The 55,971-nt window shown below is 71.3% G+C and carries 56 protein-coding genes and 2 pseudogenes (2 of these 58 only partly in view); 36 read left to right on the plus strand and 22 right to left on the minus strand.

Annotated elements, in window-relative coordinates:
* Window positions 1–1,057, plus strand: the 3' portion of a protein-coding gene (locus Vse01_RS01240; protein WP_093402278.1) for a fatty acid desaturase family protein. The gene continues 101 nt to the left of window position 1, outside the view; 1,057 of the gene's 1,158 nt are visible here — the last part of the coding sequence; its start codon lies beyond the left edge, outside the window; it ends in the stop codon at window positions 1,055–1,057.
* A gap of 136 nt (window positions 1,058–1,193) precedes the next feature.
* Here Vse01_RS01240 and Vse01_RS01245 read toward each other — a convergent pair whose 3' ends face one another.
* Window positions 1,194–1,370: a hypothetical protein gene (locus Vse01_RS01245; protein WP_170863328.1), complete on the minus strand. Its 177-nt coding sequence runs from the start codon at window positions 1,368–1,370 to the stop codon at window positions 1,194–1,196.
* A 102-nt stretch (window positions 1,371–1,472) separates the two neighbouring features.
* On the minus strand, window positions 1,473–2,192 hold the full coding sequence (locus Vse01_RS01250; protein ID WP_093402471.1) for a polyamine aminopropyltransferase: 720 nt from the start codon (window positions 2,190–2,192) through the stop codon (window positions 1,473–1,475).
* A 112-nt stretch (window positions 2,193–2,304) separates the two neighbouring features.
* On the opposite strand from Vse01_RS01250, the gene eccB reads away from it, so the two are divergent.
* Together eccB and Vse01_RS01260 are read left to right on the plus strand one after the other, a co-directional pair.
* The gene (gene eccB, locus Vse01_RS01255; RefSeq protein ID WP_093402280.1) at window positions 2,305–3,681 is read left to right on the plus strand and encodes a type VII secretion protein EccB; all 1,377 of its coding nucleotides are present in this window, start codon (window positions 2,305–2,307) and stop codon (window positions 3,679–3,681) included.
* A 120-nt stretch (window positions 3,682–3,801) separates the two neighbouring features.
* Window positions 3,802–4,377 (plus strand): dihydrofolate reductase family protein, encoded by a 576-nt coding sequence (locus Vse01_RS01260; RefSeq protein WP_093402281.1) that lies wholly within the window; start codon window positions 3,802–3,804, stop codon window positions 4,375–4,377.
* Between the two features lie 105 nt (window positions 4,378–4,482).
* Here Vse01_RS01260 and Vse01_RS01265 read toward each other — a convergent pair whose 3' ends face one another.
* The 3 genes from Vse01_RS01265 to Vse01_RS01275 are packed head-to-tail and all read right to left on the minus strand — an operon-like array spanning window position 4,483 to window position 6,219.
* Entirely contained in the window at window positions 4,483–4,770 is a 288-nt protein-coding gene (locus Vse01_RS01265; protein ID WP_232511086.1) for a P-loop nucleotide/nucleoside kinase family protein, read from the minus strand.
* A gap of 46 nt (window positions 4,771–4,816) precedes the next feature.
* The gene (locus tag Vse01_RS01270) at window positions 4,817–6,049 is read right to left on the minus strand and encodes an MFS transporter (protein WP_093402282.1); all 1,233 of its coding nucleotides are present in this window, start codon (window positions 6,047–6,049) and stop codon (window positions 4,817–4,819) included.
* Window positions 6,049–6,219: a hypothetical protein gene (locus tag Vse01_RS01275; protein ID WP_170863329.1), complete on the minus strand. Its 171-nt coding sequence runs from the start codon at window positions 6,217–6,219 to the stop codon at window positions 6,049–6,051. The genes Vse01_RS01270 and Vse01_RS01275 overlap by 1 nt, the downstream gene beginning before the upstream one ends.
* A 24-nt stretch (window positions 6,220–6,243) precedes the next feature.
* Here Vse01_RS01275 and Vse01_RS01280 point away from each other — a divergent pair, with 24 nt between their 5' ends.
* Entirely contained in the window at window positions 6,244–6,432 is a 189-nt protein-coding gene (locus Vse01_RS01280; protein ID WP_170863330.1) for a hypothetical protein, read from the plus strand.
* A 216-nt stretch (window positions 6,433–6,648) separates the two neighbouring features.
* Here Vse01_RS01280 and Vse01_RS01285 read toward each other — a convergent pair whose 3' ends face one another.
* The 3 genes from Vse01_RS01285 to Vse01_RS01295 form a co-directional block, all read right to left on the minus strand.
* Window positions 6,649–8,391: an ABC transporter ATP-binding protein gene (locus tag Vse01_RS01285; RefSeq protein WP_093402284.1), complete on the minus strand. Its 1,743-nt coding sequence runs from the start codon at window positions 8,389–8,391 to the stop codon at window positions 6,649–6,651.
* Window positions 8,388–10,136, minus strand: a complete 1,749-nt coding sequence (locus tag Vse01_RS01290; protein WP_093402285.1) for an ABC transporter ATP-binding protein — start codon at window positions 10,134–10,136, stop codon at window positions 8,388–8,390. The genes Vse01_RS01285 and Vse01_RS01290 overlap by 4 nt, the downstream gene beginning before the upstream one ends.
* Before the next feature lie 88 nt (window positions 10,137–10,224).
* Window positions 10,225–10,827, minus strand: coding sequence for a class I SAM-dependent methyltransferase (locus Vse01_RS01295; RefSeq protein WP_093402286.1), 603 nt, complete (start codon window positions 10,825–10,827; stop codon window positions 10,225–10,227).
* A gap of 103 nt (window positions 10,828–10,930) precedes the next feature.
* On the opposite strand from Vse01_RS01295, the gene Vse01_RS01300 reads away from it, so the two are divergent.
* The 8 genes from Vse01_RS01300 (at window position 10,931) to Vse01_RS01335 (ending at window position 18,711) form a co-directional block, all read left to right on the plus strand.
* Window positions 10,931–12,292: an MGH1-like glycoside hydrolase domain-containing protein gene (locus tag Vse01_RS01300; protein ID WP_373870609.1), complete on the plus strand. Its 1,362-nt coding sequence runs from the start codon at window positions 10,931–10,933 to the stop codon at window positions 12,290–12,292.
* 152 nt (window positions 12,293–12,444) lie between these two features.
* The gene (gene phoU, locus Vse01_RS01305; RefSeq protein ID WP_093402288.1) at window positions 12,445–13,089 is read left to right on the plus strand and encodes a phosphate signaling complex protein PhoU; all 645 of its coding nucleotides are present in this window, start codon (window positions 12,445–12,447) and stop codon (window positions 13,087–13,089) included.
* A gap of 214 nt (window positions 13,090–13,303) precedes the next feature.
* Window positions 13,304–14,380 carry a phosphate ABC transporter substrate-binding protein PstS gene (pstS, locus tag Vse01_RS01310; RefSeq protein ID WP_093402289.1) on the plus strand — a complete coding sequence of 359 codons (1,077 nt, stop codon included), beginning with the start codon at window positions 13,304–13,306 and terminating at the stop codon, window positions 14,378–14,380.
* Window positions 14,381–14,465: 85 nt separating this feature from the next.
* Window positions 14,466–15,458, plus strand: a complete 993-nt coding sequence (gene pstC, locus Vse01_RS01315; RefSeq protein WP_232511087.1) for a phosphate ABC transporter permease subunit PstC — start codon at window positions 14,466–14,468, stop codon at window positions 15,456–15,458.
* Window positions 15,455–16,369 (plus strand): phosphate ABC transporter permease PstA, encoded by a 915-nt coding sequence (gene pstA, locus Vse01_RS01320; protein ID WP_093402291.1) that lies wholly within the window; start codon window positions 15,455–15,457, stop codon window positions 16,367–16,369. The genes pstC and pstA overlap by 4 nt, the downstream gene beginning before the upstream one ends.
* A gap of 1 nt (window position 16,370) precedes the next feature.
* The gene (gene pstB / locus Vse01_RS01325; RefSeq protein ID WP_093402292.1) at window positions 16,371–17,234 is read left to right on the plus strand and encodes a phosphate ABC transporter ATP-binding protein PstB; all 864 of its coding nucleotides are present in this window, start codon (window positions 16,371–16,373) and stop codon (window positions 17,232–17,234) included.
* A gap of 179 nt (window positions 17,235–17,413) precedes the next feature.
* Window positions 17,414–18,163 carry a winged helix-turn-helix transcriptional regulator gene (locus Vse01_RS01330; protein WP_093402293.1) on the plus strand — a complete coding sequence of 250 codons (750 nt, stop codon included), beginning with the start codon at window positions 17,414–17,416 and terminating at the stop codon, window positions 18,161–18,163.
* A gap of 2 nt (window positions 18,164–18,165) precedes the next feature.
* Window positions 18,166–18,711 (plus strand): hypothetical protein, encoded by a 546-nt coding sequence (locus tag Vse01_RS01335; protein ID WP_093402294.1) that lies wholly within the window; start codon window positions 18,166–18,168, stop codon window positions 18,709–18,711.
* Window positions 18,712–18,729: 18 nt separating this feature from the next.
* On the opposite strand, the gene Vse01_RS01340 is transcribed toward Vse01_RS01335, so the two are convergent.
* Complete coding sequence (locus Vse01_RS01340; RefSeq protein ID WP_093402295.1) at window positions 18,730–19,188, minus strand: hypothetical protein; 459 nt, start codon at window positions 19,186–19,188, stop codon at window positions 18,730–18,732.
* A 380-nt stretch (window positions 19,189–19,568) separates the two neighbouring features.
* Between Vse01_RS01340 and Vse01_RS01345 the strand changes: the two genes are divergently transcribed.
* Window positions 19,569–19,925, plus strand: a complete 357-nt coding sequence (locus Vse01_RS01345) for a DUF2267 domain-containing protein (RefSeq protein ID WP_093402296.1) — start codon at window positions 19,569–19,571, stop codon at window positions 19,923–19,925.
* Between the two features lie 77 nt (window positions 19,926–20,002).
* Complete coding sequence (locus tag Vse01_RS01350; RefSeq protein ID WP_093402297.1) at window positions 20,003–20,485, plus strand: type II toxin-antitoxin system PemK/MazF family toxin; 483 nt, start codon at window positions 20,003–20,005, stop codon at window positions 20,483–20,485.
* An 80-nt stretch (window positions 20,486–20,565) separates the two neighbouring features.
* Here the strand turns inward: Vse01_RS01350 and Vse01_RS01355 are convergent, their stop codons facing one another.
* Window positions 20,566–21,216: a flavodoxin family protein gene (locus tag Vse01_RS01355; protein ID WP_093402298.1), complete on the minus strand. Its 651-nt coding sequence runs from the start codon at window positions 21,214–21,216 to the stop codon at window positions 20,566–20,568.
* A 90-nt stretch (window positions 21,217–21,306) separates the two neighbouring features.
* On the minus strand, window positions 21,307–21,954 hold the full coding sequence (locus Vse01_RS01360; RefSeq protein ID WP_093402472.1) for a GGDEF domain-containing protein: 648 nt from the start codon (window positions 21,952–21,954) through the stop codon (window positions 21,307–21,309).
* A 255-nt stretch (window positions 21,955–22,209) separates the two neighbouring features.
* Here Vse01_RS01360 and Vse01_RS01365 point away from each other — a divergent pair, with 255 nt between their 5' ends.
* From Vse01_RS01365 to Vse01_RS01385, 5 genes are all read left to right on the plus strand, one after another.
* On the plus strand, window positions 22,210–22,449 hold the full coding sequence (locus tag Vse01_RS01365; RefSeq protein WP_093402299.1) for a DUF397 domain-containing protein: 240 nt from the start codon (window positions 22,210–22,212) through the stop codon (window positions 22,447–22,449).
* A 138-nt stretch (window positions 22,450–22,587) separates the two neighbouring features.
* Window positions 22,588–23,469 (plus strand): Sco1979 family transcriptional regulator, encoded by an 882-nt coding sequence (locus Vse01_RS01370; protein WP_373870614.1) that lies wholly within the window; start codon window positions 22,588–22,590, stop codon window positions 23,467–23,469.
* Window positions 23,470–23,667: 198 nt separating this feature from the next.
* On the plus strand, window positions 23,668–24,723 hold the full coding sequence (locus Vse01_RS01375) for a LacI family DNA-binding transcriptional regulator (RefSeq protein ID WP_093402473.1): 1,056 nt from the start codon (window positions 23,668–23,670) through the stop codon (window positions 24,721–24,723).
* A gap of 2 nt (window positions 24,724–24,725) precedes the next feature.
* Window positions 24,726–24,932: a hypothetical protein gene (locus Vse01_RS01380; RefSeq protein WP_093402301.1), complete on the plus strand. Its 207-nt coding sequence runs from the start codon at window positions 24,726–24,728 to the stop codon at window positions 24,930–24,932.
* Window positions 24,933–24,992: 60 nt separating this feature from the next.
* Window positions 24,993–26,507, plus strand: coding sequence for a serine/threonine-protein kinase (locus Vse01_RS01385; protein ID WP_093402474.1), 1,515 nt, complete (start codon window positions 24,993–24,995; stop codon window positions 26,505–26,507).
* A 33-nt stretch (window positions 26,508–26,540) separates the two neighbouring features.
* Here Vse01_RS01385 and Vse01_RS01390 read toward each other — a convergent pair whose 3' ends face one another.
* Window positions 26,541–27,236, minus strand: coding sequence for a carbon-nitrogen hydrolase family protein (locus Vse01_RS01390; RefSeq protein ID WP_232511088.1), 696 nt, complete (start codon window positions 27,234–27,236; stop codon window positions 26,541–26,543).
* Between the two features lie 155 nt (window positions 27,237–27,391).
* Here Vse01_RS01390 and Vse01_RS01395 point away from each other — a divergent pair, with 155 nt between their 5' ends.
* Together Vse01_RS01395 and Vse01_RS01400 are read left to right on the plus strand one after the other, a co-directional pair.
* Complete coding sequence (locus Vse01_RS01395; RefSeq protein ID WP_093402476.1) at window positions 27,392–28,192, plus strand: DedA family protein; 801 nt, start codon at window positions 27,392–27,394, stop codon at window positions 28,190–28,192.
* Window positions 28,193–28,275: 83 nt separating this feature from the next.
* A complete protein-coding gene (locus tag Vse01_RS01400; protein WP_093402477.1) occupies window positions 28,276–28,698 on the plus strand; it encodes a protein-tyrosine phosphatase family protein in 423 nt (140 codons plus the stop codon).
* Window positions 28,699–28,823: 125 nt separating this feature from the next.
* Here the strand turns inward: Vse01_RS01400 and Vse01_RS01405 are convergent, their stop codons facing one another.
* Window positions 28,824–31,097 carry an ATP-binding cassette domain-containing protein gene (locus tag Vse01_RS01405; RefSeq protein ID WP_093402302.1) on the minus strand — a complete coding sequence of 758 codons (2,274 nt, stop codon included), beginning with the start codon at window positions 31,095–31,097 and terminating at the stop codon, window positions 28,824–28,826.
* Window positions 31,098–31,276: 179 nt separating this feature from the next.
* Between Vse01_RS01405 and Vse01_RS01410 the strand changes: the two genes are divergently transcribed.
* Window positions 31,277–31,999 (plus strand): MerR family DNA-binding transcriptional regulator, encoded by a 723-nt coding sequence (locus Vse01_RS01410; RefSeq protein ID WP_198413131.1) that lies wholly within the window; start codon window positions 31,277–31,279, stop codon window positions 31,997–31,999.
* Window positions 32,000–32,169: 170 nt separating this feature from the next.
* Here the strand turns inward: Vse01_RS01410 and Vse01_RS01415 are convergent, their stop codons facing one another.
* Window positions 32,170–33,015, minus strand: a complete 846-nt coding sequence (locus Vse01_RS01415) for a hypothetical protein (RefSeq protein ID WP_093402304.1) — start codon at window positions 33,013–33,015, stop codon at window positions 32,170–32,172.
* Window positions 33,016–33,325: 310 nt separating this feature from the next.
* Here Vse01_RS01415 and Vse01_RS01420 point away from each other — a divergent pair.
* The 12 genes and pseudogenes from Vse01_RS01420 to Vse01_RS01475 all read left to right on the plus strand — a co-directional run.
* A pseudogene (locus Vse01_RS01420) lies at window positions 33,326–34,624 on the plus strand (D-alanyl-D-alanine carboxypeptidase family protein); the annotation flags it as partial.
* 425 nt (window positions 34,625–35,049) lie between these two features.
* Window positions 35,050–36,288 (plus strand): D-alanyl-D-alanine carboxypeptidase family protein, encoded by a 1,239-nt coding sequence (locus tag Vse01_RS01425; protein ID WP_170863331.1) that lies wholly within the window; start codon window positions 35,050–35,052, stop codon window positions 36,286–36,288.
* A complete protein-coding gene (locus Vse01_RS01430; RefSeq protein ID WP_232511089.1) occupies window positions 36,272–37,171 on the plus strand; it encodes a M15 family metallopeptidase in 900 nt (299 codons plus the stop codon). The genes Vse01_RS01425 and Vse01_RS01430 overlap by 17 nt, the downstream gene beginning before the upstream one ends.
* A gap of 203 nt (window positions 37,172–37,374) precedes the next feature.
* Entirely contained in the window at window positions 37,375–38,406 is a 1,032-nt protein-coding gene (locus Vse01_RS01435) for an extracellular catalytic domain type 2 short-chain-length polyhydroxyalkanoate depolymerase (RefSeq protein ID WP_093402306.1), read from the plus strand.
* Between the two features lie 131 nt (window positions 38,407–38,537).
* Window positions 38,538–39,443, plus strand: coding sequence for an ion transporter (locus Vse01_RS01440; RefSeq protein WP_232511090.1), 906 nt, complete (start codon window positions 38,538–38,540; stop codon window positions 39,441–39,443).
* A 105-nt stretch (window positions 39,444–39,548) separates the two neighbouring features.
* Window positions 39,549–42,386, plus strand: coding sequence for a Na+/H+ antiporter subunit A (locus Vse01_RS01445; protein WP_093402307.1), 2,838 nt, complete (start codon window positions 39,549–39,551; stop codon window positions 42,384–42,386).
* On the plus strand, window positions 42,383–42,856 hold the full coding sequence (locus tag Vse01_RS01450; RefSeq protein WP_093402308.1) for a Na(+)/H(+) antiporter subunit C: 474 nt from the start codon (window positions 42,383–42,385) through the stop codon (window positions 42,854–42,856). Before Vse01_RS01445 ends, Vse01_RS01450 begins: the two co-directional genes overlap by 4 nt.
* Window positions 42,853–44,421: a Na+/H+ antiporter subunit D gene (locus Vse01_RS01455; RefSeq protein WP_093402309.1), complete on the plus strand. Its 1,569-nt coding sequence runs from the start codon at window positions 42,853–42,855 to the stop codon at window positions 44,419–44,421. Before Vse01_RS01450 ends, Vse01_RS01455 begins: the two co-directional genes overlap by 4 nt.
* The gene (locus tag Vse01_RS01460; RefSeq protein ID WP_232511091.1) at window positions 44,418–45,032 is read left to right on the plus strand and encodes a Na+/H+ antiporter subunit E; all 615 of its coding nucleotides are present in this window, start codon (window positions 44,418–44,420) and stop codon (window positions 45,030–45,032) included. The genes Vse01_RS01455 and Vse01_RS01460 overlap by 4 nt, the downstream gene beginning before the upstream one ends.
* Window positions 45,029–45,325, plus strand: coding sequence for an MrpF/PhaF family protein (locus Vse01_RS01465; protein ID WP_093402310.1), 297 nt, complete (start codon window positions 45,029–45,031; stop codon window positions 45,323–45,325). Before Vse01_RS01460 ends, Vse01_RS01465 begins: the two co-directional genes overlap by 4 nt.
* On the plus strand, window positions 45,322–45,699 hold the full coding sequence (gene mnhG / locus Vse01_RS01470) for a monovalent cation/H(+) antiporter subunit G (RefSeq protein ID WP_093402311.1): 378 nt from the start codon (window positions 45,322–45,324) through the stop codon (window positions 45,697–45,699). The genes Vse01_RS01465 and mnhG overlap by 4 nt, the downstream gene beginning before the upstream one ends.
* 449 nt (window positions 45,700–46,148) lie before the next feature.
* On the plus strand, window positions 46,149–47,348 hold the full coding sequence (locus Vse01_RS01475; protein ID WP_093402312.1) for an RtcB family protein: 1,200 nt from the start codon (window positions 46,149–46,151) through the stop codon (window positions 47,346–47,348).
* On the opposite strand, the gene Vse01_RS01480 is transcribed toward Vse01_RS01475, so the two are convergent.
* A complete protein-coding gene (locus Vse01_RS01480; protein ID WP_139233092.1) occupies window positions 47,320–48,357 on the minus strand; it encodes a hypothetical protein in 1,038 nt (345 codons plus the stop codon). The two genes, Vse01_RS01475 and Vse01_RS01480, sit on opposite strands and share 29 nt — an antisense overlap.
* Before the next feature lie 182 nt (window positions 48,358–48,539).
* Between Vse01_RS01480 and Vse01_RS01485 the strand changes: the two genes are divergently transcribed.
* A complete protein-coding gene (locus tag Vse01_RS01485; RefSeq protein WP_093402314.1) occupies window positions 48,540–49,742 on the plus strand; it encodes an MFS transporter in 1,203 nt (400 codons plus the stop codon).
* Between the two features lies 1 nt (window position 49,743).
* Here Vse01_RS01485 and Vse01_RS01490 read toward each other — a convergent pair.
* A pseudogene (locus Vse01_RS01490) lies at window positions 49,744–50,082 on the minus strand (esterase family protein); the annotation flags it as partial.
* Between the two features lie 64 nt (window positions 50,083–50,146).
* Window positions 50,147–50,746 (minus strand): TetR family transcriptional regulator, encoded by a 600-nt coding sequence (locus tag Vse01_RS01495; protein WP_093402315.1) that lies wholly within the window; start codon window positions 50,744–50,746, stop codon window positions 50,147–50,149.
* Window positions 50,747–50,825: 79 nt separating this feature from the next.
* Here Vse01_RS01495 and Vse01_RS01500 point away from each other — a divergent pair, with 79 nt between their 5' ends.
* Window positions 50,826–51,983, plus strand: coding sequence for an FAD-dependent oxidoreductase (locus Vse01_RS01500; protein WP_093402316.1), 1,158 nt, complete (start codon window positions 50,826–50,828; stop codon window positions 51,981–51,983).
* A 29-nt stretch (window positions 51,984–52,012) separates the two neighbouring features.
* Here Vse01_RS01500 and Vse01_RS01505 read toward each other — a convergent pair whose 3' ends face one another.
* The 5 genes from Vse01_RS01505 to Vse01_RS01525 all read right to left on the minus strand — a co-directional run.
* Window positions 52,013–52,729 carry an NPP1 family protein gene (locus tag Vse01_RS01505; protein ID WP_232511093.1) on the minus strand — a complete coding sequence of 239 codons (717 nt, stop codon included), beginning with the start codon at window positions 52,727–52,729 and terminating at the stop codon, window positions 52,013–52,015.
* A 229-nt stretch (window positions 52,730–52,958) separates the two neighbouring features.
* Complete coding sequence (locus Vse01_RS01510; protein WP_093402318.1) at window positions 52,959–53,615, minus strand: maleylpyruvate isomerase family mycothiol-dependent enzyme; 657 nt, start codon at window positions 53,613–53,615, stop codon at window positions 52,959–52,961.
* Window positions 53,616–53,814: 199 nt separating this feature from the next.
* Complete coding sequence (locus Vse01_RS01515) at window positions 53,815–54,441, minus strand: hypothetical protein (protein ID WP_232511094.1); 627 nt, start codon at window positions 54,439–54,441, stop codon at window positions 53,815–53,817.
* 78 nt (window positions 54,442–54,519) lie between these two features.
* Window positions 54,520–55,401: a Gmad2 immunoglobulin-like domain-containing protein gene (locus Vse01_RS01520; RefSeq protein ID WP_093402320.1), complete on the minus strand. Its 882-nt coding sequence runs from the start codon at window positions 55,399–55,401 to the stop codon at window positions 54,520–54,522.
* Window positions 55,398–55,971, minus strand: the 3' portion of a protein-coding gene (locus Vse01_RS01525; protein WP_093402321.1) for an ATP-binding protein. Its footprint extends 926 nt past the window's final position; only the last 574 of its 1,500 coding nucleotides appear in the window; the start codon falls outside the window, past its right edge — the gene reads right to left on this strand; the stop codon is at window positions 55,398–55,400. The genes Vse01_RS01520 and Vse01_RS01525 overlap by 4 nt, the downstream gene beginning before the upstream one ends.

A 55,971-nucleotide genomic window follows, 5' to 3' on the forward strand; every position in this document is an offset into this window, starting at 1 on the left:
GATCGCCTCCCGGGGCGAACGGGACGCCGCGTACATCCGCAAGGTCATTTCGACGCAGCGGAAGCTGGAGATCAGCAGCCGGGTGGTGCTGCTGTTCTCGCTGTTCCCGCCGGCCTGGATCGTCGGCACCGCCGGGCTGTCGGTGGCGAAGATCCTGGAGAACATGGAGATCGGGCACAACGTCCTGCACGGCCAGTGGGACTGGATGCGCGATCCGAAGATCCACTCGACCAGCTGGGAGTGGGACCACGTCGCTCCGGCCGACCAGTGGAAGCAGTCGCACAACGAGCTGCACCACAGGTACACGAACGTGGTCGGCAAGGACAACGACCTCGGCTACGGCATAATGCGGGTCGACGAGGACCAGCCCTGGCACCCGGCTCATCTCGGGCAGCCGCTCTACAACTTCCTCAACGCCTGCTTCTTCGAGTACGGCATCGCCGCGTACGACCTCGACCTGGGCAACAAGCTGAAGAACGGGGGCCACAAGGACCCCGAGTTCCGGCGCCGGGTCCGCGCGGTCGGCCGGAAGATCCGCCGCCAGTTCCTCAAGGACTACCTGCTGTTCCCGGTGCTGTCCGGCCCGTCGTTCCTGCACACCCTGGCCGCCAACTTCACCGCGAACCTGATTCGTAACCTCTGGAGCCACTCCGTGATCATGTGCGGGCACTTCCCGGAGGGGGTGGAGACCTTCGAGAAGACCTCGATCGAGGGCGAGACCCGGGGGGAGTGGTACGTGCGGCAGATGCTGGGCTCGGCCAACATCAGCGGCAGCCGGCTGATGCACATCATGACCGGCAACCTGTCGTTCCAGATCGAGCACCACCTCTTCCCCGACCTGCCGAGCAACCGCTACCAGGAGATCGCGCCGGAGGTGCGGGCGCTGTTCGACAGGTACGGGTTGAAGTACACCACCGGCTCGCTGCCCCGGCAGGTCTTCTCCGCGTGGAAGAAGGTCTTCCGGCTCGCCCTGCCGAACCGTCGCCAGCCGGCGGCCCCCGCCACCCCGCTCGACGGCTCCACCGACCACCCCACCCGGGAACTCGTCGCCGCCTGACCGCCGCGCCACGACTTCGTCCCGCCGCCACCGTTTCGGACAACTTCAGGGTTGTTGCTGCCTGGAGGCCCGCTGACCCAGCAACAACCCTGAAGTTGCCCACCAGGAGCGGTCCTGGAGGGTGGGGGAAGCGGGGTCAGCGGCGGTTGGGGTAGTTGTGGGCGGACTGGCGGCCCTTGACGAAGGCCAGCACGATCACCGCGGCGAGCGCGATGAGGCCGATGATGACCAGCCAGCGGACCGCTTCCAGAAGCAGCCCGAGCAGGACCAGCGCCCCGGCGACGACGCCGACCACCCAGAGCAGGGCACGCATCTCCACCTCCCAACCGGTTGCCCGGCCGGTCCGGGCGCGGTTGCCGGTCCGGCTACCCGTTTCCGCCCGCATCATGCCGTCTGTGCGGGTGGGCGACCCGGTTCAGTCGGGAAGTTTGCCCAGGTAGACGGTGTTGGCCGACGCGCCGCCGGTGAGCGGGTTGGCGAACCGCACCACGTGGCTGTGGTGGGTGGGAAACACGGCGGCCAGGTCGGCTTCGAAGTCCGGGTCCGGTGGATCGTCCGACCAGAGGGCGAACACCCCGCCCGGATGCAGCAGCCGCGCCAGGCGGCGCAACCCGTCGGGCCGGTAGAAGGCGGCGTGGCTCGGATGCAGCGGGTGCCGGGGGGAGTGGTCGACGTCCAGCAGCACCGCGTGGAAACGACGCCCGGCGTCGTCGGGGTCGAGACCGTCCGGGCCGGCCACCCGGGCGAAGAAGTCGGCCCGCACCAGCCGGGTACGCGGGTCCGTGGCCAGCCCGGCGGCGAACGGCAGCAGGTCGCGCCGGTGCCAGTCGATGACGTCCTCGATGGCCTCCACCACCAGCAGGGAGGCGACCCGGTCGTCCGCCAGCGCGGTGCGGGCGGTGTAGCCGAGGCCCAGCCCGCCGACGACGACGTCGAGGTGGTCACCGGCCAGCGACGCCAACCCCAACCGGGCCAACTCGATCTCGCCGGCGGTGAACAGGCTCGACATCAGGAACTCGTCGTCGAGCTTGACCTCGTACACATCCAGGTCGAGCCGGGGATCGCGACGCCGGCGCAGACTGATCTCGCCGATGGGTGTCGGTCGCCAGGCCAGTTCCTCGAAACGTGCGCTCACCGCCGGCATGCTACCGGCCGGTGAACTGCCACGAGCGGCGTGACGCTCGGTCCCCGGGACATCGACGCAGCGCATATCCTGTGCCCCGTTCGTCTCGCCGGAGGGGAAAGCGATGCCGTCGCGGCAGGATCAGCTGCACTCGTACCAGTTCACCGTCCAGCGGACGGTGGCCGCGCTGGTGACGCGGGAGACCGACCCGGCGCAGTCCCCGATGCGGCGGCTTGCCGGAGCCGGGATGGCCGGCGTCCTGGTGGCGGTCATCGGGCTGGGTGCTGCCGCCCTGTACGGCCTCTTCACCGGCGGCGGCGCGAAGTGGCGCGACACCGGCGTGGTGATCGTGGAGAAGGAGTCCGGTGCCCGGTTCGTCTACCGGGAGGAGAAGTTGCACCCGGTGCTCAACTACGCCTCCGCGCTGCTCATCGTCGGCACGCAGCGGCCGAAGACCGTACTGGTGTCCCGGCGGTCGATCGACGGGGTGCCGAGAGGGCTGCCGTTGGGCATTCGCGACGCTCCCGACTCGCTGCCACCGGCGGCCCGGCTGGCCACCGAACCGTGGTCGGTCTGTTCGGTGCCCCCGACCGGGCCCGCGGCAGCGGCGCGGTCGGTGCTGCTGGTGGGCGCGGGTGGCGCCGGCGGCCGGCCGCTGGGCCGGGACGCACTGCTGCTGCGTGACCCCGACGGCCGGCTGCACCTGCTCTGGCACCAGCAGCGGCACCTGATCCGGGACACCGACCGGGTGCTGGCCGCGTTGGTGACCACCCGTTCCCGGTCCGTACCGGTGGCCGCCGCTCTGCTCAACTCGGTGCCGGCCGGTCTCGACCTGGCCCCACTGGACCCGCCCGACCTGGGCCGGCGGTCCACCCGGGTTGCCGAGGCTCGGATCGGTGACGTGCTGGTGGTGAGCAACTCCGGCGGCGGGCGGCAGTATGCGGTGGTGCTGCGCGACGGGCTCGCCGGCATCACCGAGCTACAGGCCGGTCTGTTGCTCGCCCGTACCGGTCAGCGGGAGCCGGAGCAGATCAGCCTCGGCCGGTTCGCCGCCCTGCCCCAGCTGCCCGATCTCGTCCCCGCCGGGCCCGACGCGCCGCCGGTTGCTCCGCCCCGGCTGGCCACGCCGGAACCGTCGACGATCTGCGTGCGGGTGGCTGACGACACCGGTGCGGTCGAGGTGCGGCGGGGTGTGGAACTGCCGACGCCGGCCTCGACGCCGGAACAGCCGGCCGACTCGACGACCGCTGACCACGTGCTGGTGGAGCCGGGGCGGGGCGCGGTCGTCGAATCGGTCGCCACGCCGGGCGCCACCGGCGGCGCGATCTCCGTGGTGACCGACCTCGGCCGCCGGTACGCGCTCGCCGGCCCCGAGGTGACCGGCATGCTCGGCTACGCGGACGTGCGACCCGTCCGGCTGCCCGCAGGCGTGGTCAGCCTCGTACCCGCCGGCGCCTCGCTCGACCCGAGTGTGGCCCGCCAACGCGCCGCCCCCGCCTGACCTGCTCGGACTTGCGCCGCGGAAGTGGTAGGAAATTTCTCGGCGTGGGTTGTCGAATCCGGCGACCCTCGCTCGTCGCACTGACGACAGCACGTCAGACCGACCTCAAGGAGCAACCAGATGCGTACCCTGATCGCCACCGCGTTCGTCTCGCTCGACGGCGTCGTCGAGGCACCCGGCGGAGAACCGGGCTACCGCAACTCGGGCTGGACCTTCAACGACATCGCGTTCGACGAGGCCGCCTACGAGATCAAGGGCCGTGAGCAGGACGAGGCCACCGCGATGATGATGGGCCGGGTCAGCTACCAGGCGTTCGCCCCGGTGTGGCCGGAGATGACCGTCGAGTTCGCCGGCTACAACGCGATGCCGAAGTACGTCGTGTCGACCACCCTCAAGGAGCAGGACCTGGTGTCCAACTGGGGGGAGATCGTCATTCTCCGGTCGCTTGACGACGTCGCCGCGCTGAAGCAGACCGAGGGCGGCCCGATCAGCATCCACGGCAGCGCCACGCTGAACCGCAACCTCTCCGACGCCGGCCTGATCGACCGTTACCACCTGCTGGTCTTTCCGGTGCTGCTCGGCGCGGGCAAGCGGCTGTTCTCCGACACCGACCGGGACAAGCAGAACCTCAAGCTCATCGAGAGCGAGTCCTACGCCAACGGCATCCAGAAGCTGGTCTACGACGTGGTTCGTTGACCAGCCGACCGGCCCGGCCGGTGGTGCGGCACCGTCCCGCCTGACCGTGGTGGGTACATCTGTTGTCGCTCCGACGACAACAGATGTACCCACAGCCGAAGCCGGTCAGTGGCTGGGCGCGGACCTGATGCTCATGGCGACGGCGTCGGCCACCTGGTCGGGCGGCTGGGACGCGTCGACGAGATGAGCGCCGGTCACGTCGGCGAAGGTGGTGAGCGCGCGGGCAACATGGTCGTGTCGCCACTGGCGGGCAGCGACATCCAACTGGTCGGCATCGATGCGGACGCGCAACTGCTCCTCGGGGAGAGTGAGCACGACCTCGTGCACCTCGACGCCGTCCGCGCGGATACCGTCGAGAATCTGCTCGCGGTACACGGGGTTGATGAGGCTCATCGGCGCGATCCAGGGGCGGAAGCGTCCCGGTCGGGGTAGGCGCAGCTCAAGTGGGCGGTGTCGCGGTGCCGGCTCGGGCGAGCATTCCGGCGGCGGCGAGGACGCAGCAGAGGGCCACAGCGGCGAGTACGACAAGATATCCACCGCCGGTGTGCAGGATTGCGGCGGCACCGAGCGGTGCGGTGGCTCTAGCGATGGTGACGGGGGCGGCAAGTCGTCCAGCGATGGTTGCGTAGGCGGTGGTGCCGTAGCGGCCGGTGAGCAGGGCCGGGATGGCGAGATGGGCGATGCCGAACCCGATGCCGAATCCGGTAACGGTGATGACCGCCCCGATCCGGCTGTCTCCGGCGAAAGGTAGAGCGAGGATGGCGGCGGCCTGGATGGCGAAGACCGTGGCGACGATTGTGGTGACGGCGAAGCGGCGTCGGGCGGCGGTGAGGACGAGTCTGCCGGTGACGGACAGGACGCCCAGGAGGCCGGTGGTGGTGGCGGCGAAGGTGGCAGGGTGGCCGCGGCTGGTGAGGTAGCCGACGAGGTGGACGGCGATGATGCTGGTCGCGGCGCCGTGGGCGACGAGGGCGGCGGTGAGGATCCAGAATCGCGGGTCGTGGGTGGCCCTGCTGGCCGCCGCCCGTCGCTGGCCGCGGTCCGGATGCGCGGTGGGCGTGGACGCGGTGGGCGGCGGGATTGTGAGGGAGAGCAGCGGCACGGTCACCAGGCCGTGGATGGCGGCGAGCGTGAGCAGTGCGGCGCGCCAACCGAGGTGAGCGACCAGGTGGCCGGTGAGGGGCATGAAGATGGTGCTGGCGAAACCGGCGACGATGGTGACTGCGAGCAGGGCGGTGGGGCGTCGGTCGGGGGAGAAGCAGGAGACGATGACGGCGAAGGCGGGTTCGTAGAGGACCATCGCGCTGACGATTCCGATGCCCGTCATCACGGCGTACAGCTGTCCGACGGTCTGGACCTGCGACCAGGCGACCAGCAGGGCGGTGGCGGTGATCGAGCCTGCGGTCATGAGGACGCGTCCGCCGTGCCGGTCGAGCCATCTGCCGACGGGTATGGCCATCAGGGCCCCGGCGAGAACGCTTGCGGTCAGCGCGCCGGTGACGGCGGTGGTGGACGTGTCGAGGCTGGTGGCCATGGGCCTGAGGAGGACGGCGTAGGCGTAGTACAGCGTGCCGTAGCCCACCGTGGAGGTAATGGCGAGGGCGGCGACCATGCGCCACGGGTGGTGTCCGTCGGCTCTCGGATCGGCGGACACCACCGTGGAGGTGGTCATCAGCCGGTGCAACCGGGGTCGACCAGGGACGTCACCTGGGCGTCGTGCCTGAAGACGGTGGCTGCGGCGGGTCGTCCCGGGCGACCGTCGCCGGCGATGGACGAGACCGGGGTCGCCGTACCGCCCGGGCGGACCTGTCCGAACGGATCCTCGGACCCGGCCCGTGTCATCCGCAACATCCCTGTCCTGCGCTGATGGCGGCGGCCTTGGCGCTGGCATCGCAGCAGGAACCGGCAGCCTGGGCGGCCGCCGTCGAGCCGCAGCAGGGACTGGTGGTCGGCGTCTCGCCGGTGAGCGGGAGGGTCGTGTCGGCCGGCCGGGCGGGGCTGCCGCAGCAGGAACCGGAAGCGGTGGCTGGGTGGTCGGTGGATCCGACAGCTTGAGTGTTGTTGCTCATTTGAACTCCTCTCGATGGCCGCAGGATGATCAGGATGCGGCGTACGCATGTCCCTGCACTGTGGCTCTGTCTCGACAACCTTCGAAGCAGAGACTGCCCCTTGATTAGAGATATGTCAACCTAGAAGAGTATCGAAACAGCCTGCGGCGCTGCTCGGCGTCGAGCCTGATCGAGGGTGACGGGGCGGCCGTGCAAGACGGTTTCAGCCGTGCCAGGAGCGCCAGAGGGCGGCGTACGCGCCACCGGCGCGGACGAGTTCGTGGTGGCTGCCGAGTTCGGTGATCCGGCCGTCCTCCAGCACCGCCACCCGGTCGGCGTCGTGCGCGGTGTTGAGCCGGTGCGCGATGGCGATGACGGTACGCCCGTTGACCACGGCGGCGAGGGCCCGTTCGGTGCGCCGCGCGGTCGTCGGGTCGAGCGCGGCCGTCGCCTCGTCGAGGATCAGGGTGTGCGGGTCGGCGAGCACCAGCCGGGCCAGCGCGAGCTGTTGGGCGTCGGCGGCACCGAGTTCACGGGCACCGTCGCCGAGTTGCGTGTCGAGCCCGTCGGGCAGGTCGGCGTACCAGTCGGCGCTCACCGCGACAAGTGCGGCGCGCATCTGTTCGTCGGACGCGTCCGGTGCGGCGAAGGCGAGATTGTCGCGCAGCGTACCGATGAAGACGTGGTGTTCCTGGGTGACCAGGGCGATCCGGCGGCGCCGCTCGGCCGGGTCGAGGTCGGTGACCGCGACGCCGTCGAGGCTCACCACCCCCTCGCGCGGCACGTCGATTCCGGCGAGCAGCCGGGCGAGGGTGGACTTTCCCGCCCCCGAAGGGCCGACGATGGCGAGACGTTCGCCAGGGTGCACCACCAGATCGATCCCGTGCAGCACGTCGGGACCGTCGGCGTACGAGAAGCGGGCGCCGCGCACGACGAGCCGCCCGGAGCGGGCGGGTGCCGGGACGCGTGGTCGCGGGGCGGCGGCGGCTTCGGCCTGCTGGCCGACACCGAGTACGCGGGCGAACGAGGCGAGACCACGTTGGGCCTGTTCCATCCACTGCAGCAGCCGGTCCAGTGGCTCGATCGCCTGCTGAAGGTAGAGCGCCGCCGCCACCACCTCGCCGAGGCTCACCATGCCACGGTCCAGCAGTAGACCGCCGAACAGCAGCACCACCGCGATCGGGAGTGCGTAGCTCGCCTCCACCACCGGGAAGAAGACCGACCGCAGCGCCAGGGTCGCCCGGCGGGTGGCCCACACCCGGCCGATGCGCTGCCGGCCGTACGCGGTGCGGTCGGCGCCGAGGCGGAGCGCCTCGACGGTGCGGGCGCCCTCCGCGGTCGTGGTCAACGCCTCGGTCAGCTCGGCGGTCGCGGCCCCTTCGGCAAGGTACGCCGGCCTGGCGCGACGCAGGTACCAGCGGGTGACCGCGACGATCGACGGAAGCCCGCTCAGGGCGACCAGACCGAGCAGCGGATGCAGCAGGAAGATCGCACCGAAGAGCAGCGTCAGCTGGGTCGAGGCGATGACCATGACGGGCACCACGTCCCGGACGGTGCTCCCGACCGTCGTCACGTCCACCGAGCTGCGGGTGGCCAGTTCGCCGGTGCCGGCGCGCTCGACCACGGCGATGGGCAGGTCGAGCGTACGGGCGACGAACCCCTCGCGCAGCCGGGCGACGGCACGTTCGCCGAACCGGTGACCGGTGTACTGGGCGTACCGGGTGAGCAGCCCGTGAGCCAGCACGCAGCCGCCGATCGCGAGCGCCAGGCGGTCCACGGCGGCGACGCCGGCGCCGGCCGCGACCTCGTCCACGATCCTGCCAACCAGCCACGGCGTGGCGAGCCCGGCGACCGCTGCGGCGCCGTGCAGCACCAGCATCACGGCGACGGCGCGGCGGTCCACGGCGACGAGGCCCAGCGCCGCACGACGGACGACCTGCCGGTCCGCGACGGGCAGTCCGCTCACCGCAGCGATCCGTCAGCGTCGGCGACCTCGTTGTCCCGGGACACCAGGGCCCGGTAGCTCGGTTCCTGTTCGAGCAGTTCGACGTGGCTGCCGGCAGCGGTGATCCGGCCGTGGCGCAGGTGGGCGACCAGGTCGGCCTGACCGAGCAGCAGCGGTGAGGTGGTCAGCACGACTGTCGTACGTTCGGCCCGCGCCGCGTGGAGTCGCTGCGCGATGCGCGCCTCGGTGTGCGCGTCCACCGCCGAGGTCGGGTCGACGAGGATCAGCACGTCCGGCTCGGCGAGCAGAGCGCGGGCCAGGCGTACGCGTTGTCGCTGGCCGCCGGAGAGGGTCCGGGCCCGCGTGCCGATCGGCATCGCGAGCCCCTCCGGATGGGCGTCGACCACATCCTCCGCCGACGCCGTGCGCAGGGCCGTCCGCAGGTCGGTGTCGTCGAGGTCGGCCCGGACGTGCAGGATCTCGCGCAGTGTCCCGGCAAAGAGGTAGGAGTCGTGGTCGGCGACGAGGATCCGGGCCCGCACCTCGTCCAGCGCGATGCTGGTCAGCGGTACGCCACCCCAGGTCACCTCGCTGGCGACGAACCGCCCGAGGCGGTCGGCCAACGCGATGGACTCGGCCGGGTCGTCGGCGGCGACGGCAAGCAGCCGCCCGGCGGGTACGGTCAGCCCGGTGTCGGGATCGTGCAGGTCGGCGGGCCCGTCCGGGGCGGGTCGAGGCGGCCCGCCGACCGGCGACGGCGGGCCGGCCACGTCCGGCCTCAGGTTGAGCAGCGCGACGATCCGGCGGGCGGCGACCCGCCCCCGGATCAGCTGGTGGCCGCCTTCGAGCAGGAACCACACCGGCACGATGAGCACCGCCACGTACCCGTAGACGGCCACCATCTGCCCGATGGTGATGTCACCGGCCGAGGCCATCCGGGCCGCCAGCCACACCACGGCGGCCAGGAACAGCCCCGGGATGGCGATCGTCAGCGCCTCGATCCAGCTGTTCACGGCACCGACCCGGTATCCCTCCGCCAGCAGCCGCTGCGAGCGGGCCGCGTACCGGCGGGCGAACAGTCCCCGCCCACCGACCCCGGCGAGCACCCGTAGCCCGGCCACGATGTCGGCGGCCCGGGTGGTGAGCAGACCCTGCTGGTGCCGGTAGACCGACTCGACCCGTTCGAGGCGGCGCAGCAGCGGCCCGACGAGGAGCACCACCGCCGGCACGCCGAGCAGCACGAACACCGCCAGCAACGGGGACACCGACCACAGGAGAAAGGCGACGAAGACGTACGCGAGGACGGCCCCGACGCCCGGCCCGGTCATGGTCAGCACCGCCGAGGTGTGGATGATGTCGGCACCGCCCACGGTGGCGACCTCCCCGGCGGCGAGTCTGCGGGGCAGTACGGCACCGATCCGGGACAGGTGACGCAACAGGACCGCGGCGGACCGGGCCGACGCATCCTCCCGGACGAACGTCATCGTGCGGTGCCGCATGATGCCCAGGTAGGCCAAGGCCATCCCGGCGACGACGATCGCGGCCACCCACCACAGCAGCGCCCGGTGATCCGCGGCGCGCAGTCCGTCGTCGATGGCGCGGGCGACGAGGTACGGCCGGGCCGACAACCCGAGCATCCAGGCCGTGCCGATGAGACCGCCGCGTAGCACCCGCCACGGCTGGCGGCGGACCAGCCACCAGATGTACCTCAGTGGACCCCTCGTGTCCGGCGTGCCCGGCTCGGCGTGCGGGAGCTGTGGGGGCATCGGTTCAGGCTACGGTGGGGCGCGGGACGCTTCCACGTCAATATCAGCCGGTCCGGGCGTCGACGCGGCGGATGGCGGGGAGCGGCGATCAGGTGGGGCGGCGCAGGATGGTGACGGCGAAGTCCGCGTCGTCGCGCCACGGCCGCAGGTCCCAGGTGGCGAAGCGGTGTTCCAGACGCAGTCCGGCGCCGATCGCGTCGGCGTCGAAGTCGGTGAGTGGATACCCCCGGTCGGTGCCGAATCCGACCGCGACCACGCCGTCCGGTCGCAGGTGCGCGGCGACCCGGCTGAGCACCTGGCGTTCGGTGCCGGCGGCGACGAAGGCCATCACGTTGCCGGCGAGCACCGCCGCGTCGAACGGCTCGCTCTCGCCGGCCGCCGCGAGGTCCAACTCGGCCAGATCGGCGACGAGCCAACGGGGCGCGGGGTGGTCGGCCCGGGCCGCGTCGATCAGCACCGGGTCCGCGTCCACCCCGACCACCGTGTGACCACGCGCCGCCAACTCGGCGCCGACCCGACCGGTCCCGCAGCCGGCGTCGAGGATCCGGGAGGCCGGCGGCACCAGCGTGTCGAGCAGTCGGGCCTCACCCGCCAGATCCGCCCCTTCGGCCGCCAACTGCCGGAACCGGTTGACGTACCACTGCGAGTGCTCGGGACCGGTGTCGGTGGCCCATCGGGTCCTGTTGGTCATGTCTGCACCGTATCCGGACTGGCTCGGGGCAGCCGTCCGACCGCCGGAACGGACCAACGGCAGGTGTCCGGAGACCAACTCGCGCGCTACCATGTCGTGACTCATGGTGAACCGAACTGTTCCGCCGGCCGGGCCGGGCCCGGCTCTGGGCACTGACGCTGCCGGTGAGCATGGCCGGATGTGGGGGGTGGCCCGCGCCACCCTCGACGGAAATTGGGCGGGCGGACACACGGTGCCGTCGCGCACCCTGTACCCGCACCAGTGGAGTTGGGACTCGGCCTTCATCGCGATCGGCTGGGCGCATATCCGCCCCGACCGCACCTGGTCGGAGCTGGACAGCCTGTTCCGCGCCCAGTGGCGCGACGGCCGGGTGCCGCACATCGTGTTCAACCCGGCGGTGGCTGGCGGCGCCTACTTTCCCGGCCCCGGGTTCTGGTCGTCGAACACCGTCGAGGGAACACCTCCGGTGGCCACCTCCGGCCTGGTGCAGCCGCCCGTGCACGCGTTGGCCGCCTGGCACGCGTACCGTCGCGTGCCGTCGGAGGCGGGCCGCGTCGCGTTGCGACGGCTCTATCCGCGCCTGGTGGCGCAGCAGCGCTACCTCGCCACCTGTCGCGATGTCGGTGGCGCCGGGTTGGCCAGCATCGTGCACCCGTGGGAGTCCGGACTGGACAACAGCCCGGCCTGGGACGGGCCGATGTCCGCGGTGCCGGCGGAGGCGGCGGTGATGCGCGCGTACCGGCGGCGCGACACCGTGCACGCCGATCCCGCCCACCGACCCACCGACCTGGACTACGCGCGGTACGTCACCATGGTCACCGCGTACCGGGCGGGCGGTTACCGCGACGACAGCCTGGCCGACCGGCATCCGTTCCTGGTCGAGTGTCCGCTGTTCAACGCGGCGATGGGGGCGTCGGAGGTGGCGCTCGCCGGCATCGCCGAGGCGATCGGCGTCGACCCGGGCCCGCACCGGGAGCGGGCCGTCGCCATCACCGAGGCCGTGGTGACCCGGCTGTACGACCTGGACACCGGCACCTTCCACCCGCGTGACCTGCGGACCGGCCGATTGACACCGGCCCGTACGGTGCTCGGCCTGACCCCGCTGATCCTGCCCGGCCTGCCGGCGCGACAGGTCGAGACGGTGCTCGCCGAGGCCCGCTCGGCCCGCTTCGGCCTCGCCGCCCGGATGGACCGGCCGCTGCCCAGCCACGACCGCACCGCCACCGACTTCGAGCCGCTGCGCTACTGGCGCGGCCCGAGCTGGATGAACATCACCTGGCTGATCCGGCTTGGACTGCTACGGCACGGACACGACCGGTTGGCGGCCGGACTGCGCTCCTCGATGATCGACCTGGTCGCGGCGGCCGGTTGCCACGAGTACTTCCACCCGGACACCGGTGTCGGCCTGGGCTCACCAGCGTTCAGCTGGACGGCGGCCCTGCTGCTGGACGTGCTGGCCGACTGACCGGTGCGGCCGGAGCCTGCCGGCGCCCTGCCCGGGGTGGCGCGGCGGGTGGCGCTGCCCGGGGGCAGGTAGGTTGCTGACCAGGATCGGCCGGCTGCCGCGCCGGTCCCGGGCGGCACCGTGACCGGGTGACCCGACTGGAGGGACGCGCAATGAGCCGGGACAGCTTCGACGAGCAGCTCGACCGGCTCACCGGCGTCCTGGCGTTGATGAGTCGGGACGCCGGCTCGGCGATCCGGGGGGCCAGCACCGCGCTGCTGGAGGTGGACCGGGACGCGGCCGAGAGGGTGCTCGCCGGTGACACTGTGCTGGACTCCCGGCGGTCCGAGGTGGAGGCGATGATCCCCGAGGTGCTGGTACGGCACCAGCCGGTCGCCTCGGACCTGCGCCTGGTGGTGTGCGCGCTGCGGATGGCCGGTGCCCTGGAACGCATGGGTGACCTCGCGGTGCACGTCGCGAAGGTCGCGTTGCGCCGGCATCCGATCGGGGTGGTCCCGGAGCCGGCGATGCCGGTGATGACGGCGCTGGCCGAGGCGGCTGCGCGGGTGGCGGACAAGTGCGCGGTCGTGCTGGCCACCCGGGACCGGCTCGACGCGATGCAGCTCGGGCTGGACGACGACGAGGTCGACGCCGCGCAGGAACGCCTGCTGTCGCTGCTGGTCTCCGGCTGGCCGTACGGGGTGGAGTCCGCGATCGACCTGGCCCTGCTCGGCCGCTACTACGAGCGCTACGCCGATCAGGCGGTGAACGTCGCCCGTCAGGTCGTCTACCTGGTGACCGGCACCATCCGGCTCTGACACGGCACCCGTAGGGCAGCCGGCGGGCCCCAGATTCCGGACATCCGGTACGGCGCGTCCGCAACTTCACATCCCGACTCCCAGGTGGCCATCACCGAGCCGGCAAGTTCATTTTTCGTTCACCTGGGTCCGGGAGTCCGGCTACCTGGGCCTCCTAGCTTGACTCGCGTACGGCCCGGACGGGCTGATGCACCCCGATAGAGAGGCTTACCTGGTGAACCGCAACGTGCTTTCGCGGCGCGTCCTTGCCGGCGTCGCGCTTGCCGCGCTCGCGCTTACCGGCTGTGGTAGCAACGACAACAGCTCGGAGCCGGGCGGCAGTGGCGGCGACGGCGCCTACGCCGACCTGTCCGGCGAGTTGAAGGCGTCGGGCGCCAGCTTCCCGGACGCTTACTACCAAGAGGTCGTCGAGGCCTTCAAGGCCGAGGCATCCGACGTGACGGTCACCTACAACGCGACCGGATCCGGCACCGGCAAGAAGCAGTTCGGTGAGGGCCTGGTCGACTTTGCCGGCACCGACAGCCTGGTGAAGGACACCGACGGCGTGACCGCCGGTTCGTTCATGTACGTGCCGACGGTGGCGGCCCCGATCACGGTTTCCTACAACCTTGAGGGCGTCGACAAGCTCCAGCTCAGCCCGGAGACGCTCGCCAAGATCTTCCAGACCGACATCAAGACCTGGGACGACGCGGCCGTCAAGGCCGACAACCCGGGTGTCGAGCTGCCCAACACGCCGATCACCGTCGCGCACCGTTCGGACGGTTCCGGCACCACCAGCAACTTCACCAAGTACCTCGACGCCGCGGCGGCGGGCACCTGGAAGCTGGGCAGCGGTGACACGGTGGCCTGGCCGGCCAGCACCCAGGGTGGCGAGAAGAACACCGGTGTCGCGCAGATCGTCAAGCAGACCAACGGCGCCGTCGGGTACGTCGACCTGAGCGACGCCAAGGCGACCGGCCTGAAGTTCGCCGCCATCAAGAACAAGGACGGCCAGTTCGTCGAGCCGTCCCTGGAGGGCACCACCGCCGGCCTGGAAGGTGCCGAGGTCGCCGAGGACCTGAGCTACAACCCGCTCAACGCCGCCGGTGCCTCCGCCTATCCGATCACCGCGCCGACGTTCATCATCGTCAAGACGTCCTACGACGACGCGAACAAGGCCGCGCTGGTCAAGGGCTTCCTCACCTACCTGCTCAACGACGGCCAGGAGCTGGCCGAGGAGGTCGACTTCGCACCGCTGCCGGCCTCCCTCAAGGAGAAGGCGCTGGCCCAGGTCGAGAAGATCCAGGGCTGATCAAATCAAGATCGCTAGGGCGTTCCAGCTGGGGACGGGATCACGTCGATCCCGTCCCTAGCGGGGTACCTGAGCTGGAGTGAAGATGACCTTGACGAACAATCCCCCCGCCGCCAAGCCGACGTTGACCCAGCGCGGCAGCAGCGCCCTCGGCGACCGCGTCTTCTCCTGGTGGACGCTCGGCACCGGCCTGCTGGTGCTGGCCATCCTCGGGCTGATCCTCATCACCACCGTCCGGGAGGCCTGGCCGGCGTTCGACGCGATGGGCCTGCGCTTCATCACCGAACGGGTCTGGGACCCGAACCCGGCCACCGGCGACGCCATCTTCGGCGCGCTGTCGTTCGCGTACGGCACCGCGGTCTCGTCGCTTATCGCGCTGTTGTTCGCGGTGCCGGTCTCGGTCGGCATCGCGCTGTTCCTCACCGAGCTGGCCCCGCGCCGGCTGCGCGGCCCCGCGGTGACCGTGATCGATCTGCTGGCCGCCGTGCCGTCGGTGGTCTTCGGGCTCTGGGGCATCCTGGTCGTGGCACCCGCCCTGGTCCCGATCTACCAGTGGATGCATGACGTCTTCGGCGGCATCCCGCTGCTCGGCCGCCTCTTCGGCCCGGTGGGCAGCGGCCGGAACTTCATGACCGCCGGCCTGATTCTCGCGATCATGGTCACGCCGATCATCACCTCGATCACCCGCGAGGTGTTCAGCACGGTGCCGCGTGCCGACAAGGACGCCGCCCTCGCCCTGGGCGCGACCCGCTGGGAGATGATCCGGGGCGCGGTCTTCCCGCACAGCTTCGGCGGGGTGGTCGGCGCGGTGATGCTCGGCCTGGGCCGGGCGATGGGCGAGACGATCGCGGTCGCGCTGGTCATCGGCGGCGCCACCAACATCACCGCCAACCTGTTCGCCCCCGGCAACTCGATGGCCGCCGTCATCGTGCAGCAGTTCGGCGAGTCCACCGGCACCTTCACCGCCGCGCTGATCGGTCTCGGCGTGGTGCTGTTCGCGATGACGGTGCTGATCAACGTGCTCGCCCAGGTGGTCGTCCGTCGGGCCGAGGCCCGGATGAAGGGAAGCGTCGCGTGACTCTCACCGCACCACCCGCCGCCCGGCCGGCCGCCGGCGGGCCCGACCTGACCCGGGCGGCGCTCTCCGGCCGCCGCCGGTTCACCAACCATCTCGCCACGGCGGCCATCTGGGTCGCCGTGCTGCTCGCCGTCATCCCGCTGGCGCTGGTGACCTACACCGTCCTCGCCAAGGGCGGTGGGGTGATGAGCCTGTCGTTCCTGAACGAGGACATTCCAAACTCCTACCGCCGCGAAGGTGGTGGGATGGGCCCGGCGATCGTCGGCACGTTGCTCATCACCGGGATGGCCGCCCTGATGGCGATCCCGCTCGGCGTCTTCGGCGCGATCTACCTCAACGAGTACGGCAAGCAGCGGCCGTTGGCCCGGGTCATCCGGCTGATGTCCGACGTGATGACCGGCGTGCCGTCGATCGTGATGGGCCTGTTCATCTACATCTCCTGGGTGCTGCTCGTCGGTGAGCAGACCGGCTTCGCCGGCGCGCTGGCGTTGGCCTGTCTGATGTTGCCGGTGGTCATCCGGAGCAGCGAGGAGATGCTCCGGCTGGTCCCCGACGAGCTGCGGCAGGCGAGCATGGCGCTCGGCGCCCGCAAGTGGAAGACCACCCTGACCGTGGTGCTGCCGGCGGCGATCTCGGGGATCACCAGCGGCTCGCTGCTGGCCGTCGCCCGTGCGGCCGGTGAGACCGCCCCGATCATCATCGTCACCGGCATCGTCTTCTCGCCCAACTGGAACCTCTTCGACGGCTCCAACACGGCGTTGCCGGCGCAGATCTTCCGTAATGCCAGCCAGCCCTTCCCGGCCGCACAGGACCGGGCCTGGGGTGCGGCGCTGACGCTCATCGTGATCGTGCTCGGCTTCACGATCATCGCCCGTTTCATCTCCAGCCGGTTCGCCATCAAGGAGCGCTGACATGGCCAGCAACGACACCAACCTCACCACCCGCCCGTCCGTGGCGGTGCACGCTCCCGGCACCACCGTCTCCGGCGCGGACTCCGCCAACGCGTCAGTGATGCAGCTGCGCGACGTCAGCGTCTACTACGGCAGCTACGAGGCGGTCCGCGGCACCACGATGCCGATCCAGCAGAACCAGGTCACCGCGATGATCGGGCCCTCCGGCTGCGGCAAGTCGACGGTGTTGCGGGCGCTCAACCGGATGAACGACCCGATCCCGGGCGCCCGGGTCAGCGGCGACGTTCTCTTCCACGGCCAGGACCTGTACGCCAAGGACGTCGACCCGATCCAGGTGCGCCGCCGCATCGGCATGGTGTTCCAGAAGCCCAACCCGTTTCCCAAGTCCATCTACGACAACGTGGCGTACGGGTTGCGGATCAACGGCATCAAGGGTCGCCTCGACGACCACGTCGAGGAGGCCCTGACCAAGGCCGCGCTCTGGGACGAGGTCAAGGACAAGCTGCGCAAGAGCGCTCTGGCGCTCTCCGGCGGCCAGCAGCAGCGGCTCTGCATCGCCCGGACGATCGCCGTCAAGCCCGAGGTGATCCTGATGGACGAGCCCTGCTCGGCCCTCGACCCGATCGCCACGGCGAAGATCGAGGATCTGATCTTCGAGCTGACGAACGACTACACCATCGTCATCGTCACCCACAACATGCAGCAGGCGGCCCGGGTCAGCCACTACACCGCGTTCTTCACCGCCGAGGTGGACGAGGCGCAGGAGCGGCACGGGCGGCTCGTCGAGTTCAGCCAGACCGGCAAGTTGTTCACCAACCCCGCCGACAAGCGTACGGAGGACTACATCACCGGTCGCTTCGGCTGAGGCCGAACGCGACGGTCGGCGGTGGGTCGCCGTTGGGCAAGGGTGACCCACCGGGAGTGGCTGGCTCGTCGTGAGCCCAGCCGCGTCCGGCCGACCGTCGCCGACCTGTAGTGCGGGGGATCGCCCTGCGCGACCGAGGGTGTCGCGGCGGGCCTGAACTGAACCGGAGCCGGTGTGCGATGAACAATCTCGTCGAGGCCACCAGGGGTGACCATCGATCCGACGGGCGTTTCGTGCTGCTCGTGGTGGACGACGACGAGAGCGTCGGTGCCGCGTTGGTCGCCCAGCTGGCCGACCACCGGGTACGCGGCCACCACTTCGCGCACGCCGCCGAGGCGCTGCTGGCCGCCGGGGCACTGCAACCGGACGCGGCCGTGGTCGCCGCCGGTCTGTCCACGATGAGCTGCACCGAGTTGGTGCGGCTGCTCGCCAGTCGGGCCGGCATCCCCACGGTGGTCGGGGTCGGTGACGAGGACGGTGGGGTGGCCGCCGCCGCGCTCAAGGCCGGTGCCACGGCGTGCGTCCGGCGTCCCTACCGGCCCGAGGAGGTCCTGCCGCTCCTGCGGGCCATCCGCCCGGAGACCTCCGGTGCCCTCGATCCACCCATCGAGTTGGGCGGGTTGCGGGTGGACCCGGCGACGTTCGAGGTGAGTCTGGACGGCCGGACGGTGGCCCTGCCCTTGAAGGAGTTCCGGCTGCTCTACTTCTTCATGACGCACGCGGAGCGGACGGTCACCCGCGAACAACTGCTCGCCGCCGTCTGGGGTGGCATCTCCGACGACACGTCGAACACCCTGACCGTGCACATCAAACGGCTGCGTCGGCGACTGGCGCTGGACGGCGACCAGGCACCGATGATCGTGACCGTACGCGGCCTGGGCTACCGTTTCGTGCCCGCCCAGGCCACGGCAACGCCGACGACGTCGTGAACATGCCGGCGCTGCCGTCGTACCCGCCGTCGGGGACACCGACGGAGGGGATGGTGCTGGTGGCGGTCCCGCTGGCGTACGTCCCGCACGTGGCCCGGCTGCTGGCCGACCTCGACGCCCGGCACCGGGTGGGGCCGGTGCCCCGTCGGCGGGCCGACCCGACGCCCCACCCGGCGGAGTCGGACTGGACGGTCGAGGATCTGCGTCGGCTCAGCCAGGGGCGCAGTGCCACCCATCGGACGGTCGCCGCCGTGCTCGACGCGCTCGCCGCCGAGCCGGAGCGGCTGTTCACGGTGGCGGACCTGGCCGAGGCCACGGGACGGCCCCGCAAGAAGATCATCGGTGCGATGGCGGGGTTGACCCGGCTGCTCAAGGCCCACTACGACTACGCCGGCCGGGGGTTTCCGTTCGACCGAATGCCCGGGCGGCCGGAGGCCCCTCGGGAGCTGTGCTACACGATGGACCGGGTACGCGCCGCACGTTGGCGCGAGGCACAGCATCGCGGCCCCGAGACAGCCGGGAAAGTCGGCGCGCAGCCGGACCTGTGACCAGCCGGCCGGCGTGATTCAGCTCCCGGCGACGTGGGTGGCCGCGGCGCATCGGTTTCCGGCAGCGGCCTCCAGCCGGCGGACCTGCTCGATCACCGCCACCACGACGGCGTGTCCCTCCGGCGACAGGCGGGCGTCGACCAGCCGCCGGGCCACCTGCCGGAGGTACGGGTCGGCAAGCAGCTGGACGAGGTCGTCGTCGGGTAGCTCCCGATCGATCGGTCGACCGGTGAAGAACGAGGGCGGACGATCAAAGAAGGCGGCTATCGCCTCCACCACGGATCGCCGCGGGTCCGGTGCTCGTCCCTGGCGCAGGTTGTTGAGATGGGTGTGGGAGATGCGGCAGCCGCGCCGGGTCAACTCGGCGGCGACATGGCGGACGCTGTACGGCTTGCCGGTCGGGTCCGAGGTGGTTCGGAACAGCCAGTCGAGACGCTCGGCGAAGGTCTCGCCGGGGTGGTGCGGCTCCTCAGGCATGGAGGCTCCTCGCACGGCGGAACACCATATTTACACGAGGGCTGGACATGGCATCCAGCATTGACAGGACTCCTAACTGTACGCGTACGATGGCATTCGCCTGGCAACCCCAGCGGCCGGACAGCTCCGGCCCGGCGGGTTGCCAGCATGGTCTTTCGGGCAGGCACACGTGGTGGCGAACGGGGGCGCGACGTGTGCATGCGAGCCGTACCCGGCGGCCGAGGGACCTCCGGGCGGCGCTCGTCCCGCCGGCCTCGCACCTGGTCGGTTCCTGGCGGGCCCGCCCGGTCACCGCACGGGACCGCCCCGAGCACCCGGGGCGGGCGTTTGTCAGGTGTCGGCGGGGGTAACCAGCGCGGCGCTGACGACAGGAGGGCGCCGTGCGGTTTCCGCTGTTCGTCGCCGCGGTGTCCCGTCGATCCGGGCTGGCGCCCGAACCCGCGGCCAGCGTCGCGCGCGCGGTGCTACAGACCGTCGTGGAGCGGATGACCGGCTCCCCGTCGACCGACCCGACCGGGTACCTGCCGACCGAGCTGACCGACGCGGTGTCGCCGGGCGAGCCGGCGGACTTCCTCCGCCGGGTCGGTGAGCGGGCCGGAGTCGACGAGGGTACGGCGGCCGCCGGGGCCGCGGCCGTGTTCGCCACCCTGCGCGAGACGGTGACCGTCGGCGAGTTCCAGGAGATGGTGGCGCGACTGCACGCGGCCGGCGGTGGCACTGACCCGATCGTCGGGTGAGGCGCGGCCGGCACCCGGCGGCTCGTGGCGCACTCCCTGCCGGCCGGGGGACCGGTGGCAGCGGATAGGCTGCCGCCGTGGCAGGTCTGTTCAGGAGCATGGCGTCCCGTGTCGGCGCGGTCATCCCGAGGCCGCGCGCGGCCGGTCCGTCCCCGGCGCGGCTCGCGCGACGGCGTCAGGTCAGCGCGTTGCAGCGCCGCGAGTTGTCGTACGCCCCGGAGCCCGACGGCCAGGCCGACCCGGGGGAGATCGTCTGGACCTGGGTGTCCTACGAGGACGACCCTCGCCAGGGCAAGGACCGGCCGGTGCTGGTGGTGGGCCGGCACAGCCGGACGCTGTTCGGGCTGATGCTCTCCAGCCAGCAGGACCGCCACGGCGACCGGCACTGGCTGGCCCTGGGGCCGGGCGACTGGGACCGTGACCGGCGGCCGAGCTGGGTGCGCCTGGACCGGGTGCTGACCATGCGGGAGGACAGCATCCGGCGCGAGGGCGCGGTGCTGGACCGGGCCCGGTTCGACCGGGTGGGTCAGGCCCTGCGCGCCGGGTACGGCTGGCGCTGACCGACCGGTCCCGGCGGTTCCGCACGGAGCCGGTGGCGTGCGCTGCAGCGCCGGTGAGGTGCGCCGTGGGACCGTTGGCCTCAGCCGGATCGCTGGGCCGGGTCGACCGCGGCGTCGCGGGCGTCCGGCGGCGGGTACGGCTGTTCGGCGAGCAGCCGCGCCAGGTGGGCGCTGTTGAGCGCCAACGCCTTCGTCGCCCGTCCGGTGGTGTCGGGCTTCGGGCGCGCGTCGATGTAGTCGGTCTTGTGCAGCGCCTCGCCGACCCAGTACGTCGCGCCGGCCGCCGGGCAGGTGAAGCCGACCTCGTTGAGCGCCTGCTGCACCTGCCCGATCGTGTGGTGCGCGCCGTCCTCGTTGCCGACCACCGCCACCGCGGCGACCTTGCCGTAGGTGAGCAGCCGACCCTGGTCGTCGGTCTCGCTGAGCTCGGCGTCGAGGCGTTCCAGGACCATCTTGCACACGCTTGACGGCTGGCCGAGCCAGATCGGCGTGGCGATCACGAGGATCTGTGCGGCCATCAGCTTCGCGCGGATCTGCGGCCAGGCGTCGCCATGCCCCTCGTCGGTTGAGACACCGAAGCGAACGTCGTGGTCCACCACCCGGATCAGTTCGCCGGTGACCCCCTGCTCGCCGAGAGCGTCGAGCACCTCCCGGCCCAGCACCTCGGAGCTGGACCGGGCAGGGGAGCGTTTGAGGGTGCAGTTGAGGATCAACGCCCGGATGTCTGCCATGACCTTCCCTCCGCCGTACGAGCCTGATCCCGGCGGAGTACCCACCTGTGGACCGGTGACGCCCGGGCCGGGGCCGCAACCGGGGTGGCGTCAGCACTCGGCGAGGTACGCGGTGTCGTGCAGAGCCCGGCCCGTTCGGCCACTGCCGAGCGCCTTGGCCTCGTACATCGCCGCGTCGGCGCGGTTGAGCGCCTCGGTGAGCTGGCTGTCCTGCACGGGTGCCAGACCGACCGAGGCGGTCACCCGGAGGGTGACGGCGCCCATCGGGATCGGGGCGGCCAGCATGTCGTACAGCCGCCGGGTCGCGTGGTCGATCCACCGTCGGTCGAGGGTCGGGCTGGTCAGCAGCCCGGCGAACTCGTCACCGCCGAGGCGGGCCACCAGGTTGTCACCGGCGAAGGTGGCCAGTCGTTCGGCGACGCTCACCAGCACCTGATCGCCTGCGGCGTGTCCGTACCGGTCGTTGATCTGCTTGAAGTCGTCGATGTCGAGGACCACGGCGATCAGGTGGCAGCCGGAGCGGTCGGTGAGCAGCGTCGCGGCGAGCCGGTAGAAGGCCCGCCGGTTCGGTAGACCGGTAAGCGGGTCGTGGCTGGCGGCGTGCCGCTCGGCGGTGAGTTCCGCCTGAAGACGCCCGATCTCCGCCTCCGCCCGCACGGCCCGGCGTCCCAACTGCCAGGAGGAGAGCAACGCTCCTGCGGCGCAGATGCCGGACGCGACGGTCAGCGGATCCGGCACCACCATCTCCCTTCTCCGCGACACACGTCTGGCACCGATCGGCCGACGCTGCCAGACACCTCGTTTCCCCTGATGGTTGTCAGGTTCGCGGGACAGAACGTGAGCAGGTAGGCGTCACGCACGTGCGTTATCATCCCCGGTGTCCATTGCAGATGCAATAGCAGATGCACGTGCATAACGAGCCGACACCGCCCGTCAAGCCGCTACCGCTCCTCCCACGGCACCGGCGCCAATCGGAGAGAACAGAAGCCCCTCATGCAGCAGCCGCCCAACGGTGTTTCCGTCAACCACTTGCCTCCCCTTGCCTGGCAGAAGAGTCGGCGCAGCAATCCCAGTGGGAACTGTGTCGAGCTGGCGGAGCTGCCCGGTGGGGCGGGCATCGCCCTGCGTAACTCCCGGCACCCGGACGGACCCGCGCTGATCTACACGGTGGACGAGATCGCCGCGTTCGTGCTGGGTGCCCGGGATGGTGACTTCGATCACCTGATCGGCTGACCCCGCATCCCATCGACGGGATTCGTCTCGCACGGGATGGGCGGTTCACCTCACTGACGGTTCATGGCATGCTTACACGTCGGTCGAGTCGGTCCACCGGTTCGGCCGCTGACGGCATGCGGAGGACGGTAGGTGACCATGGTTTCCGCCGAGGAGGGTCCGGCGGCCGGCCCGACCGTGCTGCGGATGCTGCTGGGTGCTCAACTGCGACGGCTGCGGGAGTCGCGGGGCGTCACCCGGGAGAACGCCGGCTGGGAGATTCGATCCTCCGAGTCGAAGATCAGCCGGATGGAGCTGGGCCGGGTCGGCTTCAAGGAGCGCGACGTGGCCGATCTGCTCACGCTCTACGGCGTCACCGCCGAGCAGGAGCGAGCCGCGTTGCTCAAACTGGCCCGGGACGCGAACAATCCGGGCTGGTGGCACCGGTACGGCGACGTCCTGCCGTCGTGGTTCCAGTCGTACCTCGGCCTGGAGGCGGCGGCCGCCCTCATCCGTAGCTACGAGGTCCAGTTCGTCCCGGGTCTGTTGCAGACTCCGGAGTACGCCCGAGCCGTGGTGCTGCTCGGCCACAGCACGGCCGGTCCCGACGAGATCGACCGTCGGGTGGATCTGCGGATGCGCCGACAGGAACTACTGTCCCGGCCGCGCCCACCGCGCCTGTGGGCGGTCGTCGACGAGGCGGCGCTGCGCCGGCCGATCGGTGGCCCCCAGGTGATGCGCGGTCAACTGGAGGCGCTGCTCAAGGCGACGCGTACGCCGAACGTGCGGCTTCAGGTGATCCCGTTCGCCGCCGGTGGGCATGCCGCCGCCGGGGGAGCCTTCACGATCCTGCGCTTCGGTGATCAGGACCTGCCAGACATCGTGTACATCGAGCAGCTGACCAGCGCCATCTACCTGGACAAGCGCGAAGACCTCGACTTCTACGCGGTCGCCATGGAACGCCTCTGCGTCGAGGCCGAGCCGCCGGAGCGTACGCCGGAGATCCTCGAACGAATGATCGCCGACCTCGACCCCAGCTGACCACCACACCTTCACCCTTCCCACGCCCTCCGCGCCAGTCCGCGCTGATCATGGGGCCACCGCTGCTGGCAAGCGCTTGCCCGGAAGTGAATTTCGTGATCAACGCGTCGAGGGTGGGGTGGGGTTGACGGGTGTGGGGGTGGGGGTTATTGTCTGGATCGATCCAGCAACTGGATCGATCCAGAACGGGGAGTGCTGATGAAGCCGACATTGCGGGCCGTGGCCGAGGCTGTCGGTGTCTCGCGCAGCACCGTCTCCAACGCCTACGGCCGCCCGGATCAGCTCTCACCGCAGTTGCGCCAGCGCATCCTGGAGACCGCGCGGCAGATGGGTTACCCGGGGCCCGACCCGACCGCGCGATCGTTGCGGCGGGGATTCGTCGGTGCCATCGGGGTGCTGTTCACCTCCCGGCTGTCGTACGCGTTCACCGACCCCTTCGCCGTCCGGTTCCTGACCGGCGTCGCCGAGGCGGCCGAACGCCACGACAGCAACCTGCTGCTGATACCGCTGCCCGACGACGCGGCCGGCGCGCGTACGGCGGTGGAGAACGCCGCCGTCGACGGGTTCTGCGTCTACTGCGCCGGTGACGAGGAGAGCATCCTCGACACGATTCGCGGCCGTGGGTTGCCCTTCGTCACCACCTCCTCGCGGCCCCGCGCCGGCGACCTCTGGGTCGGCATCGATGAGCGGTCCGCCGCGCGGTCCGCCGCGGCACACCTGACCGCGCTCGGTCACCGCCGGGTCGCCCTGCTCGGCGACGACGTCCTGCCCGGCGCACCGGTCGGGCCGCTGCGGGTTGCCGACGTGGCCGACGTGCCGCACCCCACCACCCGGGACCGGCTGGCGGGCTTCGCCGAGGCGTTCGCGGCGGTCGGCGTCGCCTGGCCCGACCTGACCGTGCTCACCGCGACCGACAACACCCGCGCGGCGGGTGCCGCCGCCGCCAGGGCGTTGGCGCACCTGCCCGAACCGCCCACCGCGGTGCTGGCCTGCTCCGACGTGCTCGCCCTCGGTGCGCTCGACGTCCTGCGTGCCGACGGTGAGCGGGGGCGGCGCGTCTCCGTGACCGGCTTCGACGACATCGCCGAGGCCGCCCCGGCCGGGCTGACCACCGTCCGCCAGCCCGGCGAGGCGAAGGGTCGAAGCGCCGCCACGCTGCTGCTCGACCCGCCCGCTGACGCCGCTGCGGGCCAGATCCTGCTGCCCACCACGCTCGTCGTCCGGAGCAGCTCCGGACCCGCCCCGAGGAGTTGACCATGGAACAGCCCACCGGCTTCGTCATGGCCGTCGACGCCGTCACCCGTCATGTCATGTCCGCCCGGCCGGACGCACCGGTCCGACCCGACGTACCCCGGCCGGCGCGGCTGGTGGTCACCCGCCGGCTCGCCGCCGGGGCGCTGCGCCGACTCGCCGACCACATCCAGCCGCGTCCCGTGCCCGCCCCACCCGCCTGCCGCACCTAGGCCGGTCCGCCGTCCGGGCGGGTGGTGCGCCGGGTGGTGCAGCAGGCAGACTGGAGGCCCATGTCGCCGTTCACCCCCAGCCTGCGGTTGCACGACCGCTACGTGCTGCACGATCGCATCGGCCTCGGCGGAATGTCCGAGGTGTGGCGCGCCGACGACGAGGTCCTGGGCCGGTCGGTCGCGGTGAAGGTCCTTGCCGGCACGTTCGCCGTGGACCCGGACCTGCGGGCCACCCTCCGGCGGGAGGCCCGTGCCGCGGCACGCCTGGCCCACCCGCACGTCACCCAGGTGTACGACTACGGCGAGGCGGCTCTGGCCGACGGCAACGTGGTGCCCTACCTGGTGATGGAGTTGGTCGACGGGCGGAATCTCGCCGACCGGCTGGCCGACGGGCCGCTGCCCTGGCGGCCGGCCCTGCGGATGGCTGCGGAGGTGGCCGCCGCCCTGGCCGCCGCACACCGCCTGGGCGTGGTGCACCGCGACATCAAGCCGGGCAACGTCATGCTCACCGTCAACGGCGCCAAGGTGCTCGACTTCGGTATCGCCGCGCTCGCCGGTGCGCCGTCGCCCGGTGCCCGCCCGGCGGGCGGTGCCCTGATGGGTACGCCCGCGTACCTCGCGCCGGAACGGTTGAGCGCCGACCCGCCCCATCCGGCCAGCGACGTGTACGCCCTCGGGGCGCTGCTGTACCGCACCCTCACCGGCGATGTTCCGCTGCCCGTGCGCAGCTGGCCCGATGCGGTCAGGGTGCACGCCAACCGCCCGGCTGTCGCACCCCCGCGGGTGCCGGGCCTACCGGCTGATCTCGCCGAGCTGGTGCTGGCCTGTCTCGACCCTGATCCGGAACGACGTCCCACGGCCGGCCGACTGGCCACCCGGTTCCGCGCCGCCGCCACCGGACTGGCGGCGGCCACGGTCGACATACCGGCCACCGGCGGGCAGCAGACGCCGCAGACCCGGCCGGTGCGTCACCATCCACCGACCCTGATCGAGCCGACCACCCGCCCCGAGACCGTGTCCGGCGTCGCACCACGATCCACGACGCGCGGAGCACTCTCTGGCCGTGGCCGGCCCCGGCCGGCACCCGGACGGCCGCCGGGCCGGCGGGGGCACAGCGGCCCGCCAACAGGCGCGCTTGTCACATTCGCGCTGGTCCTGCTGCTGGGTCTGGGCGCGGCGCTCGTCCTCGGCGACCGGAGTGACGGGCAGTCGACGGCCAGTCCCACCACGCCGCCAGCCGCCCCGCCGACCTCCGCGCCTGCCTCACCACGACCCGCCGCCAGCTCGCCGGCCAGCCGGCCGGAGCCGGTGAGCCTGGGACGGGCCGCGGTCGAACTCATCGCGTTGCTCACCGAGGCACAGCTCACCGGAGAGATCGACCGTAAGGCTGCGGACCGGCTGAGTAAGGAGTTGACCGAGCTGGCCGGGGTTAGGCCGAAGGAGCAGGAGAAGCGACTGGAGAAGCTGCGGGAGCGTCTGGACGACGAGGTGGACCGCGGTCGACTCCCCGCTGACTTCGCCGACCAGGTGGACGACGTGCTGGAGCGGTTCGAGGCGAACCTGCCGGAGGAGTGACCCTGTCCGGCGTCGACCGCCGTTGAGCCAGGATCAGGCCAGGGTCGTCCGCACGAAATCGCCCGGAGCGGTCCCGGCGCGGGCGAGGAGCGAACCGTTCGGCGCCCAGATCGCCGACCGTCCGGCCGTCTCGACGTAGCCGCCACCGGTGGCGCCGGCGAAGCTGGCGACCGCGACCACGACCCGGTGGGTGGCGCAGATCCGCGATGCCCGCTGGTCCGGCACGTGCGCCTCGGCTGCGGCGTCGACGATCGAGGCCGCGTACACGTCGACGCCGGCAGCGCAGGTGCGCGCCGCGTGTTCCACGATTCCGGTGTCCTTGCAGATCGCCAGGCCGATCCGCCAGCCGTCGACGTCCAGCACGACCGGTGCCGGTCCGGGACGGAACCGGCGGGCCTCGACCTCCCCGAGCCACATCTTGCGGTACGCCACCCGTGCCCCGCCGCCGTCCACGGCGAGGGTGGCGATGTGCTCTCCGGCCACCGGTGCGCCGACCAGCGCGAGCGCCCCGGTGGCCGTGCACGCGGCGACCAGCGGCGCGAGCCGGGGGTCCGACGGGTCGACCGGCGCGGCGTCGAGTTCGTAACCGGTCAGCGACAACTCCGGGAAGACCACCACCCGGGCCCCAGCAGCACCGACCATCGCCGCGTGCGCCGCCACGTTTGTGTCGATGTCGTACGACACGCACGGGGGCTGGGCGACGGCGATGGTCAGCGAAGGGCGCGGCACCTGCGCAGTTTAGAGCGACCGGCAACAGGGCTGGCGGGGCTGCGGCGCGCCCTGGCGCTTCGGCCGGCGGCGTTGTCGTCGTCGGCCAGGCGCACGCAGGAAAGTCGACGCCGGTGCGGCGACTCTCAGCTGAGGTTCGTAGCGTGTGGGACATGATGCATGTCCGGTACGCTTCGCCCTCGGTCGTCGGCCAGTCCGCACCACCCGAGGACGGCCTGGTCGGTTTCGTCACCGACCTGGTGGAGCGGCTCGGCGGCCCAGGTGCGGGGCTGGCCGTGGCGCTGGAGAACCTGTTCCCCCCGATTCCCAGCGAGGTGATCCTGCCGCTCGCCGGGTTCGTCGCGGCGCAGGGGCGGATGAGCGTCATCGGGGCCATCTTCTGGACGACGCTCGGTTCGCTGCTCGGCGCCCTTGCGCTCTACTGGGTCGGAGCCGCGCTGGGTCGGGAGCGGACGCGGGCCATCGCGGCGAAGCTGCCGCTGGTGAAGCTCAGCGACATCGACCGGACCGAGGAGTGGTTCCTGCGGCACGGCGTCAAGGCCGTCTTCTTCGGACGGATGATTCCGATCTTCCGGAGCATGATCTCCATCCCGGCCGGGGTGGAACGCATGCCGCTGCTCACCTTCGCGGTCTACACCACGTTGGGCAGTCTGATCTGGAACACCACCTTCGTGATGGCCGGCTTCCTGCTCGGTGACAACTGGCACCTGGTCGAGGGGTACGCCGGCATCCTGCAGAACGTGGTCATCGTCGCCACGGCGCTGGGTGTCGTCTGGTTCGTCGTCACCCGTCTGCGCCGCTCCCGCCGAGCCGGCGGCCTGCGGTCCAACGACAGCGGCGCCGGCCTGACCGACGCGACGCCCGCCGGGGTGCCGGATCCCGACGGGCGGGGCACCATCTACCGCAGCGTCTGGTCGGACGGCCACCAACCGACCGACCAGGAACCCCGGCGCTGATTCCTGTCCGGCCGGTGGAGATGCCCCGTCCCGTCCGCCCGAACGGGCTCCGGACGGGGTTGGCTGTCCCGAGGGAGGTGCTGATGAGCGGATCGGACTGGGCCGACGAGATCGGTGTGGTGGAACTGCCCGGCGGGGTGCGGATGCGGGGTCGCCGGATCGGTGACCCCGCCTCACCGGCCGACTTCAGTCTGCTGCTCGCCGCCGGGCCGGTGCCCGGCTGGGCGTACCGGCGGCTCCGCTGGCCGGATTTCTGGGTCCCGCTGGACCGGGCGGACGCCCTGGACGCCTTCCGTGAGGCGCTGCGCCGCGGGTACGCCGGCCAGCGGGTCGAGGTGGCCTGCCGGGGTGGCACGGGACGGACCGGCACCGCGTTGGCGGCGCTGGCCGTCCTCGACGGGCTGCCCGCCGATGATGCGGTCGACTGGGTACGCGCCGCCTACCGTCCGGGCGCGGTGGAGACGCCCTGGCAGCGGCGCTGGCTGCGCCGGCTGTCGGCGGCGTAGCGGGACCGACCACGGGTGGCGGTGGCCGGTGCGTCGCCCCCACAGCGTCGACGCCCGGATCAGCAGGCACCGTGGTCGGACCTCGGGTGCCGGAGCCGGCCGGCGCGTACCGGCTCCGGCGGTGGTCAGGCGGCGACGTAGTCGCGCAGGTGGCGGGCGGTGAGCGTGTTGCCGTGCGCCACCAGGTCGGCCGGGGTGCCGGTGAACACGATCCGGCCGCCTTCGTGACCGGCGCCCGGGCCGAGGTCGATCAGCCAGTCCGCGTGGGCCATCACCGCCTGGTGGTGCTCGATGACGATTACCGTGTTGCCGGCGTCGACGAGCCGGTCGAGCAACGCGAGCAACTGGTCGACGTCGGCCAGGTGCAGTCCCGTGGTCGGCTCGTCCAGCACGTAGGTGCCGGCCCTGTCGGCCATGTGGATGGCGAGCTTGAGCCGTTGTCGCTCGCCGCCGGAGAGCGTGGTGAGCGGCTGGCCGAGGGTGAGGTAGCTCAGCCCGACGTCGGCCATCCGGTCCAGGACGACCCGGGCCGGGCCGCTGGGAAAGAAGTCCCGGGCCTCGGCCACCGACATGCCGAGCACCTCGCTGATGTTGCGTCCGCGCAGCCGGTAGGTGAGCACCTCGTCGGTGAACCGGCGACCCTCGCACTGCTCGCAGACGGAGGCGACGCCGGCCATCATCGCCAGGTCGGTGTAGACCAGCCCGATGCCCTTGCAGGTGGGGCAGGCACCCTCGGAGTTGGCACTGAACAGGGCGGCCTTGACCCCGTTGGCCTTGGCGAAGGCGGTACGTACCGGGTCGAGCAGGCCGGTGTAGGTGGCCGGGTTGCTGCGCCGGGAGCCACGGATCGGGGCCTGGTCGACGACCACCACACCGTCGCGACCGGGCAGTGAGCCGTGCACCAGGGAACTCTTGCCCGAGCCGGCCACCCCGGTCACCACGGTCAGCACGCCGAGCGGGATGTCCACGCTGACGTCGCGCAGGTTGTGCAGGTCGGCGTGCCGGATCGCGAGGTGGCCCCGAGGCGTACGGACCGGTTCCCGTAGCCGTACCCGGTGGTCCAGGTGCCGGCCGGTGAGGGTGTCGGAGCGGCGCAGGCCGGCCACGTCACCGGTGTAGCAGATGCGGCCACCGGCGGTGCCGGCACCGGGACCGAGATCGACCACGTGGTCGGCCACCGCGATGGTCTCCGGTTTGTGCTCGACCACGAGCACCGTGTTGCCCTTGTCCCGCAGCCGCAGCAGCAGGTCGTTCATCCGGGCGATGTCGTGCGGATGCAGGCCGACGGTGGGTTCGTCGAAGACGTACGTGATGTCGGAAAGGCTGGAGCCGAGGTGCCGGACCATCTTGACCCGCTGCGCCTCACCACCGGAGAGGGTGGCCGACTCCCGGTCGAGGCTGAGGTACCCGAGACCGATCTCGACAAGCGAGTCCAGCAGTTCCCGAAGGTTGCCGGTCAACGGGGCGACCGACGGGTCGTCGATCTCCCGGATGAACTCGGCCAGGTCGCTGATCTGCATGGCGGCGCACTCGGCGATGTTGCGCCCGGCGATGCGGCAGGACAGCGCCGCCGCGTTGAGTCGGGCGCCGCCACAGCCGGCGCAGGTGGTGAAGGTGACCGCCCGGTCGACGAAGGCCCGGATGTGCGGCTGCATGGACTCCCGGTCCTTGGCGAGGTAGAGCCGACGCACCTTGACGACCAGACCCTCGTAGGTCAGGTTCGTGCCACCTACCTTGATCTTCGTGGCGGGCTTGTGCAGGAAGTCCTCCCACTGCTGCGGCGTGAAGTCCTGGAGCTTGACGTCCGGGTCGAACAGGCCGGAGCCGACGATGGTCTGCCAGTACCACGTGTCGACGGCGAAGTTCGGCACTGTGATCGCGCCGTCGTTTAGCGACTTCTCCACGTCGACCAGTTCGTTGACGTCGAGATCGGAGACCCGGCCCAGGCCCTCGCAGGTGGGGCACATGCCCTCGGCCAGGTTGAAGCTGAAGGCGCCGGCACCGCCGACCTGCGGCTCACCCAACCGGCTGAACACGATGCGCAGCATGGCGTACGCGTCGGTGGCGGTGCCGACCGTGGAGCGTGAGTTGGCGCCCATCCGCTCCTGGTCGACCACGATGGCCGGGGTGAGATTGCGCAGCGAGTCCACGTCGGGCCGGGAGAGGCTGGGCATGAACGACTGGAGGAAGGCGCTGTAGGTCTCGTTGATCAGCCGCTGGGACTCGGCGGCGATGGTGCCGAAGACCAGCGATGACTTGCCGGAGCCGGAGACGCCGGTGAAGACGGTCAGTCGGCGCTTGGGGATGTCGACCGAGACGTCATCGAGGTTGTTCTCCCGCGCCCCGCGTACCTCGATGATGTCGTGGCTGTCTGCGGCGGACCGTGCTGGCTGCTGCATGCGAACCCTTCGCGAGATCGTGGACGGACTACCGCCCGGGAACTGGCTTCCGATTGGCCTGGCCAGGTTCAATTGTCGCATTGATGTGCTCGTGGAGACTTTTGCGACGTTCCAAGCGCACGAGGGGCCCGTTAGATGGCGATAAGTCTCAAACGGACGTGAGAGGCTAGGCTGAACCGGTGGTGGATCGTCGGGTCAGCGGACGGCTGCGCGCGGTGGATCTCGCCGCGACGGCGGGTGTGTCCGTTCAGCAGGTGCGCAACTACGTCGACCTTGGCGTACTGCCCCGGGTGGAGCGCACCCCGAGCGGCTACCGGATCTTCACCGACGCGCACGCGCGGGCTCTGACGGTGGCCCGCGCGGTGGCCGACGGGCACGGCTGGACGCGTACCCGCGAGATCATGGCGGCCGTCCACCGGGGTGACCTGCCGACGGCGCTGGCGTCGTTGGACGCCGGCCACGCCGAACTGGACCACGAACGGGCCGAGATCCGGATGGTGCTCGGCGCATTCGAAACCGTGGTGACGAGTGCGCGCCAGCACACTGTGCCACGCCGGGCGGTACGGGTCGGCGTCGTCGCAGACCTGGTCGGGGTCCGCGCCTCGCAACTGCGCTCGTGGGAGGCTCGCGGCCTGCTGCGTCCGGCCCGTGAGGCGGGCACCGGTTATCGGGTGTACGACGAGGCCGAGCAGCGTGCCGCACAGGTGGTGGCGCTGCTGCGCCGGGGAGCGTACCCGTTCGAGATCATCACAGCGGTGCTCGACGAGATGCGTACCACAGGTAGCCCGCAGCGGGTCCGCGCCGAGCTGGCCCGCCGCGAGCAGGAGTTGCACCGCCGCAGCCGGCGACGGCTGGCCGCCTCAGCGACCCTGCACGACTATCTGTGCCACCTGGCCGGCTGACACCGCTGGGCAGGCGCCTAGGTCGAAGGCGGTGATGTCACTCCGACATGCACATGTCCGAGTGACATCACCGCCTGAAGGTGATCCACGATGGAAGCTCGCTCAGCGTGGTGTTCGAAGGTCGACCACTCGCGTCACCACCCGCTCGCGCTCCTGGGTAGATCAGGTTGTCAGCCCGCCGAGCAGGGCCGGGCCAGGTTGACCAGATCGGCGGGCCGGTTGCCGTCGACCCGGCCGATCGCGGTGGCGATGCGGTTGATCGCCGCGACGCGCCGGTCCTCCAGCGGGCCGATGATGGCGTTGCGCACGAAGTTCGGGCCGCCCTGCGGGTTGGCCGCCTGCCGGGCGAGGCGGGCGTTGGCGTCAGCGATCTGGCTCTCCAGGTTGGCGAGTTCCCGCTGCACCTCCGCGGCGGCCTGAGCCGGCACGGACGGGAGCCGGTCGGCCACCGTCGGGCAGCTCACCCGCTGCGCCACGCCGGCCCCCGCGTTGCCGTTACCGGTGTTCCCGTTTGCGGCATTGCCGTTACCGGCGTTGCCGGCGTTACCCGCGTTGCCGTTGCCGGCGTTGCCGTTGACGGCGCTGGGCACCCCTGCGGCGTTGAGTCCGCAGGTGGCGAGGCTGGCGAGATCGGGGCGCTGTCCGCCGACGCGGTTGATGTTGATGCCGATGCGATCGAGGGCGGCGGTTCGCTTGCTGGCCAGCGGGCCGAGGATGGCGTTCTGGATGAAGTTGGGGCCGCCCTGGGGATTGGCGGCCTGCTGCGCGAGGCGGGCGTTCGCCTCGGCGATCTGCTTGTCGAGGTTGGCCAGTTCCTGTTCGACTCCGGCAACGGCGGCGGCGGGCACGTTGGACAGCTTGTCCCGTACCGTCGGGCAGTTTGCCGTCTGCGGCGCAGCGCCGTCGTCGGCGGAGGCCAGCGTCAGACCGCCTCCCAGGAGCACCACCGCCAGGACACCGACGCCGCCGAGCTTCAAGGCAGCGTGCTTGCGGTGCTGCTGCGTACGCCTGACCATGCTTCTCTCCTCATGATTGACCGCCCGACGGGTCGACCGTCGGCTGGTGCGCAATGGGGTGCCCGGAAAGACGATCGGCAACGGCGGCCGGCCCCGCCCCGCATGCCGAGGATCCTCACGGGTGACGTCGGACCGGGCTGCGGGAGCGCTCCCGTCGCAGGTCCGGGCGTTTCATGTGTTCGGTCGTGGATACGGGGGGTGCGAGCGATCGGTTCAACATCTCCCCGCGAAGATCGCGGCCCTCCGCCAGTCCCGAACCGGCCGGGCGGGGTGGGCGTCGCCGGAGATCCTGCCGTTAGTCTGCGTGTTCATGAGAATCCGGGCCCTCGCCGCCGGTTTTGCCGCCCTCGCCGCCGGGACGATCCCCGCGACTCCCGGTGTTGCGGCGATCACCGTCGGTTCCGGACCGTTGACCTCATCCGCTCCGCCGGCCGCCGCCGTTACGCCGCCACCCGCTCCGGGGCCCGCCGCCCCGAAGGCAGTGCCCTGCCCGAAGGCGGTCGCGCCGAAGGTGGTCCGGTCACCGAAGCCGACGCCGCCGCCGCCCGTTCCGGAACACCGGGTGGTCGGCGGAGATGCGCTCGCCACCCCCGGATTGATCGTGCCGCCCGGCGTGGCGACGCCGCCCAAGGTGACGGCGACCTCGTGGCTGGTGGCCGATCTGGACACCGGTGAGGTGCTGGGTGGCTGCGGTCCTCACGAGTACGCGACCCCGGCCAGCGTGCAGAAACTGCTGCTGGCCGCGACCATGCTGCCGAGACTTGATCCGGCCCAGGTTGTCACTGTCACCAAGGAGGATCTGGACATCGCCCCCGGCAGTTCGGCCGTCGGACTGCTGCCGGGCGGCCGGTACCGGGTGGAGACGCTCTGGCTGGGGTTGCTGCTGCAATCCGGCAACGAGGCGGCGAACGCGCTGGCCCGCCTCGGCGGTGGCGCCGACGGCGTGGCCGGTGGAGTACGGGCGATGAACGAGCAGGCCCGAAAGCTCGGCGCATGGCAGACCCGCGCGGTGACCCCGTCCGGGCTGGACGCCCCCGGCCAGTTCACCAGCGCGTACGACCTGGCTCTGATCGCCCGGGTCTGCTTCGCCGATCCGGCCTTCCGGCGGTACGTGCTCACGGAGCGCACCCGCATTCCGGCTCAGAAGGCCCTGCGAGGCAAGGGCTTCGAGATCCAGAACGAGAACCAACTGGTGTACCGCTACCCCGGTGCGCTCGGTGGCAAGACCGGCTTCACCGACTACGCCCGGCACACCTACGTGGGTGCGGCCGAGCGGAACGGTCGCCGGCTGGTCGTGACGCTGCTCGGTGCCGAGCCGCGACCGCAACGTGGCTGGGAGCAGGGTGCCGCGTTGCTCGACTGGGGCTTCACGCTGCCCCGGCCGGCCAGCGTCGGCCGGCTGGTGGAGCCGGGGGAGTTGGACGCTGAACCGTCATCGGCGTCGCCCCCGCCGGCCGGGAGCGCTCAGCCGGCGGGCACCGCTCAGCCGGCGGGCACCGCTCAGCCGGCGGGCACCGCCTCGTCGGTCGACGCCGGGCCGGGCGCCGGAATGCTCGTGGCGCTGGCCGTCGGAGCGCTCGCGATAACCCTGGCAGTCGCCGCCCGACGATCCCCAACCACCCCCGCCCTCACGCCCTCCGCCCTCACGCCCTCCGCCCCCACGCCCTCCGCCCTCACGCCCTCCGCCCTCACGCCCTCCGCCCCCACGCCCTCCGCCCCCACGCCCTCCGACCCCACCACCTCAGCCGCGCGACGTTCCCCGACCAGCCCCGCTCCTGCCCCCACCGCCTCAGTCGCCCCTGCCTCCTCCGCCTCAGCCACCCCTGACCCCACCCCTGCCGCGACCTCCCGCCGTCCCTGACCCGCCCAACCCGCCGTGGACCTTGGTGCGAAATCGCCCCTATCGGGGCCGTCCGAGTCCAAGATCCGGGCAGGTTGGGTGGTGGGTGGGGGACGGGGGGAGATGGAGTGGGGGGAGAGGGGGTGGGGGGATTTGGGGGACTGGTTGGAAATCACCCGATAGTGTCGCTAATTGTGAGAGCTTCCGCGCTTACGGTGGCGGTGACTGCCGCGCTCCTGGCGACGCCGCTGGTGCCCGTCGTCGACGCCCACGCGGCAGCGCCGGTTCCGTGTCCGCGCTCGGCGCCGCCCGCTCCCGGTCCCACACCACCTGTGACGCCCTCCCCGGACCCGGTGCAGCGGGCCGTCGGCGGCCCTCGGCTGGCCACGTCCGGTCTGGTGGTGCCGCCCGGCGTACCGAAACCGCCGAAGGTGGCCGCCACCTCGTGGCTGGTGGCCGATCTGGACACCGGTGAGGTGCTGGGTGGCTGCGGTCCTCACGAGTACGCGACCCCGGCCAGCGTGCAGAAACTGCTGCTGGCCGCGACCATGCTGCCGAGACTTGATCCGGCCGACGTCGTCACCATCACCGCAGGTGATCTTGACATTGAACCGGGGAGTTCCGCGGTGGGGCTGGTGGCGGGCGGTCGGTACCGAGTAGAGACCCTCTGGCTGGGGTTGCTGCTGCGTTCGGGAAACGAGGTGGCGAACGCGTTGGCCCGCCTCGGCGGTGGTGCCGACGGCATGGCCGGCGGGCTGCGGGCGATGAACGAGCAGGCGAGACTGCTCGGCGCGTACCAGACCCACGCGGCGACCCCCTCCGGACTGGACGGTCCCGGACAGTTCACAAGCGCGTACGACCTGGCTCTGATCACCCGGGCCTGTTTCGCCGACGCACGTTTCCGGCGCTACGTGGCCACTCGCGAGGCTAGCGTCCCGGCCCAGCCGAGACAGCGCGCCAAGGGATTCACCATCGACAACGACAACCAGTTGCTCTACCACTATCCCGGCGCGTTGGGCGGCAAGACCGGCTACACGGACCTGGCCCGACACACCTACGTCGGGATGGCCGAGCGGGGCGGACGTCGGCTCGTGGTGACGTTGCTGGGTGCGGACGTGATCGACAAGCGGGGCTGGCAACAGGGTGCGGCCCTGCTCGACTGGGGATTCGAGTTGCCTCCGGCGGCCTCGGTGGGAGTGCTGGTGAGCCCGGGTGCGGCCACCGCCTCGGCCCCACCTGCCGCCGTACCCCCACAGGCGTTGCCCGGCGGCGCGTCCGGGGCCGAGACATCGCGCTCGGCGATCCTGGCCGGTCGCCTGCGGTCGGTTTCCCTGATCGGCCTCGCCGTCGGGGTGACGCTGCTCGCGGGCGGTCTGGTCGGCCGCCGTCGCTGCCGGCACCGTACCGCCGGGACGCGTGCCGGTCGGCGTTGAGGTGATGCGGCGACGGCACTGGCCGAGGGGCGACCCGGCGCGGACGGCGGGCACGCCGCCGCGCTCGGCATCGTCGCGCTCCCTCGCCCGGCTGAGCCTGACGGTGACGGCGGCGTTGGCGGTCATGGCTGTCGGCTGCGGACGGGACGACGAGCCGGAGCCGGCACCGCCACCACCTTCGCCGTCGGTGTCGCCGGGCTTCGTGGTGCTGTCCGATGTCGACCGTCGCATCCTCACTGACATCCGGTACGCCACGGCGTACAACTTCATCGGCCGCCGCGTCGACGGCTACCAGGAACCCCTGTGCCTGCTCACCAGACGCGCCGCCGAGGCGCTGCGCCGGGTGCAGGAGGCGGCGCTCGCCGTCGGCCGCAGCCTCAAGGTGTACGACTGTTACCGCCCGCAGCGGGCCACCGAGGACTTCCTGAACTGGGCCGGCCAACCGGGGCAGGACGCCATGAAGGCCGAGTTCTACCCTCGGGTGGCCAAAGCGGAGCTGGTCGACCGCGGCTATCTCGGCGCACCCAGCGCACACAGCCGGGGCAGCACCGTCGACCTCACCCTGGTCGACGTGCCGCCGCCCGAGCAGGCCCGCTTCGAACCTGGTCAACCGCTGCTGGCCTGCACCGCCCCACGTGCGCAGCGCTTCCCCGACAACAGCGTCGACATGGGTACCGGCTTCGACTGTTTCGACCCGCTGTCGCACACCGACTCGGACCGCGTCGGACCCGTCGCCGGTGAGAACCGACGGCAACTGCGGCAGTTGATGGCCGACGGTGGTTTCGTCGGCTACGACCGGGAGTGGTGGCACTTCCGCTACCGCGACGAACCCTGGCCCGACACCTACTTCGACCTGCCGGTGACCCGTTCCTCGGCCGGCTGACGCCCGCAAGGTTGCCGCAAGCGACAGAACGCAGTGTCTCTCATATGGACGGTGCTTGGTGGGTGAGAGGGCGGGACGGTGGCCGGCACCACTGTGGGGCTCGGTGAGGTGTGGGTTGCGCTCATGTCGGCGGTGACGCAGGTCACGCTAGCGTCGCCGTACGCCGACACCACCGCCGGCGCTCACCGGACCCCAGGAGCGTCATGATCAGACCTGTCTCGCGGCTGCTCGCCGCCGCCGTCGCGGCTCTGCTGCTCACCCCGGTGGCACCCGCCCAAGCCGCCGACACCCCGCACACCAAGAGTCCCGTGTCCGGAAGCCTGTCGACCTACCGCATCTCGGGTGTGTACGTCGCCGGCGTCTCCTCCGGCGCCTACCTGGCGGGCCAACTCCAGGTGGCCTACTCGAAGCGGATCAGGGGAGCGGCGCTGTTCGCCGCCGGCCCCTACTACTGCGCGCAGAACAACGTCGCGCAGGCGCTGTACGGCTGCGGCGACAACATCTACCCGACGTACCTGAGCGCGTTGCAGTCGTACACCCGGACCTGGGCCGGGTACGGCTGGGTCGACCCGGTCAGCGGGCTGTCCGGCGAGCCGGTCTACGTCTTCCACGGTGGATCCGACGGCACCGTGAAGCGGTCGGTGAGTGACGACCTGGTCCGCTATCAGCAGCACTTCGGCGCCAGCGTCCAGTACGACAGCGGCACGGCCGCCGGCCATGGCTGGGTAACGCCCTACGGCACGGTGGGCTGCACGGCCACGGCCGCGCCGTACCTCAACGACTGCGGCACCGACCCGCAGCACACCTTCCTGCGCAAACTCTTCGGCTCGGTGCAGCCGCCGAACACCGGGCCGCTCGGTGGCACGCTGGTGCGGTTCAGCCAGAACGGCTTCGCGCCGGGTGGTTGGGCCAACGGCCTGAGCATGGACGCCAACGGTTTCGCCTACGTCCCGTCGTCCTGCGCCTCGGGAGCGAGTTGCCGGCTGCTGGTGGCGCTGCACGGCTGCCTCCAGGGCCACAGCCGGGTCGGCACCGCCTTCGTGGACCGGGCCAACCTTAACCAGTACGCCGACACCAACGCCACGATCGTGTTGTACCCGCAGGCCATCACCGTGCCCAGTAACCCGAACGGATGCTGGGACTGGTGGGGCTACCTCGGCGCCACCAACTACCCGATCAAGGGTGGTGCCCAGGTGGAGACGGTGATGAACATGGTGCGCCGGCTGGGCGGCTGAGCGCGGCCTCCGTCGCCCCGTAGGCTGTCGCCCATGATTGCCGTACGTCAGCGCGCCGCCGACGCACGGTGGGTGGCCACACCGGCCCCGGTGTCCGCACCGGGGCCGGTCGCACGATGAGTGGTGCGCCTGTGCCGGCTCCGCGAGGCGGACGGGCGCGTACCACCAGGTTGTTCGGGTGCTGCGCCCGGCTCGCCGCGTCCCGCTCGTTCGAGATCGCCATCGTCGTGGTGATCCTCGCCAACGGGATCGTGCTCGGCCTGGAGACGTACCCCGATCTGGGGCCGGCGGGCACCGCGTTGCGTGCGTTGGAATGGGGCTTCCGGACGGTCTTCGTCGCCGAGATCACCATCCGGATCCTGGCGTACGGTCGCCGTCCGCAGGACTTCTTCCGGCACGGCTGGAACGTCTTCGACTTATTGGTGATCGCCGCGATCTTCATCCCCGGCCTGCACGGCGACTCGGCGCTGCTGCGGGTGGTCCGGGTGCTGCGGATCGTCCGGCTGGTGCGGTTCTCGCCCGGGCTGCGCACGATCGTCGCCGCGCTGTGGCGCAGCCTGCCCGGCATCGGCGGCTTCTTCGCCCTGGCCGTGGTGACGCTCTACGTGTACGGCATGGCCGGCTGGTTGATTTTCGGCGAGGTCTATCCGGAGCAGTACGGAGACATCGGCCGCTCCCTGCTGACGCTGTTCGTGCTGCTGTCGTTGGAGACGCTGCCGGATCTCATCGAGCAGGGGATGGAGTTCTCGCCCTGGACGGTGCTCTACTACGGCAGCTACGTGGTGATCACTGTCAATTTGTTGCTCAACATCCTGATCGCGGTCTTCGTCAACTCGATGGAGGAGGCGCGCCGGCTGGAGATGACCGAAGGGTTGGGCCCCGGCTACGACTCCGACGGTGACGGCGTCCCCGACGAGGTGGACCGGATCGCGATCAGTCAACGTCTCGACGACCTGCGTACGCTCATCGTCGAGCTCGAACGGGAGCTGCGCATCGACCGCGACGACGGCCGCCTCCGCCGGGTAGGCAAGGAGTGACCACCTGCCGTCGCGTCCGTCTTTGATCAGAATCACGACGGGTGCGGATAACGGGCGTCACCGGATAGGGTCGTTACACCGTCTGATGATCTCTGGGGAGGCTGCGTGCTGGCACTGGTGGCGGCCCATGCGCTGACAGCGGTGATCGCCCCGAGTCTGGTGCGGCTGTGGGGGCGTAACGCCCTCTACCTGGTGGCGCTGGCACCGGGCGCGACGCTGGTCTGGGCGTTCACGCACGCCGCCGGGGTACGGGACGGTGCGCCGGTGGTCGAGACGGTGCCGTGGGTGCCGCAACTCGGGCTGGAACTCGCCTTCCGGATGGGCACGCTGTCCTGGCTGATGGTCGTCCTGGTCGGCGGGGTGGGGTCGCTGGTGCTGGCCTACAGCGCGCGTTACTTCCGCAGCGACGATCCCGGTCTCGGCCGCTTCGCCGCCGTCTTCGTCGCCTTCGCCGGGGCGATGCTCGGCCTGGTGGTCTCCGACGATCTGCTGCTGCTCTATGTGTTCTGGGAGCTGACCACCGTCTTCTCGTACCTGCTGATCGGCAGTGACCCGGCGAAACGGGCCAGCCGGCGGGCGGCCATGCAGGCGCTGTTGGTGACGACGCTGGGCGGTCTGGCGATGCTCGCCGGGTTCGTCATGCTCGGCCAGCACGCCGGCAGCTACCGCTGGTCCGAGATCGCCGGGAACCTGCCCGACGGCGGATACCTCGCCGTGGCCGTGGTGCTGATCCTGCTCGGCGCGCTCAGCAAGTCGGCGATCTTCCCGTTCAGCTTCTGGCTGCCGGGTGCGATGGCGGCACCGACCCCGGTCAGCGCGTACCTGCATGCCGCCGCGATGGTGAAAGGCGGCGTGTTTTTGGTCGCCCTGATGGGGCCGGCGGTCGCCGACGTCACCCCGTGGCGGCCGGTGCTGCTGACCGCTGGCGTGGTCACCATGTTCCTCGGCGGGTGGGCGGCGTTGCGCCAGACCGACCTCAAGCTGCTGTTGGCGTACGGCACGGTCAGCCAGCTCGGCCTGCTGATTGTGATTCTCGGCGCCGGCACCCGCGACACCGCGTTGGCCGGAGCGGCCATGGTGCTCGCGCACGCCCTGTTCAAGGCCACCCTGTTCCTCACCGTCGGGCTCATCGACCATGTCGCCGGCACCCGGGACCTGCGCGAACTCAGTGGGTTGGGCCGGCGGGCGCCGGTGCTCGCCGGGGTGGCCGCGCTCGCGGCGGCGTCGATGGCGGGCCTGCCGCCGATGGCCGGGTTCGTCGCGAAGGAGGCCGCCGTCGAGGCGCTGCTGCACGGCAGCGGGTCCGACCTGATGGTGCTGGCCGGTGTGGTGCTCGGATCGGCGCTGACCGTCGCGTACACGCTGCGGTTCCTCTGGGGCGCCTTCGCCAGCAAGCCGGACACCGCGCCTTCCGAGGTGGCGACCGTGTCCTGGCCGTTCATCGCCCCGGCGGCGGCGCTGGCCCTCGCGGGCGCTGCGGCCGGACTGCTCGCCCCGGCAGTGGACCGGCTGCTCGCCCCGTACGCCGATCTGTATCCCCGCGCCGAGCCGGGCTACCACCTGGCACTGTGGCACGGGCTGACCCCGGCGCTGGGGTTGTCGGTGCTGGCGGTGGCCGGCGGCGCCGGGCTGTTCCACCTCTTGCGCCGCCGCGAACGGGTGCCTGCCGCGCTGCGGCTGCCCTTCGACAGCGCCACCGTCTACGCGCGGGTCATCGGTGGCGTCGACCGGCTGGCCGTGGAGCTGACCGGTGCCACCCAGCGTGGTTCGTTGCCGTTCTACCTCGGCGTCATCCTGGTGGTGCTGGTGCTGCTGCCCGGCGGGGCGCTGCTGATCGGTGCGCCCTGGCCGCAGCGGTTCCACCTCTGGGACACCCCGTTGCAGGGGGTGGCCGCCGCCGTGGTGATCGTGGCGGCGGTGCTGGCCGCCCGCGCCCTGCGCCGCCTCACCGCGATGATCCTGGTAGGCGTGGCCGGCTACGGCACCGCGCTGCTGTTCATCCTGCACGGCGCACCCGATCTGGCGCTCACCCAGTTCCTGGTGGAGACCGTCACCATCGTCATGTTCGTGCTGGTGCTGCGTCGCCTGCCGGTGCGGTTCTCGGAGCGGCCGATCCGTTCCAGCCGGCGTGGTCGCGTCGCGATCGGCGTCGCCGTCGGTGCGGTCACCGCCGGCATGGCGTACGTCGCCACGGGCTCGCGCCAGGCCATTCCGGTCTCGGTGGGCTTTCCCGACGAGGCGGTGTCGTACGGCGGTGGCAAGAACATCGTCAACGTGGCCCTGGTCGACATCCGGGCCTGGGACACGATGGGTGAGATCGCCGTGCTGGTGGTGGCCGCCACCGGTGTGGCCAGCCTGATCTTCCGCCGGACTGGCGACCTGCACCGGCGGGCCGACATTCCCGGCGACGGCCGGGCCGGATACAACCGCCCACGGTGGCTGACCACCGGTGCCACCACCCGGTCCCAGTCGGTGGTCCTCCAGGTGGTGACCCGGCTGCTGTTCCACGCGATCGTGCTCTTCTCCATCTACCTGCTGTTCAGCGGCCACAACGCCCCGGGTGGCGGCTTCGCCGCCGGCCTGGTAGCCGGTCTCGCGCTGGCCGTGCGCTATCTGGCCGGCGGGCGCACCGAACTCAACGGCGCGGCACCCGTGGACGCCGGTGTGGTGCTCGGTGCCGGGCTGTTCGTCGCCGTCGGTACCGGCGTGGGCGCGATGCTGCTCGGCGGCGAGTTCCTGCAGAGCGCGGTCCTCGACTTCCACCTACCGGTGCTGGGGCACGTCCACTTCGTCACGTCTGTCTTCTTCGACGTCGGTGTCTACCTGATCGTCGTCGGTCTGGTGCTGGACATCCTGCGCAGCCTCGGCGCGGAGATGGACCGGCAGAGCGAGACCGAGACCGAGAGCGAAACCGCCGAGAGCCGGGAAAAGGAGCTGGTGTGAGCGCCAACCTCACCTACGTGATCGTGGTCGGAGTGCTCGTCGCCGCCGGAGTGACGCTGCTGCTGGAACGCAGCCTCACCCGGGTGCTGATGGGTGTCATCCTGCTCGGCAACGGCGCCAACCTGCTGCTGCTGACCGGCGGACGGGCCGGTGGAGCGCCGATCGTCGGCACCACCGATCCGGAGCAGATGAGTGATCCGCTGCCTCAGGCGATGATTCTCACCGCCATCGTCATCACCCTCGGCATGACGGCGTTCCTGCTCGCCCTGGCGTACCGCAGCTGGCACCTCAACGGGCACGACGAAGTGCAGGACGATGTCGAGGACCGCCGAATCATGGATCTCGCGATCCGCGACGAGGGTCCGGGCACCGCCGACATCGAGGTCGGCACCGGTGACGGTGACGACGACGGGCCGGCCGGCGGTGCCCGTCCGGGCGTCGACGTGGTGGAAGCAGGTCGGGCCGGATGACGTACCTCGTACCGCTGCCGGTGGTGATGCCACTGCTCGGCGCGGCGCTGACGCTGCTGCTGCTCGGCCGTCCGCACGCCCAGCGGTGGGTGAGCCTCACCGTGCTCGCCGCCACCGTGGCGGTGTCGGCGGCACTGCTGGTGCAGTCCAGCCTGCACGGACCGCTGGTGGTGGAGGTCGGCGGCTGGGTCGCCCCGTTGGGCATCGTGCTGGTCGCCGACCAGTTGGCCGCGCTGATGCTGGTGGTCTCGGCCGCGGTGACGCTATGCGTGCTGGTCTACTCGATCGGGCAGGGCATGGCCGACGGCCACGAGGAGACCCCGCTGTCGGTCTACCACCCGACCTACCTGGTGCTGACCGCCGGCGTCTGCAACGCGTTCCTCTCCGGTGACCTGTTCAACCTCTACGTCGGTTTCGAGATCCTGCTGGTCGCCAGCTACGTGCTGCTGACCCTGGGCAGCACGGAGAACCGGATCCGTGCCGGCACCACCTACGTGGTGGTGAGCCTGCTCTCCTCAGTGATCTTCCTGATCGCGATCGGCCTGGTCTACGCCTCGACCGGCACGCTCAACCTCGCCCAACTCGTCGACCGGTTGGACACCCTGCCGGACGACCTGCGCCTGCTGTTGCAGGGCATGCTGCTGCTGGCCTTCGGCATCAAGGCGGCGGTCTTCCCGCTGTCGGCCTGGCTGCCGGACAGCTACCCGACGGCGCCGGCCCCGGTCACCGCGGTCTTCGCCGGCCTGCTCACCAAGGTCGGCGTGTACGCGATCATCCGTACCGAGACGCTGCTGTTCCCCGGCGGGCGCACCGCCACGCTGCTGCTGGTGACGGCGGTGCTGACCATGGTGGTCGGCATCCTCGGCGCGGTCGCCCAGTCGGACATCAAGCGGTTGCTGTCGTTCACGCTGATCAGCCACATCGGCTACATGCTGTTCGGGGTGGGCCTCACCTCGTCGCTCGGGCTGTCCGCGGCGATCTTCTACGTGGTGCACCACATCACCATCCAGACCACCCTGTTCCTCGCCGCCGGTCTGGTCGAACGCCGGGGCGGCAGCACCGCGCTGGACCGTCTCGGTGGCCTGGCCCGGCTGTCACCCGTGCTCGCCGTGCTGTTCTTCGTGCCCGCGCTGAACCTCGCCGGCATCCCGCCGTTCTCCGGGTTCCTCGGCAAGCTCGGCCTGATCCAGGCGGGCGTCGACGACGGGGGCGTGCTGGCCTGGATCCTGGTGGCCGGCGGGCTGGTCACCAGCCTGCTCACCCTCTACGCCATCGCCCGGGTGTGGAATCTGGCCTTCTGGCGGACGCCGCACGTGGACATGCCGGCCGCCGACGACGCCGAGCAGGCGGCCCGTACCGAGGGCGCGGTGGAGCCGGACCGTGGCGGGCAGTCAGGCGCTGTGCTGCCCAAGCTGATGATCGCGCCGACGCTCGCGCTGGTGGTGCTCGGCCTCGCGTTGACCGTGGTCGCCGGCCCGTTGTTCGACCTCAGCACCGACGCCGCCGACGACCTGCTGCGCCGGACGCCGTACGTCGATGCCGTCTTCCCGGGAGGTGCGCCGTGAGTTCCGACCCGATGACCCCGGCGGAGCCGAACGAGCCGCTACGCCCCGCGCTGAGCCGCACGGCCCGGCGGCGCAACCAGGTCATCGCGGTGACCGCGCTGGTCGCCGTCTGGGTGCTGCTCTGGGGCACCCTCTCCTGGGCCAACATCATCGGTGGACTGGTGGTGGCCGCCGTCCTGCTTGCCGTGTTCCCGCTGCCGCCGGTGACCTTCGCCGGCCGCATCCACCCACTGCCGATGCTCCGCTTCTGGCTGCACTTCCTGCGCGACCTCGTGGTGGCCTCGGCGCAGGTCGCCTGGTTGGCCATGCGGGTTGGCCACACCCCGCAGAGCGCGATCATCGCGGCGCGACTGCGGGTCAACACCGACCTCAACCTCACGCTCACCGCCGAGGCGTTGTCGCTACTGCCGGGCAGCCTGATCCTGGAGGCCGACCGGCGGACCGGCACGCTCTACATCCATGTACTGGGCGTGACCAGCCGGGACGAGGTCGAGCGATTCCGCCGCGGCGTGCTGGAGCTTGAGGCCCGCATCGTCGAGGCCATCGGCTCACCCGAGGAGTTGCGCCGCATCCGGGAGAATCCGGCTGATCGGGAAGGAGTACCCGCATGACCGCGGTCGCCGTGACCGTCACCGTGCTGCTCGCCGTGGCCGGCGGGCTTACCCTCACCCGGGTCATCCGCGGGCCGTCGATCCTCGACCGGGCGGTGGCCACCGATGTGCTGCTGGCCATAATCGTCGCGGCGATCGCCACGGAGGCCGCCTACAGCCGGGACGCCACCGCGCTGCCCGTGCTGGTCGTCCTCGCCGTGCTCGGATTCGTCGGCTCGGTCAGCGTCGCCCGGTTCGCCGCCCGACGTGACGACAACGCCACGTCCACCACCTCGGACGGGAGCCAGCCGTGAACCTGGACGTGGTGTTCGACGTCGTGGCCTCGATCTGTCTGGTCGCCGGAGCGTTGCTCAGCCTGGCCGCCGGGGTGGCCCTGGTGCGCTTCCCCGACCTGCTCACCCGGATGCACGCGGCGGCCAAACCGCAGGTGCTCGGTCTGTTGCTGGTGCTTGTCGGGTGCGCTCTGCGACTGCGTACCGGGGTGGACATCACCACGCTGGTGCTGGTCGGTGCCTTCTCCCTTGCCACGGCCCCGGTTGCCGCCCACATGGTCGGCCGGGTCGCGTACCCGCACGAGGACATCCGCACCGACCTGCTGGTCACCGACGAACTCGCCGCCCACCTGGACCGTGTCGCCGACGAGCGGGAGCACTCCGCGCCGGCCTGACCGGGCCCTCGACAGCTGGCAGCCCCGGTTCAATATCCATTGCGGGCGGCGCGGATCATGCCTAGCCTTTCCCGCATCAGGTCGATCACGACGGAAGCCGGAAGGAGTATGCCGTGCGAGAACTGAACCGCAGCCAGGTCGGTCGTTGTTTGTGGTGCCCCGCCGTCGCGCTCGCCGGCAGACCCGCCCTCCCGACGACCAGCAGGTAGTCCCGGCGCTCGGCGCGCCGCCGCAGGGCAGACCCTGACGGCTCGGATTCGCCGACGATCCCGCGACCACCCCAACCGACCCCGGGTTGCCCCGGCATCTCTCACATCAACCCGCCACCCGCCCCCGCGCGGCCGTGGATCATGCAGTCGTGGTCTCTCCAAATCGGGGCAAAAGCTGCATTCCACCGACCGCAGGCGCATGATCGGCGGGCTTCGCCTCAGAACCAGGAGAACACCACCATGGGCTTCAGCCTGCTCGCGGGAACGCGGGCGCCGGTGCGGGTGTGGACCGACCCGTACGCCATCGAGCCGCAGGCCGCGCGGCAGCTGCGCAACATCGGCGCGCTGCCGTGGGTGCAGGGCGTCGCGGTCATGCCCGACGTGCACTTCGGCAAGGGCGCCACGGTCGGCTCGGTCATCGCGATGCGGCAGGCGGTGTCACCGGCGGCCGTCGGAGTCGACATCGGCTGCGGCATGTCGGCGGTGCGTACCTCGCTGACCGCCGACGACCTGCCCGACGACCTCGCCGGGCTGCGCCGGGCCGTGGAGGCCGCCATTCCGGTCGGCTTCGCGCAGCGGGACGAGCCGGTGAACCCGCGCCGGGTACGGGGGCTGGAACAGCGCGGTTGGGACGACTTCTGGCGGCGCTTCACCGACCTGGACCGGCGGGTGGCGCAACTGGAGTCACGGGCCCGTCGGCAGCTCGGCACCCTCGGTGGCGGCAACCACTTCATCGAGGTCTGCCTGGAACAGGGTGGTGCCGACGCCGGGCGGGTCTGGCTGATGCTGCACTCCGGGTCCCGCAACATCGGCAAGGAACTGGCCGAGCGCCACATCGCGGTGGCCCGCCGGCTGCCGCACAACGCCGACCTGCCCGACCGGGATCTGGCGGTGTTCCTCGCCGGCACGCCGGAGATGGACGCCTACCGCCGGGACCTGTGGTGGGCGCAGGAGTACGCGCGGCGCAACCGCGCCGTCATGCTCGCCGTCCTGATGAACCTGATGCGGGACCGGTTCCCGCAGATCACGTACGACGAGCCGATCAGCTGCCACCACAACTACGTGGCGGAGGAGACCTACGAGGGGGTGGACGTGTTGGTGACGCGCAAGGGTGCCATCCGGGCCGGCCTCGGTGACCTGGGCATCATCCCCGGTTCCATGGGCACCGGCTCGTACATCGTCCGTGGCTCAGGTAACGACTGGAGCTACCGCTCGGCCTCGCACGGGGCGGGCCGGCGGATGTCCCGGGCCCAGGCGAAGCGGACGTACAGCACCGCAGACCTGGCGACGCAGACGTCGGGAGTGGAGTGCCGCAAGGACGCCGGGGTGGTGGACGAGATCCCCGGCGCGTACAAGGACATCAACGAGGTGATGGCGCAGCAGGAGGACCTGGTCGAGGTGGTCGCTCACCTCAAGCAGGTGATCTGCGTGAAGGGCTGAGGTGCGGTCGGCGCCCGTCGGGGGGCGGGCGCCGGCCGTACCCGTCGTCTGCCGCTGAGATCTCCGCGTGCCAGTCCGGAGCCTGCGCTTCGGCGAGCCGGTGCCAGTTCGCCGGGCCGCCCCGCAGGGGCCAGGCGCGGCTGGTGCCGTAACCGGTTCCGACCCTGCTCAGCTTGCGGGCGAGACGGCGGTGCACGGCGGCGAGGGCGTCCGCCGCTCCGGGCGTACCGGCGGCCACCTGGAGTCGTACGGCCTCGGTGGTCGTCGAGTAGCGGCGTACGGCGGTGTCCGTGTCACCGTCGACCTGGTGCTGGCTTACCGAGGAGAGCCGGAGCAGCGGTGGCTGTCCGTCCTCGGCGAGCGCGGCGACGAGCCGATCGTGACCGTCCAGCACGACGTGGCAGTCGAGGCCGCTGATCCACCACAGCAGGACCGGTGGGAGGACACCCTCCCGGAACTGCCTCCGATACGCCTTGACCCGCGCGGAGCCGGGGCCCGCCAGCGGGCGGAGCGGCAGGATCTGCCGGTGCCGGTCCCCGCCGAACCAGTCGATCCAGCCCCGGTCATGCGGCAGCGGAACAGGGGTCGGTCGCTGTGTCGCGCCGGCGTCCGGGTACCCGTCGTCGCCGCTGATGACCCAGCGGCCGGCATGCAGCGGGCCTGCGCCGGTCCCGGTCAGCGCGGTAGCGAAGTGATGAGCCCACCGAGCCAGCCAGGCGCCGCCGCTGTCGGCGCCGACGGCCGCCGCCCGGGCCGCGCTCATCGGCGGCACCGGCGGGCGGTGCTGGCCCGTTGACGCGTACGCGACGCCGAAGTGGTCATCAGCCACACTGGCCAGCAGCAGGATCGCGTCGCCACGCCGCAGCACGAGCAGGCCACGCCCGGCTGCCTCCACCCGCAGGGCCGGTCGGTCTGGCTGCCCGACGTCGAGAACCAACGCCTGCCACGCCCCCGCCGCGCTCGAGGCGGGAAGATTCGTTCTGCGCACCACGGACGTCGTCTCGGCCACGGACCCATCATCGGTCACCCCGGGAAGCCGTCGTCCACTGATTTCGCCGGGCGGTGGCACCGGCGTCGACCACGGCGAACGACGTCGAAAACGGTTTGACAGCGCCCATATTCTGATCCTCCGTACCTTCGGCGGACCGTGAGTGCGAGGGGGCCCTGCCCTCTCGACACTCAGGAGTCGCAATGCGCCGGGCGCCCGCCCTCACCGTTCTCCTCGGCACCGTCTTCCTGGACATGCTCGGGCTCGGCCTGATCGTGCCGATCGTGCCGGCCCTGATGACCTCGATCACCGAGGACGCCGCGGCAGCTGTCTTCTGGTCCGGCCTGCTCGGCTCGGTCTACGGGCTGCTCCAGTTCGTGGTCTCGCCGCTGCTCGGGCGGCTGTCCGACCGCCACGGCCGCCGTCCGGTCCTGCTCGCGTCGTTGACCTGCCTCGGCGTCGACTGGTTGGCCCACGCGGCATCGCCAAGCCCGTGGGCCCTGCTGGTGTTCCACGCTGCCGCCGGTGCCTGCGCGGCGACGTACACAGTGGTCAACGCCTACATCGCAGACGTCACGGAACCCGGGGCGCGGGCCCAGGCGTACGGGCTGATCGGCGCCGCGTTCGGGCTCGGCTTCGTTGCCGGTCCGGTCCTCGGTGGCCTGCTCGGCGCCGTCGACGTACGCTTGCCCTTCGTCGCCGCCGCCGTGCTGTGCTTCGCCAACGCCGCGTACGGCTGGTTCGTCCTGCCGGAGTCACGACCCGGTGACCCGAGCACCCCGGTGACCCTGCGGCTGGCGAACCCGATCGGTGCCATCGCTGCCGTCCTGCGCCGACCGGTGCTCGGTCGCCTTGCCCGCGCCCGATTCTGCGCCGACGTCGCCAGGATGACGCACCAGTCGACCTGGACGTTCTACCTCACCCACCAGTTCGCCTTCAGCACCACCCAGATCGGGCTCGTGCTGGCCGTATCCGCGCTCGCCGGCGTGGTCTACCAGGCCCGAGCCGTGGGACCGGTGGTGCGCCGTCTCGGCGACAAACGTGCCGCAGTGGCCGGCAGCCTCCTCGGCCTCGTCTCGCTGTCCGGTACGGCGTTCGTGTCCGTGCCGTGGCTGCTCTATCTCATGTGCGCAGTCGGCGTGCTCGGCTCGCTCGCGGGTGCCGCCGCACAGTCGTGGATCTCCCGCAGTGTGCGGGCCGACGAACAGGGCACCGTGCAGGGCGCGCTGACCGGCATCGGCGCCGTGGCGGAAACCGTCGTGCCGATCACGGCCGGAGTGGCGTTCGGCTGGTCGCTGACGTACGCGTCACCGGGCTTGGTTTATCTCGGCGCGGCCGTCTTTGCGGCCGGGTCGGCGCTGCTGCTGGCCGCAACGCCCGACGTCGTGCCAAGAGCGATGGGATAGGTCAGGTGTCGGTCGGTCGCCACAGCCAGCGCAGCGCGGCGGGTAGGAGGACGCCACCGTGGTTGGGGCTGTGGCCACCGTCGCCGAGCACGAGCCGGAAGTCGTAGCCGGCCTCGGCCAGGGCGGCCGCGACACGCAGGTTGTGGGAGAGCCAGTTGCGGGGCGGCTCGTTCCAGTGCAGATCCCGATGACCGGCCTGCATGAAGACGCGTAGCGGCTTGCGGGCTTCGTTGGCGATGAGTTCCGGGTACGGATTGCCGCCGGGCATCTGGGCGAAGCTGGACAGGCAGCACAGCACCCGCCGGAACCTGTCCGGGCGCAGCCAGGCGACGGTGAACGCGGCCGGATGCCGGTACTGAGCCCGGCGACTCCGGCACCGAGGACGACAACGTCCGGACGTACGGTCATGAAGGCTCCCGCACCGTCGCGGCGGTCGTCAGGGCGGTGATGGCGCGGCGGATGCGGCTGGCCGCTGCCGGGTCGTCTCCGTCGGTGAGGGCGATGTGGTGCAGCGCCCCGACCACCGCCACGGCCAGCGCCTCGGTGTCGGCGGCTGCGGGTAGCCGCCCGATGTGCCGCTCGGCGGTCAGGTAGCCGGCGACGGTGCGTTCGAGCGCCGACAGTGCGGCGCTTCCACCGCCCAGCACCGCTTCGACGGCTTGCGTCAGGGGCGGCCGGTACGCGAACAGCCGGGTGACGGCGAGCAGCGTGATCATCGGGGTGGCGAGCAGCGTCTCACTGAGATTCGCGTCGAGGGTGCCGGTGCCGGCGCGGTCGGGGAGCCCGGCCACGGCGGCGGCGATCTGGAAGCTCCGGTCGACCGCGTAGCCGGTCAGGAAGTCGTCGAAGCTGGCGAAGTGGGCGAACAGCAGCCCCGTGGCGACGCCACCCTCCCGCGTCACGGCCCGGCTGGTGAGCTGGCTGGGCCCCGCAGTCGCGATCAGGCGTTCCGCGGCGGCGAAGAGGTGCTGCCGAGGCTCGGTGATGGCGACTCCGCGTGGCATGTCGGCAGTCTACGCAACTTGCGCCCGGATGAGCATGCGCTCATCATGTTTGAGCAAACGCTCATACCTGGGGGTTCGAATGAAGCGAACGGTGATCGTCGGTGCCGGCATAGCTGGTCTCGCCACCGCCCTGCGACTGGCACGCGACGGGTGGCAGCCGATCGTCGTGGAACGTGCCCCGGTCCGGCGCAGTGGTGGCTACCTGGTGAACCTGCTCGGCGGGGGCTATGACGCCGTCGAGCGGCTCGGTCTGGTTCCCGCCCTCGCCGAGCACGCGCTTGGCCCGTTCACCACCGTGCTGGTCCGAGCGGACGGTCGGCCGAAGCTCACGGTGCCCTCGGTCGTCGCGGAGGCGGCACTGGGCCCCCGCACCTTGACGGTGTTCCGGGGTGATCTGGAGGACGTGCTGTACGAGGCGGTACGCGATCGGGCCGAGATCCGCTTCGGGACCACCGTCGAGTCCGTGGACCAGGATGCCGACCGGGTGGTGGTCAGGCTCAGCGACGGCACCACCGAGGAGGCCGATCTGCTCGTCGGCGCCGACGGCGTGCATTCCGCGACCCGGACGACCCTGTTCGGCACCGGCCATCGGGTCGACCTGCCGTACGTGGTGGCGGCCTTCCCGCTAATCCGTCCGCCCGAGGCCGTGCCCGCGTCGTCTGCCACCACGTTCATCGGTCCGGGACGTACGGCGGCAATCGTCAACCTGGGCCCGCGCCGGTCCTCGGCCTTCTTCACTTACCGTTGTGCGGACCCGGAGCGGGAACTGCAACGCGGGCCGGTGCCCGCGTTGCGCGCGGCCTTCGGGGACGTGGCCGGCGGCGTACCCGAGGCACTGCGTGACCTGGAGGCCGAGCCGGTCAACGCCTACTTCGACCGGGTCAGCCAGGTGGACCTGCCGCAGTGGAGCAGCGGTCGGACGGTTCTCCTCGGTGACGCGGCCTGGTGTGTCAGCCTCTTCGCCGGGCACGGCGCGGCCCTGGCGCTCGCCGGTGCCGACCAGCTCGGCACCGCCCTGGGGCGACACGGCGACGACGTCCGGTCGGCGCTGACCGAGTGGGAGACCGGCCTGCGCGCCGAGGTCGTCAAGCGGCAGGCGCTCGCCCGCCGGGGCATGTACCAGTACGCGCCACCGAGTCGCCTGCACGTCTGGCTGAACGAGGTCACGATCCGGGTGCTCACCCTGCCCGGCATCCGTGGCCTCGTCCGTCGCGGCATCGAACGCCAGAACCGGTGATCGTGCCGCCGGTCCCGGCGCGCGGCCGGTCAGCCGTACGGGTCGAAGGGGATCCCGGCCGGCTTGGCGGCGTTGAGCAGGTACTCGAACGAGCCATCCTTGATCTTGATGGTGGCGGCGCCGAAGTCGGCGTCCATCAGCCGGCTGCGCAGCTCGGTGCTGGGCCAGCCGTTCCAGTCCACCACGGGTGGGTAGTGCCAGACGTGGTAGTGGTTCTCCGGCGGCTCGTCGTTGTTGTTGGCGAGGCGGAAGAAATGCGTCGACGCGCCGTCCTTGTGGTAGACGACCTTCGGGTGGGTGCCGTCGAACCGTACCTGGGCGCGCGGGTAGGTGCGCCGGCTGCTGTGTTGGGTGGTGCTGACGTACTCGACCCGGTTGGCCGCCTGGTCGACCCAGGAGATGACGTGCTCCCAGTCGTGCCGGTGGCCGCCGAGACCGCTGCCGTGCACGGCCTGGTCCTTCTCGAAGTAGCTGGCGTAGACGATCGCGCACCAGCCGTTGTTGCACTTGGACCGGGCGTACGACTGCGACATGTCCAGGTCGGAGCGGTCCCGGCAGCTGCCGTTGATCGCCCCGGTGGTCCGTAGCCCGCCGTTGATCGTGCCGTCCGGGCTGATCGCGGAGACGGCGTAGCAGCCGTCGGTGTCGTAGTCGTAGGCGGGTGAGAACGACGACTCGTAGCCGCCGGCGTTGGGCGGCAGGTTGGGCAGTGAGCTGGCGTGAGCCGGTGCCGCCGGGACCAGCACGCCCAGGACGGTTAGTCCAGCGACGAGCCGGCCCAGCCCTCGCCGGCCACGGCTACCAGACCGGCGCGGCGGTTGGCCGGCGGCGAGCGTCGGCGGGGGAGCGGACGGTGATGACGCAGATTTCATGGATATCTATATCGCACGTCCGGGTGGGAGGGTCAACGCCAAACATGAGGACGGCTCATTAACGGTCGGTGGGCGGCGCTCACCGACCCGGTGGACGGTGGGATCACGCCGTGGGGCACCGGCCGAGCAGAATTGGCACACCGTCGCCGGTCAGGTCCGCGCAGTAGGCCCGCCGCCCGGTCATCGCCATCGTCAGCGCGAGCGTGCCACCGGACACCAGCGGCCCGGAACCGGTGGCGAAGGGGCCGTCCGTCGCCGCCAGGCGCAACCCATCGATCCGACCCTTGGCCGGCACGGTGAGGTCGGAGCCGGCGAAGTACTCGGCTACCTGGGTGAGGGTCTCGATCGGGTACGGGCGCTCCAGCCCCAGAGGGCGGCGGATGTCCTCGCCGTGCACGACCTGCTCGCCGAGCATCGCCAACACCGGCAGGGGTGGCTTGGTGGTGCTGGTGACGATCCCGCGGAACCTGTCGAGGGTGTCGTCGGGGGTGTCGCCCAGTTGCTCCCGGAGTCGCATGAGCACCTGCCGGTCGAAGTCCCATCGGCATCGGATCACGCCCAGCATCCAGCGCGCGGGGTTCAGGCTCGCCGCCGCGGTGAGATGGGCGAGGACCTCACGCACCGTCAGACCTGTGCAGAGCGACGGAGTGGCCCACCGGTCGGCGGTCAGGCCGGCGAGGTCGTCGGCCAGTGCCGCCCGTTCCGCGTGGACCAGCGACCAGACGGCGATGCGGTCACGTTTCGCAGTGTTCTCGGTCATGCAGTGAACCTCCTGTGGTGGCCGCCGTCACGTCGTGCGATCAGGGTCCGACGAACGGCCCAGCCGTGCCGTGTCGAGAGAAAAGACTCCGGCCGTCGGGCAGAATCGTCGCTCGTGACCGGCCCTCCTTCCGAGGCGGCTGCCGGGGTGACCGCCCCAGGCCGAGGATCCGGTCCTGGCTCGACACCATCGCCACCCGCTAGATCACCAGGGTGTCCTCGCGGCCGGTGCGGCGGCGGACGTGACCACGCCACCCGGCGAGCAGGGCGATCAAGGTCCAGCCGCTGACGCCGAGCAGGAGCGCGATCAGCTTGCCGCCGGAGTCGACCCGGTCGGCGTCCTGGAGGGTGAGCTCCCCGTCCGGGTCGGTAAGCACGCTGAGCCGCTCGCCGATCCGGTAACCGGGGTCACTGCCCTGGTAGACAAGCGGTTCCGCAAGGGGCCCGGTCGCGCCCGAAAGGGCGAAGGTGTGCCGGCTGCCGTCGGCGTGTGCGTCGACGACGGTGACCTCCTGGCGTACGCCGCGCTGTTCGAGCGCCAGGTCGGGGGCGAGCTGCACCGAACCGACGAGGACGAAGAGGGCCGGGAGGAAGGAGAGGAAGGCCAGCCAGGCCGCCCGGTGCAGGAGGCGGACGGCGAACACGAAGGCCAGCGACAGGACGATGCCGGTCCCGATCGCGACAGCCCTGGTGCCAGCGGCGGCGTACCCGATGCCGGTGTTAAGCCCGGCGATGACGAACCCGGACAGCACCAGCAGCGCCGTCCGGCGGGCCGAGGCAGCGGCCGTCCAGGCACCGGTCATCCCGGTTACGGCGTTCGCAGACACGTCGGAGATCGTAGCCGCGGTCGTCGAGATCGAATCGCCGGCCGCGACCGACCTTCCGCCCGTCGCCGCGGGGCCGGCTCAGCGCGTCGCGGCCAGGGTCACCGGCACCGCGACCACCTTCGTACGGGAGCCGTCGACCGCCGACACCTCGTACACCTCGATGGTGCCGCTCTGCTCGGCCGACAGCCGGTATCTCACGGCGACCCGGTACCCGCCCCGGCAGCCGTTGCCGCAGGTGGCGGTGGTGAAGGCGGTGGCGAGTTGGCGGCCGGCGGCGTCAAGCACCCGGACATTGACCGTCGCCTCGAAGACGTCGGCGCTGCCGGTGACGGTGACCGGGCTGGTCACCCGGCCGGCGATGACCGGGCCGGTGACCACGATCGGTGGCAGCAGGTCGGCGTGGTCGGCACGGCCGGCCGGTGCGGCGGTGCCGAAGTCGACCTGTCGCACGGTGGGAAACTGGGTGAGGGTGTAGACCACCTGCGCCTCACGGAGCCGGGCGGTGACCGGGTCGGCCACGACGGCCAGCCGGACGGTGGCGACACCGGCGACGATCCGGCTCACCTCGGCGCCGTCCGGCAGCAGGGTGACCAGACCGGCGTCGGCCTCCCGCCGGGTCGGCCCGGCGGCCAGCTCGGCCAGGGCCAGCCGGGAGGTGGCCACCGTGGCGGGTCGGGTGCGTCGGGTCGGGACGAGCCGCCCGTCACGGACGTACCACAGCTCAAGGGTGAGGGTCTCCGGCCGGGCGACGCCGGTGGCGCGCGTGCCGGGCGTGGTCGGTGCGGGGGCGTCGGTGGGCAGCGTCGGTGCAATGGGGGCGGACGGGCCGACGCTTGTGGGAGCTGGCACGACCGGCGCGGCGGCGGTGGGCGCTGGCCCGAGCGAGCCTGACCGCGACGGCGCGCACCCGGCGACCAGCAGCACCAGCGCGATCAGCGTCGCGGATCGGCATCGGCTCATCCGGTGCCGCCCGTCAGCTCGGAGCCGCCGACGTCGGGGGGTAGCCCCGCAGACGCCCGTCCGGGTCCGGTGCGCTCTGCGGACGGGACGCCTGCGGGCGCGATGTCGGGCAGGTCGAGGCGGAACCGGGTGCCGGTGCCGGGGGTGCTGTGCACGGTCAATCGGCCGCCGAGCAGCCGGGCGTTCTCCAGGGCGATGGCCAGACCGAGCCCGCTACCGCCGCCGGATCGCGCCGGGTCGACCTTGTGGAACCGGTCGAACAGCCGGGGCAGGTGCTCCGCCGGGATTCCCGGCCCCCGGTCGTCGACGTCGATCTGCACCCGGTCACCGGCCCGGGCCGTCCGCACCCGCACCTCACCGCCACCGTGCTGCACCGCGTTGGCGATCAGGTTGCCCAGCACCCGCTCCAGTCGGCGCGGGTCGGTGCGAAGGCGCAGCGCGTCGCCGTCGACCGTGACCCGGTCGGGCCAGCCGCGAGCGGCCACGATCCGGCGTACCAGGTCTGGTGCGTCCACGTCGGTCACGTGCACCGCCTCCCGCCCGGCGTCCAGCCGGGAGATCTCCATCAGG

This window comes from Micromonospora sediminimaris (assembly GCF_016863575.1).
Classification (GTDB): domain Bacteria; phylum Actinomycetota; class Actinomycetes; order Mycobacteriales; family Micromonosporaceae; genus Micromonospora; species Micromonospora sediminimaris.

Coding starts and splice junctions, on each gene's coding strand:
- Vse01_RS01485 (WP_093402314.1), top strand. CDS start 48,540: ATGCGCCGGGCGCCCGCCCTCACCGTTCTCCTCGGCACCGTCTTCCTG.
- Vse01_RS01290 (WP_093402285.1), bottom strand. CDS start 10,136: ATGCCCCCACAGCTCCCGCACGCCGAGCCGGGCACGCCGGACACGAGG.
- Vse01_RS01365 (WP_093402299.1), top strand. CDS start 22,210: ATGCAGCAGCCGCCCAACGGTGTTTCCGTCAACCACTTGCCTCCCCTT.
- Vse01_RS01295 (WP_093402286.1), bottom strand. CDS start 10,827: ATGACCAACAGGACCCGATGGGCCACCGACACCGGTCCCGAGCACTCG.
- Vse01_RS01375 (WP_093402473.1), top strand. CDS start 23,668: ATGAAGCCGACATTGCGGGCCGTGGCCGAGGCTGTCGGTGTCTCGCGC.
- phoU (WP_093402288.1), top strand. CDS start 12,445: ATGAGCCGGGACAGCTTCGACGAGCAGCTCGACCGGCTCACCGGCGTC.
- Vse01_RS01495 (WP_093402315.1), bottom strand. CDS start 50,746: ATGCCACGCGGAGTCGCCATCACCGAGCCTCGGCAGCACCTCTTCGCC.
- Vse01_RS01395 (WP_093402476.1), top strand. CDS start 27,392: ATGCATGTCCGGTACGCTTCGCCCTCGGTCGTCGGCCAGTCCGCACCA.
- Vse01_RS01520 (WP_093402320.1), bottom strand. CDS start 55,401: ATGAGCCGATGCCGATCCGCGACGCTGATCGCGCTGGTGCTGCTGGTC.
- eccB (WP_093402280.1), top strand. CDS start 2,305: ATGCCGTCGCGGCAGGATCAGCTGCACTCGTACCAGTTCACCGTCCAG.
- Vse01_RS01260 (WP_093402281.1), top strand. CDS start 3,802: ATGCGTACCCTGATCGCCACCGCGTTCGTCTCGCTCGACGGCGTCGTC.
- Vse01_RS01475 (WP_093402312.1), top strand. CDS start 46,149: ATGGGCTTCAGCCTGCTCGCGGGAACGCGGGCGCCGGTGCGGGTGTGG.
- Vse01_RS01455 (WP_093402309.1), top strand. CDS start 42,853: ATGACGTACCTCGTACCGCTGCCGGTGGTGATGCCACTGCTCGGCGCG.
- Vse01_RS01415 (WP_093402304.1), bottom strand. CDS start 33,015: ATGGTCAGGCGTACGCAGCAGCACCGCAAGCACGCTGCCTTGAAGCTC.
- Vse01_RS01405 (WP_093402302.1), bottom strand. CDS start 31,097: ATGCAGCAGCCAGCACGGTCCGCCGCAGACAGCCACGACATCATCGAG.
- Vse01_RS01265 (WP_232511086.1), bottom strand. CDS start 4,770: ATGAGCCTCATCAACCCCGTGTACCGCGAGCAGATTCTCGACGGTATC.
- pstB (WP_093402292.1), top strand. CDS start 16,371: ATGGCCAGCAACGACACCAACCTCACCACCCGCCCGTCCGTGGCGGTG.
- Vse01_RS01300 (WP_373870609.1), top strand. CDS start 10,931: ATGGTGAACCGAACTGTTCCGCCGGCCGGGCCGGGCCCGGCTCTGGGC.
- Vse01_RS01275 (WP_170863329.1), bottom strand. CDS start 6,219: ATGACACGGGCCGGGTCCGAGGATCCGTTCGGACAGGTCCGCCCGGGC.
- pstC (WP_232511087.1), top strand. CDS start 14,466: ATGACCTTGACGAACAATCCCCCCGCCGCCAAGCCGACGTTGACCCAG.
- Vse01_RS01340 (WP_093402295.1), bottom strand. CDS start 19,188: ATGCCTGAGGAGCCGCACCACCCCGGCGAGACCTTCGCCGAGCGTCTC.
- Vse01_RS01270 (WP_093402282.1), bottom strand. CDS start 6,049: ATGACCACCTCCACGGTGGTGTCCGCCGATCCGAGAGCCGACGGACAC.
- Vse01_RS01465 (WP_093402310.1), top strand. CDS start 45,029: ATGACCGCGGTCGCCGTGACCGTCACCGTGCTGCTCGCCGTGGCCGGC.
- Vse01_RS01370 (WP_373870614.1), top strand. CDS start 22,588: ATGGTTTCCGCCGAGGAGGGTCCGGCGGCCGGCCCGACCGTGCTGCGG.
- Vse01_RS01355 (WP_093402298.1), bottom strand. CDS start 21,216: ATGGCAGACATCCGGGCGTTGATCCTCAACTGCACCCTCAAACGCTCC.
- Vse01_RS01510 (WP_093402318.1), bottom strand. CDS start 53,615: ATGACCGAGAACACTGCGAAACGTGACCGCATCGCCGTCTGGTCGCTG.
- Vse01_RS01380 (WP_093402301.1), top strand. CDS start 24,726: ATGGAACAGCCCACCGGCTTCGTCATGGCCGTCGACGCCGTCACCCGT.
- Vse01_RS01335 (WP_093402294.1), top strand. CDS start 18,166: ATGCCGGCGCTGCCGTCGTACCCGCCGTCGGGGACACCGACGGAGGGG.
- Vse01_RS01400 (WP_093402477.1), top strand. CDS start 28,276: ATGAGCGGATCGGACTGGGCCGACGAGATCGGTGTGGTGGAACTGCCC.
- Vse01_RS01435 (WP_093402306.1), top strand. CDS start 37,375: ATGATCAGACCTGTCTCGCGGCTGCTCGCCGCCGCCGTCGCGGCTCTG.
- Vse01_RS01280 (WP_170863330.1), top strand. CDS start 6,244: ATGGCGGCGGCCTTGGCGCTGGCATCGCAGCAGGAACCGGCAGCCTGG.
- Vse01_RS01500 (WP_093402316.1), top strand. CDS start 50,826: ATGAAGCGAACGGTGATCGTCGGTGCCGGCATAGCTGGTCTCGCCACC.
- Vse01_RS01330 (WP_093402293.1), top strand. CDS start 17,414: ATGAACAATCTCGTCGAGGCCACCAGGGGTGACCATCGATCCGACGGG.
- Vse01_RS01385 (WP_093402474.1), top strand. CDS start 24,993: ATGTCGCCGTTCACCCCCAGCCTGCGGTTGCACGACCGCTACGTGCTG.
- Vse01_RS01245 (WP_170863328.1), bottom strand. CDS start 1,370: ATGCGTGCCCTGCTCTGGGTGGTCGGCGTCGTCGCCGGGGCGCTGGTC.